Below are 57,671 nucleotides of genomic sequence, written 5' to 3'. Positions count from 1 at the left end.
CCATAATCACTACAGGCTTTCAACTTTTTCTATATTTTACATACAAAAAAATACTTGCCACCCTGTTAATTTTATGTTAATATTATATTTGTAACGTGCCGAAGTGGTGGAATGGCAGACGCACCGGACTCAAAATCTACTTCGCATTTTTACCAGTTGGTGTGTGCCAACCTTGATAAATACAGGGTTTTTGAAAACTAAATATCCATTAAGATTTTAATATCCCTCCTAAATATCCCTCCAAATTCTAAGGCGGTTTTTAAGGAGGAGAATTAAAATAAATATGCCGGTGTGATGGAATTGGCAGACGTGCAGCACTCAAAATGCTGTGTCCTTTGGGCGTGTCGGTTCGAGTCCGACCACCGGCACCAGAAACCAATAGCTCTTAAATACGCTAAATGTGGATTTGAGAGTTTTTCTTTTTCTATAACATTATAATTATCTTGGAGTTGATCTCCTTTCATATGATATCCCTCCAAATGTCCCTCCTGCTTAAGAAGGAAATACATCCATAATAGCATTGGCGGAAGCAACCTTTGAACTAAAATCAAGGTGTGTATAGATATTCGATGTAGTAGAAATATCACTATGTCCCAACCATTCCTGTATCTCTTTAAGACTAACTCCGTTGGCATACAATAAACTGGCGCAACTGTGCCCATATAGTATAATAACGACGAAACGGTAAAACCGCATGTATAAAGGGTTTTCGGGGTTCGTCGTTATTCTTTTTCATTCTTTTTCCACATGAAAAGCTAACGAAAAAACCACGCGGAAAAACCGTTTGTTATGTTAGCACCGAAAATATTTGGGAAAGGAAGGTATACTATATGGCAACCATTATAAGCATATCCAATCAAAAAGGCGGAGTCGGAAAGTCAGTCACAACCGTCAGTCTCGGAATCGGGCTTGCCCGGAAGGGCAAAAAGGTCCTGGTACTTGATGTAGACCCGCAGGCGTCGCTCACCATCAGTCTCGGCTATCCAAAGCCGGACGGAATTCCCATCACGCTGGCAACAGTTATGAGCGGAATTATAGAGGATAATCCCCTGCCTTTGAAAGCGGGGATTATCCATCACGCGGAAGGCGTTGACCTTATGCCCGCCAGCATAGAGCTTTCTGGTGTGGAAATCTCCCTGGTAAACGCCATGAGCCGTGAAACCATTTTACGCCAATATCTTGAAACTGTAAAGCACCTATATGACTTTATTCTTCTGGACACATCTCCATCTCTGGGGATGTTGACCGTCAACGCACTGGCAGCGGCGGATTCCGTGCTGATTCCTGTGCAGGCCGAATACCTGCCCGCAAAGGGGCTGGAGCTGCTGCTGAAAACCATCGCAAGAGTACACAGGCAGATCAACCCCCGCCTTGAAATCGGCGGCATTCTGCCTACAATGGTGGATGAACGGACGAATGATGCAAAAGAAATCATGGAATCCCTGAATGAGGCTTACGGAAGCAGGCTTCATATGTTCAGCCATATTCCCCGGTCGGTTCGTGCTTCCGAAATCAGCAAAACTGGAAAAAGCATATACACCTATGACCCGCGCGGAAAGGTAGCGGTGGCATATGAGACCCTGACAAGGGAGGTGCTTTCCGTTGGCTAAAACAAAAGGTGCTCTGGCACTTGCCAGCTATGATGATATTTTCCGTATAAGCGATACCGTAACAGAAGTAAATGCTGAGAAAGTGATAGAAATGCCGCTTGACAAACTATGTCCCCCTGAATTTCACCCGTTTCAGGTGCGAAATGATGAGGCTATGAAGAAAACTGCTGAAAGTGTCAAGAAATACGGCGTCCTTGTCCCCGGTCTTGTCCGTCCCCGTACTGATGGCAATTATGAGCTTGTAGCGGGCAATCGGCGTAAACTTGCCAGTGAATTGGCCGGAAGAACCACCATGCCCGTTATTGTGCGCGAAATGGACGATGATGAAGCGGTTATTATCATGGTGGATACCAATCTGGAACAAAGGGAAAGCCTGCTACCCAGCGAAAAGGCATGGGCCTACCGTATGAAGCTGGAGGCATTAAAGCATCGTGGTATCGTGGTGGACGGTATCGACATCGGTACATTGTCCGTAACGGTTGTCTCCAAGCAGGCCGGGGAAAGTAAAAGTCAAATTTACCGGATGATCCGGCTGACGGAGCTTGTACCCGGACTGATTGACCTGGTGGATGCGAAGAAAATTGCATTTAATCCAGCCGTAGAGCTGTCCTATCTCAGCCGGAAGGAGCAGTCAAGCCTGATGGATGCAATGGCGAAGTATGAAGCCACGCCGTCCCTGCCGCAGGCGCAAAGGCTCAAAAAGCACAGCCAGTCGGGGGAACTGACCCCCGAAATGATCGATTCCATTTTGGCGGAGGAAAAAAAGGAACCTGTTAAGCTCACACTGGCCGGAAGCCGCCTTAAACAATATTTTCCCCAGGACTATACGCCAAAACAGATGGAAAAGGTCATTATGGGACTGTTGGAAAACTGGCATAAAAAACAGGCGGTAAGTTAAATTGAATCAGAGACAAAGTAAAAACCGGGGCGTTCGTCAATGATGGCGAGCGCCCCGTTTTTTGCTTTGTCTCCATAGAAAAACAACACGAAGGGAGGAATTTTCCAATGAACAGAAAGAACGGCAGCCCGCTCTATACCCCGAAGCGGGAGCCGTTAGGATATAACGATGACCGTATATACTGCACGGAACAGGAAACGCTCTGTGAAGGCTGCCCCTATCCAAACCACGGTTTTCTCTGCCGGTTCAGCGACGGCACCTGCCTGAAAACCGAAATGAACCGTATTGCCAGAATGGAGACGCCGCCATGCCGTGGGTGACGGAGGAACAGATTGCGCGGGCTAAGCAGGTGGATCTTCTGGATTACCTGCTTGCCAATGAGCCCCATAACCTAAAAAAAACCGGCCATGAATACCGCCTGCGCGACCATGACAGCCTGACCGTCTCCAACGGCAAATGGCACTGGCACAGCCGTGGCTTTGGGGGCACAACGGCGCTGAATTACCTCGTCAAGGTGCGGGGCATGGAATTTACGGAAGCGGTGCAGACCCTAGCTTATGACGTCCGTGCCGGGCCGCCGCCTCCTATTCCAGCCAGCACGGCGAAGCCACTGCCGCCGAAAAAAGCCAAGCCATTTGCCCTGCCTGCAAAAAACGTCAACAATGACCGCGCCATTGCTTACCTGTTAGGCCGGGGTATTGACCGGGATATTCTTAAACGGTGCGTGGAAGCCGGTACACTGTATGAGGGGCGCAAATATCACAACTGTGTGTTTGTCGGACAGAAAGATAAACACGGCAAGGTGCGCTTCGCCTGTGTGCGCGGGACAACCAGCGGCTTACGGCAGGATATGGAGGGCAGCGACAAGCGGTTTGGCTTTCTGCTTCCGGCCTGCGCTCCACCCGGAGAAATTGTAATGGTGGCCGAGGCTCCCATTGACACCCTCTCTATGGCGACACTGCAAAAGAGAAAGGATGCCGGCTGGGAAGGCCGCCACTACCTTTCATTAGGCGGTGTGTCGCCTCTGGCGCTGCTGCAATTCTTACAGCAGCATCCGCAGGTAAACCATATCGTGTTGGGGCTGGATAATGACAAAGCCGGTCTGGAAGCCATTGAAAAAATCAAGGCGGCGGTCTATGAAGATGAAATGCTCCGTGACCGGACGCTTTGCATCACCGTTTCCCCTCCGCCTGCAGGCAAGGATTACAACGATACGCTGCTGGTAGCAATACGGGAGCAAAAGGAACAGGAGCAAAGAAGCCGTCCGAACAGGGCGGCGCTTTCTATTTAATAAGGAAAGGAGCGCAGAAAAATGGAAAACAAGCTGCAAGTGTTTGAAAACGAAGAATTTGGAAAAGTCCGAGTTCTGGAAATCGACGGTCAGCCGTGGTTCGTGGGCAAGGATGTAGCGGACATTTTGAATTACCAAAATACCCGCGACGCATTAAAGAAGCATGTTGATGAGGAAGATAAAGCTGACGTCGCGATTCACGACGGCAGACAAAACCGCAACATGACCATCATCAACGAATCCGGTCTGTACAGCCTTATCCTCTCCAGCAAGCTTCCCCAGGCAAAAAAGTTCAAACGCTGGGTGACAAGCGAAGTGCTTCCCTCCATCCGCAGGCACGGGGCCTACATCACCGAGGAAATCCTTGGAAAAATGTTCCAGAGCTCCGAGTTTACCTCCGAGCTTTTAGACAGGCTGCTTGCGGAACGGGAGCAAAACACTGTTTTAAGAGAGCATATCGAAGCCCTTGCGCCCAAGGCGCGGTATTACGACCTCATCCTGCAAAGCAAAAATGCCGTGCAGGTCAGCGTCATTGCCAAGGATTACGGCATGACGGCGGTATCCTTCAACCAGCTTCTGCATGAGCTGGGCATCCAGTTCAAGCTGGGCGGCACCTGGCTTTTGTATCAGGGCCTTGTCGGAAAGGGATACACCTGTTCAAGAACCTATCATGTCAACGAAGAAAGAAGCGTCATGCACACCTACTGGACACAGGCAGGACGCCTGTTTTTGTACAAAACACTGAAAGAAAACGGCATTATTCCCCTGATGGAGGATTTTAATGCTGCCGGCCTGTAATGCAGAAATTTTAAAGGAAAGGAGTTTGAGAGATGCAGGAACAAGTCAATGAGAAAACCGTGGCGCTGACAGTAAAAGGCACAAAGCTGACTGGCAGGCTGTTGGCCAGGGCCATGAATGCCGCGCTGCGCAGAATGAAGCAGGCCAGGGACGCACCCCCACAGGGCAAACAAACGCTAAAACAGCTTGCCAAGCAGAATGCGGGGCTATCCAATATCGAGATTACCGATCAGAATATCAAAAGCTTTGAGCCCTACGCCCGCAAATACGGCATTGACTATGCGCTGAAAAGGGACACTGTCTCAACGCCCCCCAAATGGCTGGTATTCTTCAAAGCCCGCGATGCTGACGCCATGACCGCCGCTTTTTCGGAGTTCAGTGCCAAAACGCTGAAACGAAATGCTGCCAAACCCTCCGTGCTGGCACAGCTGAACAGGTTCAAAGAGCTTGTCAAGAACACGGTGATTGACCGTGTGAAAAACAAAGACCGGGGAGGGCCGGAGCGATGAATACCGACAATTTGCGAAAATATGTCCTTCCCAATCTTCCCTATGTGCCGGTATTCTGGTTCGCGGATAAGCTGGGTGAAGCCTGGCGGCTGGCTCCCGACACAAATGTTTTAGATCAACTGGTCGGCAGCATCAGCATACTGGACTCCGTAATGGCAAGACCGCTGCCCTCTCTCCATCCCCATGACCTGCTGGCAGGCGTCATTGGCACCGCTGCTGTCTCTGCCACGGTATATTTTAAAAAGAAAAATGCCAAAAAGTGGCGCAGGGACAGGGAATACGGCTCCGCCCGCTGGGGAACGCCCACCGACATCAAGCCCTACATGGATGAAAAGCCGGAGCAGAACATCATTTTAACAGCCACCGAGGGGCTGACCATGAACAACCGACCGAAAAAGCCCAAGTACGCCCGGAATAAAAACGTGCTGATTGTGGGCGGTTCCGGCTCTGGCAAGACGAGATTCTGGTTGAAGCCGAATCTCATGCAGCTCCACAGTTCCTACGTCATTACCGACCCCAAGGGCACCCTCATTCTGGAGTGTGGGAAGCTCCTGCAAAAAAGCGGCTACCGCATCAAAATCCTCAATACCATCGACTTTAAAAAGTCCATGCACTACAACCCCTTTGCCTACATCCGTTCCGAAAAGGACATTTTGAAGCTGGTCACAGCCCTCATTGCCAACACCAAGGGCGAAGGTAAAGCTGGGGATGATTTCTGGGTGAAAGCCGAAACCTTGCTGTATTGTGCCTTAATCGGCTACATCCACTATGAGGCACCCGACGAGGAACGCAACCTCAATACGCTTGTGGAGATGATCAACGCCATGGAGGTCAGGGAGGATGACGAATCGTTTAAAAATGCCGTGGATTTCATATTTGACGCGCTGGAGGAACGGGAGCCCCAGCATTTCGCCGTAAGGCAATATAAAAAGTATAAATTGGCGGCGGGAAAGACGGCAAAATCCATTCTCATTTCCTGCGGTGCACGCCTTGCTCCCTTCGACATCAAGGAAATGCGGGAGCTGATTGCCTATGATGAAATGGAACTGGACACCCTGGGCGACCGCAAGACCGCACTGTTCGTCATTATTTCCGACACCGACGACAGCTTTTCCTTTATCGCCGCCCTCCTGTACAGCCAGATGTTCAATCTCCTGTGCGACAAGGCGGATAACGAATACGGCGGGCGCTTGCCGGTGCATGTACGCTGCCTCCTGGATGAGTTTGCCAACATCGGCCAAATTCCAAAGTTTGAAAAGCTCATTGCCACCATCCGAAGCCGGGAGATTTCCGCCTGCGTCATTTTACAGGCGCAGAGCCAGCTAAAAGCCATCTATAAGGACAATGCCGAAACCATTATCGGCAACATGGATACCCGGATTTTCCTCGGCGGCTCGGAAAAAACCACTCTGAAAGACCTCACCGAAAGTCTTGGGAAAGAGACTATCGACATGCTCAACAGCAGCATTACCAAAGGGAACTCGCCCTCCTACGGCCAGAACTACCAGAAGCTGGGCCGGGAGCTTATGGCCATGGATGAGCTGGCGGTGATGGACGGTTCCAAATGTATCCTGCAATTGCGCGGTGTCCGGCCCTTTTTCTCGGACAAATACGACATCACTCAGCACAGGAACTATAAATACCTGTCTGACGCCAATCCCAAAAACACCTTTTCCATCGAACGCTTTCTGTCCACCAGGCTAAAAGTTAAACCCGACGAGGAATACGAGGTTTACGAGTTTGAGCCGGATAAGGATGCAGAAGCCGTACTGTAGCCCTCTCTGTTCTGTGATTTTCATGCGCAGGGAGGGCTTTTTCGTTTCACAGCCTGTCAAGGTATTCCTCCCAGGCTACCCCTTTGTCCAGCCGGAGCTTTTGGCTCCGTTTCATATTGTTATCTTTTTCAATAAATTCAAACCAAAATAAAGGAGGCATACAATCTATGGAATTTTTCACAGAAGCCATCAATGTCTTGAAAGTCCTCGTTATCGCGCTTGGCGCAGGCCTTGCCGTGTGGGGCGTCATCAATCTTTTGGAGGGGTACGGCAACGATAATCCGGGTGCGAAATCCCAGGGCATGAAGCAGCTCATGGCGGGCGGCGGCGTGGTGCTCATCGGACTGAAGCTCATTCCCCTGCTGTCTGGCCTGTTTAGTTAAGGAGCCTGCCTATGAGCTTCCTTTTTGACAAAATTACCGAATGGATGAAGGAGGCTTTAATCGGCGGTATCACCGGCAACTATCAGGGTATGTTCAACGAAGTGAACACCCGGGTCGGTGAAATCGCAAGCCAGGTGGGGCAAACGCCGGAGGGCTGGAACTCCGGCATTTTCTCCATGATTAAGTCTCTTTCGGACACCGTAATCCTCCCCGTCGCCGGGATGATATTGACCTTTGTGCTGTGCTATGAGCTGATCCAGCTCATCATTGAGAAAAACAACATGCACGACTTTGACACCTGGATTTTCTTCAAATGGATTTTCAAGACCTTTGCAGCCACCTACATCCTCACCCATACCTTTGATATTGTCATGGGTGTATTCGATCTGGCCCAGCGGGCAGTGAACGGCAGTGCCGGAATCATATCCGGCAGCCTGAACATCAACCTTGCCATGGACAGCCTGCAGACCCAATTGGAGGCCATGGAATGGTATACGCTGATGGGGCTGTATATGGAATCCGCTATTCTCAGCCTGTGCATGAAAGCCCTGTCCATCTGCATCTTCCTGATCATCTACGGACGTATGCTGGAAATCTATCTTACCACCTCAGTGGCGGCCATTCCCTTTGCTACTATGGTCAACCGGGAATGGGGCAGCATGGGACAGAACTATTTAAAATCCCTGTTTGCCGTGGCATTCCAGGGCTTTCTCATCATGGTCTGTATTGCCATTTACGCAGTTTTATTAAACAGCACGGTCTTTTCCAGCAACATCCACACAGCGATTTGGGGTGTTGTGGGTTACACGGTGCTCTTATGCTTTTCCCTGTTTAAGACCGGGAGCCTGTCGAAGACCATTTTCGGCGCGCACTAAGGAGGGGGCCAATGAGTGCAATAAAGCCTATATCCCCAATATATTTATGGAGATGATGCTCATGAGCGAAGAAAAGAATACATCCCAGGACACTGATCAAGTTTATTATCCCCGGTCTTCCAGTAAGCAGCTGCCAAAAAACTATATAACGCGTGACGGATTTCTAATCAAAGGAAATACGCATGTATCCCTTGCAGCTTCAGGAATCATTGAAGCCGCCGTCCAGGGATTTCTCCATGTGGAAGAAACAGAGGAATACAGGACCGGATAAAATCTTGCAGGAAATACCCAAACACCGGAAAACCGCCGGTGTTTTTTACTGTCTGTACCGGAGGTGGTCATTACGGAAGAATTAAAGCTTGACCTGATCAGAGTTGACTGTCACCCGAATTCTCTTTTTAAGTATGAACTGATTTACAAGGCCGGAAACGCCACAGGCATGGTGGGAGTGTACAGCTTTGATGAGGATTGGTATTACCTGTATAAAGAGGACACGGAACGATACAGAGTAAAGCGGCGCAAGGAGCTTGAAGGCATTGCGCCAGCCTTTACCTACAAGCAGCGGAGAAACAGGCAGGCAGATAAACATGACAACCAGTCCAAGCATCTTAACACTGCCGATGAAGTACCGCATGAAGTTGCTGAAAAGCTGTCCATACGTTCCCAACTGCGCAGAGCGGCGAAGAAAACGAAAAGTGATATATCCTCTCCGACAAAGAAATCCGGCTTTGAGCGTTAGCTTTTTACCACCTCATATCAATGTGAAGAAAAGTAGGTGAATCCATGCCATTTGTACCTGTACCCAAAGACCTTTCCAAGGTCAAAACCAAGGTTGCGCTAAACCTTACCAAGCGCCAGCTCATCTGTTTCGGCGCGGCTGGGGCTATCGGCGTTCCTGCCTATCTTCTGACGCGCGGGACGCTGGGCAGTGAGGGCGCGATGCTTCTGATGATCGGGCTGATGCTGCCGTTGTTCTTTCTCGCCATGTACGAAAAGGATGGACAGCCCGCCGAAAAAATACTGCGCAACCTTCTCCGCACCCGGCTCTGGCCGGGCAGGCGTCCATATGTAACAGAAAACCTGTATGAAATCATCGAAAAGGAGGGAAAAGCCTTTGCCAACCAAGAAAAAACAGCCGACAAGGCAAAAAAAGCGCCTGCCGGGAAACGTCCGTCAAACCAAAAACAGAAAAGCCTTGCAGGGAAAAAAGACAGCGCCAAAGCCGTCCGGTAACACGGGCGGCTTTGCTGCTTCTGTAAGGATGAAGCTGTTTGGCCGCGCCGACGCACCGCAAACCGCCCAGCAGTCCATACCTTACAGGGAAATGTACCGGGACGGCGTCTGCCGCGTCACCGACCGGCTGTATACCAAGACCATTGTCTTTCAGGACATCACTTACCAGCTGGCCCAAAACGAGGATAAGACGCAGATATTCGAGAACTACTGCAATTTCCTCAGCTATTTTGATTCCTCGGTCAGCGTCCAACTTTCCTTTATCAACCAGTACGGTAACCTGAAAGAATTTCAGCAGTCCATCGACATTCCCGAGCAGGAGGACGAGTACAACTCCATCCGCCGCGAGTATGCCGATATGCTAAAAAACCAGCTTGCCAAGGGCAATAACGGGCTGGTCAAAACTAAATTCATCACCTTCGGAATCGAAGCGGATTCCCTCAAAGCCGCCAAGCCCCGCATGGAACGGGTGGAAGCGGATATTCTCGCCAATTTCAAAACCATGGGCGTCAAAGCCCGTACCTTGAGCGGCCTTGAGCGGCTGGAGGTGCTTCACGGCCAGTTCCACCCCGACGGTCAGGAAAAGCTGCGGTTTTCGTGGGAGGATATCCCCAAAACCGGACTTTCCACCAGGGACTATATCGCCCCCACCAGCTTTGATTTCCGGGACGGCAAGACCTTCCGCATGGGGGAACACTACGGCGCGGTCAGCTTTTTATCCATCCTGGCCCCGGAGCTTACCGACCGAATGCTGGTGGATTTTCTGGATTTGGATACGGCTGTCACCGTAAATCTGCACATCCGCAGCATTGACCAGGCGGAAGCCATCAAGACCGTCAAGCGCAAGCTGTCCGACCTCGATAAAATGAAAATTGAGGAACAGAAAAAAGCCGTAAGAAGCGGCTATGATATGGACATCATTCCTACTGACCTTGCCACCTACGGCAATGAAGCCAAAACACTTTTAGAGGATTTGCAGAACCGCAATGAACGTATGTTCCTTGTTACTGTCCTTGTACTCAACACGGCAAAAAAGAGACAGCAGTTGGAAAACGACATCTTTCAGGCGGCAGGCGTCGCACAGAAATACAACTGTGCCCTGAAACGCCTTGACTACCAGCAGGAGCAGGGACTGATGAGCAGTCTCCCAGTAGGACTGAACCAGATCGAGATCAAACGTGGACTCACCACCTCGTCGGTGGCGATTTTTGTACCCTTTACCACCCAGGAGCTGTTCCAGCAGGGAGAAGCCCTGTACTACGGTCTGAACGCCCTCTCCAATAACCTCATTATGGCCAGCCGCAAACGCCTGAAAAACCCCAACGGCTTGTTTTTAGGCACTCCCGGCTCCGGCAAGTCCTTTGCCGCCAAACGGGAAATTGTCAATGTGTTCCTCTTAACCAATGACGACATCATCATATCTGACCCGGAAGCCGAATATTTCCCTCTTGTCAACCGGCTGGGGGGCCAGGTGGTCAAGTTGTCGCCGGTATCGGCACAGTACATCAACCCCATGGATATCAACCCGGATTACAGTGATGATGAAGACCCTTTGACCCTGAAAAGTGACTTTATCCTCAGCCTGTGCGAACTGATTGTGGGCGGCAAGGAGGGCCTGCAGCCGGTGGAAAAAACCATCATTGACCGGTGTGTCCGCCTGGTCTACCGGGAATACCTTGCAGCCCCATCCCCGGAGAAAATGCCCATCTTGCAGGATTTGTACAACCTGCTCCGCAAGCAGACCGAACCGGAAGCCCAGCACATCGCCACTGCGCTGGAAATCTATGTTACAGGCTCTTTAAATGTGTTCAACCACCGTACCAACGTGGACATCACAAACCGGTTGGTGTGCTATGACATCAAGGAGCTGGGCAAGCAGCTGAAAAAGCTGGGAATGCTGATTTTGCAGGATCAGGTGTGGGGCCGTGTGACCGCCAACCGTGCCACTCACCGCACCACCTGGTTCTACCAGGACGAATTCCACCTGCTTTTGAAGGAAGAACAGACCGCCGCCTATTCGCTGGAAATCTGGAAGCGGTTCAGAAAATGGGGGGGCATCCCCTCGGCGCTCACGCAGAACGTCAAGGATTTACTGGCTTCCCGTGAAATCGAAAACATTCTGGAAAACTCCGACTTCATCTATATGCTGAACCAGGCAGGCGGCGACCGGCAGATACTCGCAAAGCAGCTGGGCATCTCCAACCACCAGCTGTCCTATGTGACCCATTCAGGAGCCGGTGAAGGCCTGCTGTTCTACGGCAATACCATCATACCCTTCATTGACCGCTTCCCCAAGGATACGGAGCTGTACCGCATCATGACCACAAAGCCGGATGAAGTGAAGGGCGCATGAGTCTGATCCTTCAAATATAAGCAACAGGAGGTGTTTTAATCTATGAACGATACTACAACCCAAAGCGCGCCGCTTTTGGAAAATGAGCATGTAAAGGAGCTTTTAGCCATCCTGAAAGAAAACAGCGTAAGCGCTAAGGATTTTCTGGACGTCATCGGTTATGTGGGCGCAATGGAACGTCAGCTTGACGCGGCAGTGGGCGAGCTTTCAGCCATGCGCCGGGAGCTTGCCGACATGCGGGAAGAAAAAAATCATCCGGTCAGGACTTCCCTGCAAAAGGCAATCCAGGCGCTGGAAAACAAAATTACCGAAACAAGGGAACGGCTGGAAGCAGTAAAAGCCGGCATCATTGAGGGCTGTAAAAATGCCGTGGCTGCTTTTAAGGAAAAAGGCATAGCGGCGCTGGACGGCCTTGCGTCCCTCTTTCACATCCGGCAAGGGCTGGAGAAGGTGCAGGAAAGCATGGACCGTAATATCCGTTATGATGAACAGTCCATGAAAAAGATTGCGGCTGTCAGCGCCGAGTACCATGAGATCGGCAGGCATGTGAAAAATATGGGCCGTGCGGTTCAGGGAAAAGAGGCGATCCAGGAAGCAAAGCCCATGGGCAAGCTGGCAAAGCTCATACAGGCTCCCTACCGGCTGGATCAAGCCTGCTCAACTGCTATCAAACGACAGGCAGCTTCGGCCCTTGACAGTCTCGGAAAGCTGGAACAACGCTCTGTCATGCATCGTGAAAACCAAAAAGAGACGGGAAAGAATGAGAAGAAGCCGTCCATCCTGAAAAATCTGCAAGCGCTCAAGGAGCAGGCGGCACAAACGGCGCAGAACACTCCTGCCCCCCAGCGGAAAAAGGCGGAGGTCAGCCTGTAAATCTGCATCAGGGCGTACCTGCCGCCCGGTGCCTTGCAACGGAGGTGAGAAAGCAAAGTGTCACGCAAAGACAGATTTCAGGCAAAGGATAAGATTACCCACAAAATGACCCGCGACGGGCTGGTGGAGGTCAACGCCGCCACTGGCGAAAAAAACCGCATTAGCCGGCGAGGGCAGGATTTTAATTTGCAAAAGGGCAAAGCACCGCAGCAGGAAGCACTTGCCCATGAGTCCGGCAGACCGGACATTGCGCGCCTCCGTCATTCCTCACAGCACAAAAATGTAGAGCAAATCAGACGTATGGAACCGACACCCGGTGCAGAGCATCCGGCAGGTACAGTCGGTCAGTCCAACACTTCCCTATATGCAGTTCAAGGAATACCGGGTGAGCGGATGCCCGACCGGACAGGGAAAAGTGGGTTGCATCCAAAAACTCAGGCTAAAGCGAACGGGAAGCAGCAGTCGCAGAATATTTACCAGACAGATACATTTTCTGAAAATCCGGCTGATGCTTCCCTTCATGGCCGGCTGCATTTTGAAAAGGAACAGACCGCTGCGACCGATAAGCCCGCACTGCAACAAGGAACGGCATATTACCAAAGGTTTAGCCAGGATGCGGCCCGTCCACCAGACGGACAGCCTGTGTCCCAAACAGGCGGCATCGGCGTGAAGGAGACTCCGCCGCCCATGCCGTCCCCACAGGACGTTCCGACTTCGCATCAGACAACCCCATCCGCTAAATCCTCCAGTAGAGCTCCAAAACCGGGCAAGCTCCAATTTTCCCCAGAGGAACAGTCCGCTTCCGGGAAAAAGCTCGCTAAGGCACTGCGAAAAGCTGAAAAAATCGACAAAAAAATGGAACAGGCGCGGTACAGGCTCCCAGAAAGGAAAAAAATCAGGGCAGAACGTGTTTTTGATGAAAAGCAGAAGAAGCACGGTCACAAAATCCGCTTTGAAGCTGAGGTCAAAGCCCGACAGTCCAATTTCAAAGGCGTGCTTCCGCTCCGCCCTGTAAGGGCCGGCGCGAATTTATCCATGAGTTATGCCCACAGCAAGCTGTTTCAGTCCGAACAGGAAAATACGGGCACAGAGGCCGCCCACAAGGGGGAACTGCTTGCCGAAGGCGGACTGCGCACAGCCTACCGCCTGCATAAGACCGCGCCCTATCGCCGTGTGGCGAAGCTGGAGCGGCTTTCGGCAAAACACAATGCCAAACTAGCCTATCAGAAGCTGCTGCATGAAAATCCCCGGCTTAGAACCAATCTGCTGTCCCGGTTTATACAGAAACAAAAAATCAAGCGCCGGTACGCAAAAGCGGCGCGAGAATCCAAACAAGCGGCACAGTTGATGAAACAAGCCGGTGCAGCGGGCGGTAAAATTATTAAACTTGCGTCGGGCTTTGTACGCAGTCATCCGATGGTGATCGGCGGGATCGCGCTGCTGCTCCTGATGGTATTTTCTTTTTCAACGCTCCTTACCTCCTGTACCAACATGGCAATGGGAGGGTTTTCGTCCGTCCTGATGTCCAGCTACACCGCCGAGGATGAGGATATCGACGATGCGGAGCTGACTTATACGGAATGGGAAACCAACCTGCTAATGCGGATTCAGAACGCGCAGGCGGAACACCCCGGCTATGACGAGTACCGGTACAATGTAGACGATATCAGCCACAATCTATTTGAACTGATGGCCTACCTCTCCGCGAAATACCAGGACTTCACTTTTGCCACCATAAAAACTGAGCTTCAGCGGATTTTCAACGAACAGTACCGGCTTGAATTTGTGGCGCAAACAGAAATCCGCTACCGCACCGAAACCCGAACCGACCCGGAAACCGGAGAGAGCTATACAGTGGAAGTGCCCTATGAATGGCATATCCTTAATATCAACCTTACCTCCAAATCCTTCACCGATGTGCTTCAGCCGAATATGAACGCCGACGAGCGGGAAATGTACGGCCTGAATATGCAGACAAAGGGCAACCGGCAGTATATTGCAAGTCCCTTTGACTTTGACTGGATACCCCATGTTACCTGTTATTACGGCTGGCGAATCCATCCTGTCACAGGCGCAAAGGATTATCACAAGGGCATCGACATCGGCGTTCCCGTAGGCACGGACATTTTGGCAGGGCATGACGGGAAGGTAATCCAGGCGGCCTTTGACGCAGGCGGCTACGGCTACTATATCGCCATCGAAGGCAAGGACGGGCTGGTTTCAAAGTATGCCCACTGTGACCGGCTGCTTGCAAGCGTCGGACAACAGGTAAAAAAAGGCGACGTAATTGCCAAGTCCGGCAACACCGGGCGCTCCACAGGGCCGCACCTGCACCTGGAGGTACTGAAAAACGGACGGTATCTCAATCCGCTGTTCTTTGCCGAAACTCCGGACAGCGCAAATGACCGTCAATAACCGATAAAAGGAGGAATTTTAGACTATGAACCCCAGAATACAAAAAGTGATGGGAGAAATCGAGAAAACGAAAACAAAAATCGCGGAATTCCAGGCCCGTTTACGGGAACTGGAGCGGCAGAAAACCGAGTTGGAAAACGCCGAAATCGTTGCCATATTCAGAAAGGAAAAAATGACGGAGGATGAGTTCGCGCGGTTTGTCAGCGCCATGAGTGCAAAATCCGTTCCCAACAAGGAGGACAACCATGAAGAATAAAATGCTTACCGTTTTAGCGCTCATGCTTTTTATGAGCGCATTTTTACTGCACATGACAGCATATGCCTCCGGCTCTGCCGATACTAAGGCCCCGACACTCACCGCCAGACTTTCCGGTGAAACCCTCCATATCGAAGCAAAAGATGAGGATTCCGGTGTAGAGGCAGTCTACATTGACGGCCACAAGGTCAGCTACCCCGCAAAGGGAGTGCTGGATACCCCTCTTTGGACCTATTCCGGAACCGGACAGTATGTTTCGGTCTATGCGGTGGACCTTGCGGGAAACCGGTCGGGAACCGTGCAGGTAGAGAACCCGTATTACAAGGCTTCGTCAGCTGCCACGAATACATCGGCGGCATCTACCCCGAAAACCACGGAATCCGCTGTTCCGGCACAGACTCATCCCTTTACGCCGGAGGGCACCGGTACGACGGTCGATAATGCCACGGATGGCGATGGCAAGGAGTTTTTCACCATCACTACACAAGACAAGAATGTCTTTTATCTCATCATAGACCGCCAGAGGCAAAGTGAAAATGTCTACTTTTTAAATGCTGTCACAGAGGATGATTTGCGCTCCCTTGCCAAAAAAGGGAACAGCAATAGTGGTGTGAGTGCCGTGCCTACGCCTCAGACCACCCCCAAACCGGAAACAACGTCCAAAACCGAACCCAAATCTCAGCCGGAAAAGGGCGGCGACAGTACGCTGATCTTTGTACTGCTGGCAGTTATAGCCGCAGGCGGCGCAGGATATTACTTCAAAATATATAAGCCGAAACACCAGGCTGTGGATACGGACGAAGATGAACCCGAATATGAGGAGGAAGATACGCCCTTGTCCGGCGAGACAGAGCCAGGGGACGATTTTCTGCTTTCTGATGATGATTTAGGAGAATTTTCAGGGGACGATCCGACCGCACCAGAAGAAGAATAACCCTACGGCGATACGCGAAGCTGCGGGCTGGAACTATTATCCTGAGTATGCTACAATATTTTAACAAGCAGGTGATGAAAATGAACAATGGAGATATTGTCGGCAAGATACATGATTCCATGTATAGTCAGCTTCAAAAGGACGGCGTGGCTTCGCCCGTTCAGGTGCTGATGGATTTAGGCGTATTATCCGCTGGAGATTATGAAAGCTGGCGTTTCGGACGTGTGGATTATCTGGAACGGGTATGCCGCGTGAACCTTCATAAGCTGACTTTCATTATGAAGGAAATCCGCGCCTATGCCCGAAAAAACAACCTGAAAGCGTCGTGGACTTTTTACAAGCAGTGGGGACGCAAGGGGAAAAAGCTGTTGGCCAAACTGCGTTTTTCCAAATCCGGTGACGAAAACATCGAGAAAATGTACGCCACCCATTATATTTCCCCAAAACGCATATCGGAGTGTCAGAGGAATGGCGCCAACGCCTGTGACATCACAACACTCCCCGATACCCAGACCGAATAGCGTATACCATAGGCGAAAGCGCCGGTAATTTGCAAAACAGGCAGATTACCGGCGCTTTTCTCATGCACAGAAAGAAACGGAGGGATTACATTTTGAAACTGATTATCGCGGAAAAAAGCAGCGTAGGTCAGGCCATCGCTTCCGTCCTTGGCGCAACGGAGCGCGGGGACGGTTATCTGGAGGGCGGCGGCTATCTTGTGTCCTGGTGCGCGGGCCATCTAGTGGAGCTTGCACAGGCAGAGACTTACGATGAAAAGTATGGCAAATGGCGCTATGAGGACTTGCCCATCCTGCCGGAACACTGGAAATATGCCGTGTCCCGTGAAAAGGCAAAGCAACTGAAAGTCCTGCGGGAACTGATGAAGCGTCCAGATGTGGACTGCATTGTCAATGCCTGCGACGCCGGACGGGAGGGTGAACTGATCTTCCGGCTGGTATACGAATACTGCGGCTGCAAAAAGCCCATACAAAGGCTCTGGATATCCTCCATGGAGGAAAGCGCCATTACCGGGGGCTTTCGCAACCTTCGTCCCGGCACGGATTACGACCGGCTCTACCGGGCTGCCCTGTGCCGCTTACAGGCCGACTGGCTGGTGGGCATCAATGCCACAAGGCTGTTTTCGGTGCTGTACCGCCAGACACTCAATGTGGGACGCGTCATGACGCCAACCCTGGCTCTGCTCGTACAGAGGGAACAGGAAATTGCCGCCTTTGTCAGGGAGCCCTTTTATACACCGGAATTAAATTGCGGTACATTTATTGTTTTGGGCGAAAAGTACAAGGACAGGAAGGCCGCTGAAAGCATCCATAGCGCCTGCAACGTCAAAACCGCCGTTGTAAAATCCGTGGAGCGGCAGGAAAAAACCGTTGTGCCGCCCAGGCTCTACGACCTCACCACACTCCAGCGGGAGGCAAACCGCCTGTTCGGATTCACCGCCCAGCAGACGCTGGACTATATGCAATCGCTCTATGAAAAGAAGCTGGCCACCTATCCCCGTACCGACAGCAGATATCTAACCGAGGATATGGCGGCGGGACTTCCCGCCCTTGTGGAAACTGCGGCGGCTGTACTGCCTTTTATGAAGGGTATCGTTCCTAACGTTGACGCCCGGCGTGTGGTGGACAACAGCAAAGTCACCGACCATCATGCCATTCTTCCCACCGGGCAGATCAAGGACAGCGATCTTGCCGCTCTCCCTGCTGGTGAACGGAACATCCTGTTCCTTCTGGCCGTCCGGCTGGTCTGCGCCGTAGGTGAACCTCATCTCTATGCCGAAACTGTTGTAACGGTGGACTGTGAGGGCCATTCCTTTACGGCAAAGGGCAAAACCGTCCTGCAAGACGGATGGAAGGCCATTGAATCGGCTTACCGGGCTACGCTGAAAAACAAACCTGATAAGGACGGCGAGGACAAGGCGCTGCCTGAGCTTTCCAAGGGGCAGGTGTTTGAGAATGTTCGTACTGCTGTAAAAGAGGGCTTTACCTCACCGCCCAAGTCCTACTCTGAGGATACGCTGCTCAAAGCAATGGAAACAGCCGGATCAGAAGATATGCCGGAGGATGCCGAGCGCAAGGGCCTGGGCACTCCCGCCACTCGCGCCAGTATTATTGAAAAGCTGGTCAAGACCGGCCTGGCGGAACGGAAAAATAAACAACTGCTGCCCGCAAAAAAAGGCGTCAGCCTGATTGCCGTGCTGCCCGAGATCATCAAGTCCCCAGCCCTCACCGCCAAATGGGAGCACCGGCTGAAGCAGGTGGAGCGCGGAGGGCTTTCCGACGCGGAATTTATGGCAGGGATTGCAGAGCTGACGGTTAGCCTTGTGAAAAGCAACAGCGCGCTGAATCCAGACTTCATGAGATTGTTTCCTGCACCGGTGGGAAGCCGCAGTGAAGCGGTGGGCATCTGCCCACGCTGCGGCGGCAAGGTGTTGGAGGGCAAAAAAGGCTTCCTCTGCGAGAACCGGGACTGCGGCTTTGCCCTGTGGCGGGATAACCGTTTCTTTGCCTCTAAGAAAAAAGACCTCACAAGAGCTATTGCCGCCGCACTTCTTGAAAAGGGACTCGTTTCCCTGTCCGGGCTTTACAGCGAAAAGACCGGCAAAACCTATAACGCCGTGGTTATCATGGAGGACACTGGCAAATACGTCAACTTCAAACTGGAGTTTGAGAAGGGAGCTAAAAAATGAGTAAGCGTAGAAGAAATCAGGGGCGCGTATACCCTTTGCTGAAAGACAACAACCTCAAGAACGCAGAAATGAGCTTGGAGGGCAACTACAATCAAATCGACGGTATCCTGGAAAACGCCCCCTCCCGCGATGCAGATTTAACGGACGGCCAGACCTATGACGATTTGCGGGAGCTGGCCCCGGAAACCTTGCCGGAGGAAAAGCGTTCGGTGCTGGAGCGGCTGGAGCAGGCACGGGAACGTCAAAGGGCTGCCGCCGAACCGGAGGATGGTTGCCGGTCGATGGAACGATGACAGTTGCCCTGCCGGAACGTGTCGTTTATATACTCTTGGTAAACGGCATGTTCCGCGATCATTTGGAAGGAGGAAGCATACAGCTTGAAACTATTAAAAAACCGAATCTTTTTAAGCGCCCTCTGCCTTGTACTGGCGGCGGGCATTTCTTTTTTTCTCCTGCCGCGCTTATATGGGGATAAAAGCGCGACGGTAACGGTGCTGCGGGCGGCCCAGGACATTCCTGCCGGAACGGAGCTTACCAAGCAGCACCTTGTATCCGTGGAAGTGGGCAGCTTCGGCCTGCTGGAGGGCATACTGAACGACCCGGCGCAGATTGTGGGCAAGGTGGCGCAGACCGCCATTGCCAAGGGGGACTATTTCTTCCCGCAGAAGCTGGGCAGCTATCTTGCCAACGAACAGCTTGACCGCATCGCAAAAAACAACCAGCGCCTTGTTACCGTCAGTGTTTCGAGCATCGCGGCGGGGCTTTCCTCTCATCTTCGGGCCGGCGACATTGTGACGGTAGCTGTGTTTATGGAAAAAGCGTCCGATGGGAAGGCTTCCGCACCCCAGGTCATTGTTTACCCTGAGCTGAAAGGGCTGGAAACCTACAGTGTCGAGAACGCCAGGACACAGGACACCGCAAAGATGCGGGAGCAGCAAAAGGACAGCCAATCGGCAAACAGCGATCCGGTGGCCAGGGCCGTGACCCTCATTGTCACCGAAGCCCAGGCGGAAAAGCTCATTCAGGCGGAATACACCGGCAAGCTGCATTTAATCTTTGAGAAACGGGGTGTGAGCCATGGGCAGTAAAACCATTGCCGTTTGGGGAGGCAAGCACAGCGGGAAAACCACCTTTGCCGTGAACCTGGCCTGCGCCCTGTCAAAACGGGACGTGCTGGTGGGGCTCATTTCCTCCAATCTCACCTATGGAGAGCTTCAGACCTTTTTCGGTCAGACGGTTCCACCGAAGAAAGGCCTGTTTGAAGCGCTGGGCGCGGAGAATCCTAACATCGGGGAAATGTTCACCGCCTGTGGAGAAAGCAAAAATCTGTTTTTCCTGTCCGTACCCACCCGGTATTCCGGCCTGCTTTGCGACACCGTGACTCTGGAGGATGCAGAGAGAATGCTTGATGCCGCTTCCCTTGTGTTTGATGCCCTGATCGTGGACACAAGCGCGGAAGTCAACAATCCGGTTTCCGGTGTGGGCTTGTGGCTTGCCGACACCGTTTTTACCCTGCACAGGCCGTCCATTGCTGCACAGATGTGGTATATAGCCGTCTCTGATTTTATACGGGAGCTGCACCTTGGAGAAAAGCAGACCCATATCCTGCTATCCCCCAACGGTGAATTTGACGAAAAGACCTACCGCCATATGACGGGGCTGGCCTTTGCTTACGAGCTGCCCCATATCCGGCGGGCCGCGGAGCTGGAGAACGCTGGGACGCCCCTGTATTTCTTCCGTGACCGTTCCTGCAAGCGTTACGGAAAGGTGCTGGAACAAATTGCAGGCAGGATTGGAGGCGGGAAGCCATGAACGGCAGATTTTCAGTTAATGACCTGATTTACCGGGCCAACAAGCGGCGCTCCGACACAGGGGAAAGCGTCCCGGCCAGGGATTACGGCGAAATCCTCGACAGGCTCCAGCGGCTGATTGCTAAAAACCACTCTGCGGAGCTGGCGGAGGTGCTGTATTCGGAGGAGGCTGAAGGAAAGCTGAAAGACCTTATCATGCGCTATCTCAACAGCGAACAGCTGGTAGCTCGGGATGTGCGCAATATCTCCGAGTTGACAGACGCCATCTATTTTGATATGGCTGGTATGGGCCTGTTGTCCCCGTACTTGCAGGACAGCGAGACGGAGGAAATCAATGTCAACGGCTCCGGAGGCGTATGGGTGCTGTATAAGGATAGAAAGGTGCGCCTGAACGAAACCTTTGAAAACCCGGAAGCCTGCGCCAATATCGTGCGGAAAATGAGCCGGTTCGGGAATGTCATTCTGGACGGCTCCAAGCCCATCGGGGACAGCTTCATTGCCAAAGGCATCCGCATGTCCGGGGCAATCATGCCCTGCGTTGACCCCGACGCCGGGGCCATTGCCTCCGTCCGAAAGCAAAAGCCATCCTATATTACGCGGGAAAACCTTATCGGCTGGGATACGGCCACCGCCGAGGAACTGGACTTTCTGACCCTGTGCGTCAACAACGGCGTTTCCGTTGCCATTGCCGGAGCCACCGGCAGCGGCAAGACTGCGGACATGGGCTATATTCTGAGCTGTGTACCCTATGAAAGGCGCATTGTCACCATTGAGGATACCCGTGAGCTGTCTTTAGCCCAATATGATGAAAACGGCGTGATGCTAAACGATGTGATTCACCTGCTCACCAAGGAGGAACCCAATCCCGTCACCATGCTGGACTTGTTAAAGCTGTCCCTGCGGCTGCATCCCCAAGTCCTCGTCCCTGCCGAAATGCGCGGCAAGGAAGCCCTCACGGTACAGGAGGCCGGACGTACCGGACATATCATTGTCAGCACCCTCCACGCCAACGGTGCACGGGCGGCATATGACCGTATCCTGACCATGTGCTTGGAGGCCGGGACTTCACTTTCCGAAGAACGTCTCCTGAAAAACATTGTGGAAGCCTTTCCGATCATGCTGTTTAAGATGCAGCTTCCCGACAAGTCCAGAAAATACATGGAGATATTTGAAGCCACCGGCGTCAAAAACGGCGAAGTCACAGGCAACACCCTATACAAATATGTAGTTGACCACTACGAGAGAGACAAGGAAGGCAGGATTACAAAGGTTATCGGCAGCCACCGGCGCGTGGGCAATCTCTCCCCGGCCCTTGCCGAACGTCTTTTGGTGGGCGGCGTACCGCAAAGTGAAATCCGCCGTTTTTCAGAAGGAGGCGTAGCATGAACCCGATTCCTATCACCCTTATGGCTGTGTTTGCCCTCATCAGCCTTGCCTTGTTTCTCCTGCTGAAGCTGAATCCCTTTATCATGGAGCAGAACCCTTTGAAAAAGCGCCGCATGGTTTTGACAGGGACAAAACTGAAATTCACCGAACGGATAGGCCTTCACTTTTCGACGCTGTTCCGGCAGACCCGTTGTACGGCAAAGAAATTCCTTGCCATGGTGTTTGCCTCCATGGCTGGGGGCTTCCTGACAGGAGTGCTGCTGTTTGGCAGCGCGGGGCTTGCGGGGGTGATGGCTGTCTGTGTGCTGCCGGCCCCGTACTTTTACCTGACGGTGAAAAGCTCGGCGGCGGCCAGGGAGGAAATCGAAGGGTTAGAGAACACCATGAGCATCATTACCAACGCCTACGCAGGCTGTGACGACATCATCAAGGCGGTGGAAGCCTATGTGGAGGAAAAGAACCGGTATGTGCCGGTGCATTTGAGGGTTCCCACACCCTTTGATGAATTCATTACGGAGATCAGGCTGGTCAATCCCAACGTGGAGCATGGCCTGTACCGGCTGGCGGCAAAAATCAAGAACCGCTACTTTAGCGAATGGGTAAAGACCCTGATTCTCTGCTATCATGACCGCCGCTTGAAATTCGCCCTGTTTCCTATCATCCGGGCCATGAATGATGCAAAATCCATGCAGGTCGAGAGCGACGGCATGATGGTTCGAGTATGGCGGGACTACCTGATGACGGTGGGCCTGATGATCTCTATTATCCCTATGATGAAATTCGCCAACGCCGAGTGGTTTTACCTGCTGACCCAAACCATGGTGGGCCGGCTGCTGATTGTCCTCATGCTGCTGACCGCCCTCGCCACCGCCTTCTATGTCATGAAGGCCACATTACCGAACAACCGATAAGGAGGGATGCCGTTGTTTTACCAAATCATTGTATTTATTCTACTGACTGCGGCAGGAATTCTGATTTGCAGGCAGCTTTTAAAAATCCCGAAACTGAGCATGAAAAAGAACATCAAAAATGTACAGGCCGAAAAGGAAGCGATGGGCAATCGGCTGTTAAACCGCTTCATCATGCCCCTTGCAAGACCGGTTTCCCGGTTTGTTCCTCTCAATCCCGTCAAAGAAGCGAGGATGGCCTCCATACTGCGGCGGGGCGGTCTGGAGCTGACTCCGAAAGAATATTATGCCAGAGCCATTGTATGCGCGTCTTTCACCCTGCCCCTTGCGCTGCTGTTTATATTCCTCAGAGCGGTTAAGCTGGCACCCCTCATCCTGCTCCTTGCGCTGCTTGTCTACCGCCATTTTATGACCGACCTCAAAGACCGGATGAAAGAGAAAAAGAAGCGCATTGAAATGGAACTGCCGGGCTTTGTGCGCTCCATCCTGTACCGGCTGGAGGACAACCGGCACGACGGCAGCCGCCTGGTGGTGCAGGTGGATTTAATCCAGATTTTCGAGGATTATCTCAAGGTGGCAAGCGACGCTTTCCAGGAGGACGTGGCGATCCTTGTCATGGAAATGAAGGCAAAGGACATTGAAACCGCCCTGCGCAGCTTCAACGAACGCCTTGGCATCACCGACGTTTCTTTTCTGGTCAACGCCCTGATCGGCCTGTACCGGGGGGAACATCAGGGGGAGGCGCTTTCCTACCTGGCACGGGATATGGACATCAAGGCCAAAGAAGCAATGAAAAAGAAACTGGATACCCTGCCCCGCAGAGTGAAAATTGCCAGTATCCCCCTTGTAGCTATCACCATTGTAAGCCTGCTTTATGTCATTGGCTCCCACCTGATCCGTTCCATGGGGGGCCTTTTCTAATCCGTGAAAACGGGGCAATGCCCCTTTTCAAATACAATCTTAGGAGGTATGACCCATGCAAAGCATCAAAACTGTAATGAAAAATCCAGCAGAAAGGAGGACGATTTCCATGAGAAAATACATGTCAAACGCTCTTTGGAGAGCGAAAACCGCACTGATGAATCCCAGCGGCGATCAGATGACCGGCTGGCTCATCGTGGTACTGGTTGTCGTGGTAGTAGGTGCGGTGTTCATGACCCTGTACCAGGGTTCAATCACCACAATCTGGAACAGCATTGTTTCCAAAATCACCGGCTTGTTAGGCTAAGCCTGGCTTAACGGCACAATGTCATGGGAAGCAGCAGCTTCCCTTTTTCTTTTATTCAAAATCAAATTTACGGAGGTATGTACTATGTTTAAGACAATGAAAAACAAAATCCAGATGGCGGCCATGAAGGCCCAGAATGCATTGATGAACCAGAACGGCGATCAGATGACCGGCTGGCTCATCGTTGTACTGATTGTTGTAGTTGTGGGTGCGGTGTTTATGACGCTCTACCAAAGCTCCATCACACAGATTTGGAACAGTATTGTTTCCAAAATCACCGGCTTGCTGAACTAGCAGACGGCTTAATCCTTGTTCGGGAGGGAGCACACAGTTCCCTCCTTTTCCTTACTCAAAATCAAAAAACAAATTAAATGGAGGTATGTACTATGTTCAAGACTATGAAAAACAAAATCCAGACGGTGGCTGTGAAGGCCAGGAACACACTGATGAATCCGAGCGGTGACCAGATGACCGGTTGGCTCATTGTAGTGCCGTTGTAGTGGTGGGTGCGGTGTTCATGACGCTTTATCAGAGCTCTATCACCACAATCTGGAATAATATCGTTGCCAAGATCACCAATCTGCTGAAATAGCGGACGGCTTAATACTTGCCGGTTCGGGAGGGGGCACACAGTTCTCTCCACTTCTTTAATCAAAAATATATATTTACGGAGGTATGTACTATGTTTAAGACAATGAAAAACAAAATCCAGATGATGGCTGTGAAGGCTGGGAACACACTAATGAACCCCAGCGGCGACCAGATGACCGGCTGGCTCATTGTGGTGCTGGTTGTTGTAGTGGTAGGCGCTGTATTCATGACCCTGTATCAAAGCTCTATCACCACAATCTGGAACAATATCGTAACCAAAATCACCGGTCTGCTCAGCTGATGAGCGTTTCAAAGGCAAATTTACAGAAACAGGAGGTGCAAGGCCAATGAACAGCAGGCACCGGGGCATACGGGGGAGATTTTCTCCCCCGTTGTCCTTTCAAAAGCTGCTTTCCGATAAGAAAGGCAGCAGCTACTTCGATTTAATCATAAAAACTCTTGTAGTGCTATCGCTCATGGTTACGGTCATGAGCTTTTTAAGCGTTTTTACCACATATCTAAACCTGAACCATGTCTGCCGCCGCGTTGTCCGTGTGGTAGAACTGGAGGGGCAGGTTTCCGACCGGGCCTATGACGTGTTTTACAGGCTCAAGCAGCAGACCGACCTATCGCCGGAAATGACCGTTGAAAATGTATCATATTGTGAGGATCAGAAAATCCAGCTGCGGGATACCTTTACCGTCACCATGACCTACAGCTATCCCTTTACCATTTTCACGCCAAGCTTTGCACCACCCGTAGAAATACGGATTCCCATGAAAGTCAGTATTACCGGAATGTCGGAAAAATATTGGAAGCTCGCAGAGTGAGCACACCGGAAAGGAGGTTAATGCCATGGGAAAAATCAAAGGGATACTGAAAAACTGCAGGGGTGACGCCTTTGTGTTCATTCTTATTCTCGTCTTTTTTATTCTTACGTTATCGGCCATTTTAATCGAATATTTCCGCATGGAAAGCCTGTACCAGCAGGTGGAATATGTGCTCCAGCGGGGTGTAAACAGCTCCGTGGAGTACGCCATGCGCGACGAATACCGCAGGGACGGCTATGCCCTGCTGGATACGGAGGCCGCAGAAGAAAAGCTGTATGAGTACCTGCATGAAAGCATGGGGCTGGATTCGGAGATGAACAAATATGCCGGTGAGGAATGGAACTACCGGCTTGAAATTCAAAGCATCCATGCGACGGAAAGCCCGCCCCGGCTGACGCTGGACGGGGAGCTTAGAACCCGCAGCATTTTCAGCTTCCTGACCGGAGAAGTGCGGTTTCCCTTTAGCATATCCAGCGTCAACACGCGAATTACGGAAGGAGGTTCCGAATGAAACGAAAATATTTGTTAGTCCTGCCGCTGATGTTTGTCTGCTGCCTGCTCTTTTCCACCAAGGCGTTTGCCGCGTCAGACAGCGATATACAAATCCATGTGGCTTCCCCCATAGACAGCCTGACCAATGAAAGCGGTGTGGTGGCCGTGGAGCAGTTCCCGGCTGAAATCCCCATCAGCGTCACGGCGTCCACCGGAGCGCTGACGGAAATAAAACTGGAATACGGCGGCGGGGGCCGGATGATACCGCCCGATTATACCCTGGCGGTGGAAAGCAAGGAAAAATGCGGCCCCTATACCATTACGGCAAAAACCGACCAGGGGGCTATCATGACGGTTACGGTCAACGTGGTGTTTCAGGTTCGGGCAACCTACGACACCCGATACCGCACCATCGGCATGAACGTGACCAGGATTTATGAAGGCGATACGCTTTTAAAGTCCTTCCCGGAGCCCCAGCGCATCGACCTTGTAAACGCCAATACCGTAGCCGATTATGAGCAGGAACGCATTGCCGCCTGGATCGGCAGACAGGACGGCGGCACCTATACCTTAAAAGGAAGCCTCGTGGTGAAAATTCACAATATCTCAACAGGCGAAGTTTACGGTATCTATGATACAAACACGGATTTTGAAGCACTGACCACCCATTACGGATGGACGAAAAAAGCACTGGTTGCCTTTGAAACCATGCGGAATACAGCGCTGTCCTATCAAGCCCCGGTAAAAATAGATATAGACGCGACCTGGTGCGACGAGAGCAAGAAAGAGGTTTACGGTACGCTCACCGCTCAGGACAAAGGAGTACCGATACTGCTCTATCCCTATCAAACCACATCCGTTACTTTTGCGAAAGATGATATTCCCTTGTCCCGAAACTTCATCTATTGCGGCCTTGAATGGAATTACACGCCGGAAAGCACCGAATATACCGATGGAGAAAGCAAAACCCAGACCAGTATTATACAAAAAATCAATTACAAAATTCCGATGACAAACTTCTATTTCAAGTTCAAGGCCTGTGACGGAAACGACCTGTCGGTTGCCATCCGCGCCCCTGCTACGGTATACCGGGGGGATAGCTATTCCTTTACCGTGATTTACATGAACAGCGGGAAAAGTCCGGCCTATGACGTATCCCTCAAAGGCACGGTAGACAGCGTTTTGATCAAGGAAATCCCTGCTATACAGGATTTTTCACCCAATGAGAGCAAGACCTACACCATAAAGCGCACAGCCGACACTAAAGCCGATGTGATACACTTGTGGGCAAATATCGGCGTACCGGATGGTTTTATCGACGCCAACCTTTCCAACAATACAGCCATGGCAGACATCAGAGTGATTGACAAGCCTGCTCCGAAGCCGACGAATCCACCGGGACCGAAGGACAATCCGGATAATCCTGTCCCTCCTGATGACAAACCTGAGCCGAAAAAGATGTGTAACCTGTCTGCAAGCATTCTTGCACCACCGACTGTATATGAGCATGAGACTTACAGCTTTACAGTCAGCTTCACGAACAGTTCCGATAAGGAGCTTACAAACGTGATGTTACAGGGGACGAATAACGATTCTGCTTTGGAACAAATTCCGAAGACCTGCAGCTTCAAACCCCAGGAAACAAAATCATTTACAATCACAGACAAGGCAGGGAACAAGGGCGAAGTGTACAGGCTTTGGGCAAATATCGGTGTCCCGGAGGGCTTTATAGATGAGAATCCAAGCAATAACACCGCAACTTCAAAGATCACCGTTATTGAGAGAACACCTAACAAGCCGACAAATCCTGATAATCCACCGGATAAACCGGATAAACCGCCCAAAGAGCCTGATAAGCCCCCGGTGAACCCCGACAAACCGCCGGTAAATCCGGACAAACCTCCTGTAAACCCGGATAAGCCACCGGTTAATCCTGATGTACCAAAAGGAAAGCTGTGCGATTTATGGGTTAACATATCTTCTCCACCAACGATCTACGAACAGGAGGAATACAGCTTTACAGTTTACTTTACCAATGATACCGACAAAGCGGTGACAGGAGCAAACCTAAGTACTACGGTTGATAATACGGCAGTTAAGGAAGTAACCTCAACAGCAAGCTTTGAAGCACATGAAACAAAGACTTTTGTTGTCAAAGGAAAAGCCGGAGAGAAGGGAACAACCATCAAACTCAGGTCAGCTATTTCACCACCGCAGGAATATACGGATACAACCTTAAGCAACAACACGTCCGATGCTGAAATTCCGGTGATGGAACGTCCCTATGACCTGGATGTGCAACGGATAACACCCGACCAATACAAGAAAAACCAGACAGTCATCAGCACCATCAAGGTGTCCAACAAAGGAAGCAAGGACTTTACGCCCGGACAAAAGGTTTCCGTCCTGTTTGAAATCCCGGAGCTTTCACTTAAAAAGCGTGTCGATGCCATGGTTATGGAGCAAAACACCTGGAACGTCGTCTCGGTCAGATGGGATACGCCCAATGTCCAGGCCGATAAGTACATCACCCTGATTGCCACCATCAATCCTGACCGGAATTTAAATAATGAAACATCTTTTGCCAATAATACCTACACCCAAAAGGCCGTCATCAAAAATGTCACCTATGACGAGCCGGAGGAAAGCCGGACGCTGCCCGACCCGCCGCAGAGGAAGGAACAGCCCAGGGTGACATGGTGGGAACAGCGGTATGAAAACGGCAAATTTGTATGGCATGAGTATTATGCCGAGCTAAAGGTAAGCGCAGAACTGGATTATGCCACAAAAGGCAAAGGATATCTCAAGTCCGGCTATGGCTATTCCATCAAGGTCATCGCCTCCGTCAGCACCAACTACGACAGGCCGGAGCTGATTACTGCCCCGCAGACGGCAGAGGTATATCTGCCGGAATACCGCTATAATACCGCCATTCCTTTAGTAAAAGAAGACGGCCTGTTTGTTTTCAAGGAGAATCCCGCATCTCCCTTTAAGTACCGGAAGCAGTATGTCCCCATCTGGTTCCCCGACGACAAGGACTACACCGTACAACTTCTTGTCACCGATGTACATACGCCGGGCGGCACCCTGTCCCGGTGGATTACGGGCGGACAGCTTGCCATTCCTGTAATGGACAGCATGTATTCCGACGACGTGACGGGAGGTGACTGGTAATGGTGCTGCTGTTTTGCGCCATCCCCCTCCTGTGGGCGGCGGTTACGGACTTGAAAAAGCGGATCATTCCCGACTGGACATGGATTGCCATTCTCCTGACCGGGCTTGCATCCGATTTTTTGCTGCCTGCCCCGGTCCTGTATGAACGAATCGCGGGATGCCTTCTGCCAGGGCTCTGCCTTTTATTCCTTGCCATGAAATACAGCGGCGTGGGCGGCGGCGACATCAAGCTGACGGCAGCCATGGGTTTTGCTTTCGGGCTGAATACCCTTGCGGCCATCCTCCTGCTTGCCTTGCTTCCTGCCTGCATTTACGCAAAAGCGACAAAGCAACGGAGTGTGCCCCTGGCCGTCTTTTTATGTGTCGGCGCTTTCAGCTTTGCCGTTGTCGTATTTGTTTTCAGCCGGATTTGAGGATGAAATGGAGGTGCTTTTTATATGGCTGATGAAAAACGGATGATTGAAAATTATGAAGTGAAACATGCCATCCACCTTTCAGGCGGCGAGGTGGTGCTGGCTGAGGATGCTTCTGCCGCCGAGCCGTTCATGGTGTGTGACTGCTCCTGGGATAACCCGTTCAGTGTGGATGTATATTCCAATATTGCGGTCAGCGCCGATTATCTGGAAGTCATGAAAGAATTTTTAAACCGGACAGCAAAGCGTGTTGAGCTTATTGAAAAGGAACGTGCCCTGCGCGGTGTTTCCAATATTCCCTTGACCGCCGATGATTGCATATCGGGCAGCCGGGGATGGAATTACGAAAACCGGCTTATCGTCATTGCCCCGGGAAAACTCACACCCGCAGCGCGCACTGCCGACCATCAACTGCTGCTTGCCACGGGCGGCAACGGCTGCGATCCGGATGCACGGGGCACTGCTGTTTTCTGCACGAACCTGTTCACCGGCAAAGCGATGCGTTGGGAACGGTATTACATAGCCGGCGTGATCCGGCCCGACCGTATGCCGGAGTGGGCGGCGGAAAAGCTGTCGGCGCTTCAAAAGGCGGAGGGAAAGCAATCCGTGCTTGGGAAACTGGATGCCGCAAAGAAAACCGCCGCGCGGGTCAATCCCACACCGAAAGAACCTAAACACAGAAAGCCGGAGCGTTAATCCGGTTCTTTTCCATGTGAGAAAGGAGGCACACAATGGCTGATAAGGCCAACAGCACAAAAAATCAGGTGAAGGAAATCACCGACCGACTAGAACAGGGCGTTAAAGACCTGTTTATCGGTGAAAAATATTTGTCCTACCTGCAAACCATGTCCCGGTTCCACCGCTACAGCACCCGGAACACCCTGCTCATTTATATGCAGAAGCCCGACGCCACGCTGGTGGCAGGATACCAGGCATGGCAATCCAAATTCGGCAGGTATGTCAAACGCGGCGAAACGGGCATCAAAATCCTTGCTCCCACGCCCTTTACCGTTACAAAAGAACAGCAGAAGCTTGACCCGGATACCCGCCGTCCCATACTCGGCGCAGACGGATTGCCCGTCACGGAGGAAGTGGAGGTGCGCATTGCGCGCTTTAAGGTCATTCCCGTATTCGACGTATCACAGACAGACGGAAAACCTCTGCCAAGCCTGGTGGAGGATTTGACCGGCGACGTGAAGCACTATGCGCTTTTTCTGGACGCTCTTAGGGCCGTATCTCCGCTGCCCATCCGGTTTGAACCACTGGAACCCGGCACGGACGGCATCTGCCGCATGGGAGACAGTATCGCCATCCGTACCGGAATGAGTGAAATCCAGACCGTTTCGGCAATAATCCACGAGATCGCCCATGCCAGGCTCCACGATTTGGAGCGTTTGCAGCAGGAGGACGAGACAGCAAAGCCAAAAGACCGGCGCACCGAGGAAGTAGAGGCCGAAAGCGTTTCCTATGCCGTGTGCCAGTATTACGGCATTGAAACCGCCGCCAACAGCTTCGGGTATCTAGCCGAATGGAGTAAAACCCGTGAATTAAAGGAATTGAACGCTTCGCTGGACATTATCCGCAAAACGGCGGCGGAGCTTATTGACAGCATTGATGAAAATTTCCGTATGCTTGCCAAGGAGCGAGGGATTGATCTTACACCCAAAGAGCAGGACGAGACCGCGCCGGAGCCGTTGCCTGTGCCGGATGCTCCTGTTTCAGGCCAGGAGCCTTCACCCGCGGTAGAGCCCGAATTAAAGCCCAACCAGCATATTGAGGAAATCAGCGGCGTGGAGTATATCGTCACCGGCCCCGCACCGTCATACACACCAAAGCCTGAAAAGCAGTATGAATTGGGCTACGGTCATATGGGGAACGGCCTGACCGTCTGGAACCGTTTGGAGGAAAAGGACGGCGATTACGTCACCGTGGCGCATATTGCCACTGACCGCAGTGTGACGTTCTATGACAAGGATATGCCGGATGATGTGAAGGCTCAAATCGAGGAAACCGCTCGTACCACCGAAATGAGTGTGTCTGCTACGCAGGATGCACCGGTTTTCTCCGTACCGCCCGTTGCCGGCACACCAGAACAGGCAGCACCGCATCAGGAGCAGGATGCGCCCGTCGAACCGGAAACAGACGATTTCTTGCCCGACCCCGCTATCGAGCTGTCCGAGCGCGACCTGTACGGCTACACCGACCCCTCCATGCTTCCGCTGCTGAAAGACCGGGCGTTGGCGCTGTATGACGCCGACCATACCGTTTACATGCTGTACCCGGACAACACCGAGGCCATGGTTTTTGAACGGGACGAAATCGTCGGACATGACGGGATTTTCGGCATTGAGGCCGGGGAATGGCAGGCATCGCGGGAGTACGCTATGTTAAAAGACGCCTCCAGAAACAGTGAAGCATCGCGGGAAGCAGGGCTGCTGTACGGTGACAGGGACTGCTTTGGTATCTTTCAGTTAAAGGGCGGCGAGGAACTGCATTTCCACCGTTTTACACCGCTGGAACAGCTGAAAAAAGACGGCCTGACCGTAGACCGGGCCAATTACGAGCTGGTCTATGTCGCGCCCCTGTCGCCTGACGATACGCTGGAAGGCATCTTTGAGAAATTCAACCTGCACCATCCCGCTGACTTTCGGGGACACAGCCTATCGGTCAGCGATGTGGTTTGCCTGCAACGAAACGGCGGGAGCACTTCCCATTATGTGGATAGCTTCGGCTTTAAGGAACTGCCCGCTTTTTTGGGAAATGAGAAGCAGCCGGAACTTGACCCTGTAATGGAGCTTGCTACCCGTCTTGATAAATTTGCCGAGAATTTTGACACTTACGGCTACCGCGATGATGTGGAAGACAAAGAGGAAAATATCCGCTCCATAGCGCGGGATATTGAAAACGGCGAGCTTTCCGGCATGAAAGAAATGCTGCAATATGCCATCGAGGAAGAAACCGATGTGCCCGAAGCTACAGCCCTGTTACAGCAGCTTGCAACCTATGAAAAGCCAAAGGAACCGGAACCCGCTGCTCCCACCGTCTCCGAACTGGAGGAACAGGCTAAGCCCGGGAAGCAGATTTCTCTCCTTGACCTTGCAAGAGCGGTCAAAAACGAACAAAAACAGCCCGGACGCACGGAAAAGCCCTCCATCCTTGCGAAATTGCAGGAAGGTAAAAAAGCAGTTTCCCAGGGAACCGACACACAGAAAACCGCGCCAAAGCGCGACGGAGAACGGGAGGTATGAGAATGGAAAATCAACCAGTTTATAAACAGGATGCAGATTATGCAAGACAACAGGATGAGCTTGCCCTTTACCGGGACAGCAACCGTATAAATGGAGCCTGTGCCCAGGCAATCGAACAAGCCATAAAAGACAGCAACTATGCTCTCTACCGGTATGATTTAGATAGCGCTGCACAGAAGGTTATTGCGGAATACGGCGCGGAGCGTGTAGCCTGGGTATTGGCTGCCACCTTGCAGAATCTGGAGCATGACGGGCGTTTTTCCCGTTACAACAAGGATTGGGGTAAAGGCTTTTCCATACCCAAAGAAAGAAGCATTTATTATACGATAAATACCCACCCCACCGTACTGGACGGATTTATTGACGTGGCGCGGAAAGAGTTTGCTGCACTGGAAAAATCCGCTCCGAAAGCTGAAAAAAAGACCTCCGTTCTAAATCGGCTGGAAGAAGGCAAAAAGGCTGCCGTACAGGAGACAAGCAACCGAAAGGCACTTCGAAACGCGACAGCGGACGGGAGGTGTAATAATGGGCTTTACCGTAGAAGAAATCAATCTCATGTGTGTCTATGACACAAGCGACAGAGGCAGACTGCTTACCGGGATAGGGGAGAGCCTGCCTCATCTGTTGGAACCGGAACTGAAAGAACTGGCGCAGGGCATAATCGGCAGGTTGGAAGCCATGACTGACCGGGAATTCGCCGCCCTTGTCCTTGCTCCGGACTATGAATGATAGAAGAAACGGAGGTGTAGCACGATTTGGCTACGAAATTTCAGATGTATTCCCAGCTGGCGGAGCAGCAGGCCCGGCAGATTACGCAGGGGCGCAGGAATTGGACGCGCTTTCTGGACACGGCGGCAAGGCTGTACCGGTATTCCTTTGCCGACCAGCTGATGATTTACGCCCAGCGCCCCGACGCCACGGCCTGCGCGCCTATCGAAACCTGGAACAGCCCCATGAACCGCTGGGTGCGGCGCGGCGCAAAGGGGATTGCCCTTATGGATGACAGCGGCGACCGCCCGGCACTGCGGTATGTCTTTGACATATCGGATACCGAGCCCGCACGGGAGGATGCACGCGTCCCCTTTTTATGGGAGCTTCGAGAGGAACATCATGCGCCCGTCATGGAATACCTTGCAAAAACCTATGACAATGTGGAGAACGATTTGGGTACTTCCCTTTACAACATTGCATCTCAGCTTGCAAGGGAGTATTATGACGATAACGCCCGTGAAATCGGGTACATTGCGGAAGGCAGTTTTTTGGAAGACTATGACGAGCTTAATCTTGAAGTGGCTTTCCGGGAAGCGCTGACCGTCAGCATTGCCTACAGCCTGATATCCCGCTGTGGCCTGAACACGGAGGAATATTTTGAGGACGGGGATTTTCAAAAGGTTTTTGAATTTAATACTCCTGCCGCCGTTTACGCGCTGGGCACGGCGGTCAGCGACCTGTCCGAACAGGTTTTAAAGGATATCGGGGCTGTTATTAAAAAATATGAAAGGCAGAAAGCCGCCGAAAGGAGCGCCCAATATGAGCAAAGAGATAGAAACGGACAACAGCCGTCCGCTGACCTACAGCCAGGCAGGAGATTATCTGCTTCCCGATCTGATTCTGGAAGAACAGGCTTCACCGGTGACGGAGGAGACAATCGGCAAATACGGACGGATGCGGAAAAACTTCCTGAAACAGCACCGGGCCATGTCGTACAATTCCCTGCTTCTCGGAGAGAAGCTGTATCACCACCTGCGGGAGATCGACCGGACAGCGAACGAGAGAATGGAACAACTGATGAAGGAGCTAACCGGGAAGAACCCGCCCCCGGACAAAACGACAGATCAGATGGGCTGGGTGAGCCACATGAACAGTCTGAAAGCCCAGGCCGAGGAAACCATTTTGAACGAACTGATTTACAATTAAACGAAACATCGGAAGAAATACCGCCCGAGCAGGAACCACCTGTACCGGGCGGTATTTCTTTGCCCAAAAAGGAGCCGGAAGCCGCTGCGGAAACATATTCCCAGGTTGGGAATACGTCCAGTGAACCGAGGCCATCTGCTTCCATTGCCATCCCCCCACTGACCGATACACTGATGGGCTCCTTCCTCTCAACCGTTGAGCTGGACGCAATTCTGCGGGACGGCGGCAACGAGAGAAACAGTATCTTGCATATAGCCGCCTACTTTATGAAGGATAAAACGCCCGCCGAGAACGCGGAATTCCTGGCGCGGGAGTATCGTAAGGGCAGCAAGGGCTTTCAGTTTGGCGATAAGCAGATAGCCGTCTGGTTTGATGAAACCGGCCTGACCCTGGGGCGCGGCAAGTCTGCTCTTCAGGCCCGCGACAGCGTGCATATCACCTGGGAACAGGCCGCTGTCCGTATTCGAGAGCTGCTTGACGCGGGTCAATATGTTGCCCATGACGTATTTGACGAGGCCGTGGACAACGAGCATCATGAGCTTGCCGAACGGCTGCTGTTCTTTTACCGCGACGATCTGCGGGATTTCCGCGAAATGCCGGAAGCCTGGCGTTCCAAAACAGGCGGCTTTCCCGCCGACGCCGCACAAGTGAAGGAACTGCTTCTCGACAAGGGAGAGCTTGGGGAATACAGTCTGATACTGGAACGGCTGGAGGAAGATATTGCGGCCCTCTCTACTGACCAGGACGCGCCCAAACGCCTGTGGCACAGTCCGTCGCGCCTGTTGCAGGATGTACGGGATTTAGGCATTCCACCCCTTTCTTTTCCGGCAGGCGAACCGCCGTCCATAGGCTTCATGCCCTTTATCACCGAGGACGAGGTGGACGCTTATCTTTTACGGGGAGGCTCCTACCAATCGGGAAAATACCGGATATTATCCTACTTCCTGCACAATCACACCCCGAAGGAACGGGCGGATTTCCTGAAAACCGAGTATGGGCAGGGCGGCCAATCCCATGCCCTATCCGGTGCGGACAACAGCTGGGCCGACAGTGAACCGGGAAAAGGCATTATTTTAAAGCGCGGCGGCTTTTCCAATCCCTATGATATCGTCAAGCTTTCCTGGAGCGCCGCGGAGAAGCGGATCGGCAAGCTGATTCAGGACGGGCGGTATATGACCCGCGCCGAGCTTGACCGTATTCCCGAATATGAGAAGGATATGCTGGCCCGGAATGTGACCAATTTCTATTATAACCTGCCCGAGGATATCAAACGGCCATACCCTTCCTCTAATGACATTTGGGACGACGAAGGCAGGCGCGCCGTCCGCGCCATGCTGGACGATCCGGCAAAGGTGGCGGAGCTCCTTACCGCCATGAAGCCCATTCTGGACGGCACCCATCCGGATGACCGGTACTATGCCACAAGACGGACAGGTTTTGAAAACCTCACCGCTTACCAAAACGGAACCTACACCCTGTTTCCCGGCTTGGACGGCCTGACAGCGCCGGAAGCCGCCGCACAACGGCGGACTTCCGAGCCGGTATCCCAGCCCTATGCCCAGCTGTCTCTGTTCGACCTGCCGCAGCCCATTCTGCCAGGCGTGGAGGAACAGCGGGCGGTTATCGAAGAAAACCAGCGGAGCACGGAGCCGTCTGCTCCCTCCAGCACCGAGAGCATTTCACAGGAGGAAATCGACACCCTTTTGCTGGGAGCCGTGGAGACGCCAGAGCAGTATGACCGCATCATCAGGCAGTTCACGGAAAATCCCCGCTCAAAGGAAGCCGCACAGCTTGTCAAAGACATCTATGGCGACGGAGTGTACCTTATGCCTCGCACGGATGGGGCCGAAGGCTATTTAGGTCTGCTGGGAAGCGATACCGGCATCACGCTTTCCAAGGGCGACCCAAAAACCGTCCCCCTGGCCCAGCGGAGGCCCGTCGTATCCCTTGATTTGCCCTGGGTGAAAGTCCACCGGCGTGTCTCCGAGCTTGTGCAGGCGGGGCGCTTTCTGGAAGCCAGAGAGCAGCCCCATGTTTTTTATAGCCCCAAACAGCATATTCCCTACCGTGCGGGAGACGCCATTGACGCGCTTTCCGCCGACAACATCCATGTCCGGCTGGTAATCGACCGGGTAGATAAAGACTATGTGTATTACACTCTGCCCAGCGAACCCGAACAGGAGCCTGTGGAAATGTTCCGCTCCCGGTTTGATGGATATCTGGACGATGGGCGGTACACCGTTTTGCAACCGGATACAACGCTGTCAGAACAGGAAGCAGACCTCACCAAACCAACACCGGGAGAACAAGCTATCTCTATGGAGCCATCACCACCGCATAAGGAGCCGGATGCTGCGGGTGTTCTGTCCCAACCGCAATCGGAGCAGGCACAGGAATCATCGGAGGCCACCGCTCCTGGACGCGTGTATGCCGTGGGGGACACGGTGTATCTGGAAAGCGACAAGCCCTACATCATTGACCGCATCGGAGATTATGATGTCAGCCTGCAAGACCCGTCCTTGCTGTATCCCATCTTCCGTGCGGAAAGCCGGGAAAGATTTGAACAGCTCCTTGCCCGCAATCCGAAGAATAAACCATTTACCGACTATCTGACCGCCGACCTAGACAATGCACACGAAGATTTACGGGATGTGCTGGAGAACGGCCTGCTGGCTGGACCTGACGGGGATGCGCTGGCAAGGCTGTTTCAGGACGGTGCGTCCAATTCCGATATTGTGGACTACCTTTCGCGCACCCTTTCCGGGGAAGCAGAGACAATGACGCTGAATACCGGAGAAACCGCAGACTACTTTGCCCAGGCCGCCGGACTTGTCATTGATGTGCAGAGCAGATTTATTTCCCGGTACAGCTTTGCCTGGGGAGAGATTGCGCCCGTCCTGCGGGGGATTTATGAGCGGGAACCGGAGCTTTTTGGGCGTTCCGGGCAGGAAAAGGAAACTACCCCGCAACAGGTGGAAGCTCAACAACAGCCGGAACCCCAACAGCAAACCAAAGCCCTGCCGGAAACCGGGCCTTCTGCTGCTCCCTCCGATACCCGCAAGCCTGAAAAAGATTTTTTACTGACCCGTGAGGAAATTGCCTATATCCGGGAGCGCTTGCAAAACCCCACCCCCGAGGACATCGCCCGCATTGATGCGATACTGGCGGCTGCGCAGAAAGCTGCCGAACGTGCGGAAAAAGAAGCGGACACACACAGAACGGAGCCGCACGCACCGGCTGAAAACGAACTACCGGAGCATGACCGCCCTTCCCGTGACACTACGGATGAATATATTTCGGCGGAGCCGTCAACTGAATCAAAAGGTGCAACAGTGCTGCCGGACGAGCCGCCCGAGCCCGAAATCATCCAGGCCGATATTGATGCAGCCCTGATCCGGTGGAACGGCAGCCTGGACAGCAAAATACTTGTCTACCAGTATATGCAGGCCAGCCCCCGCGCGCGGGGAACCGCCGCCTTTTTAAGGGAGGAATACGGCGGCGATTTGCCTGCTTTCCTTGTCACCAAGGAGGGCGCGGAGCCGGTAAACCTTTCATGGCCCGTGGTACAGCGCAGTATTGCGCGGCTGATGGAGGAAGAACGCTTTCTGACGCCGGAGGAAGCTGCCTACGCCCAGCGGGAGTATACAGACTTTGCGAACGAGGAGCTGCCGGACATCGACGAGCCGGAACCGGAGCAGAGCCTGCAGCCCATACTGCCGCCGAAAAACTTCCGCATTACCGACGACCATCTTGGCGAAGGCGGCCAGAAAACAAAGTTTGGCTATAACCTTGCAGCCATCCGCACCCTGAAACAGATCGAAGCCGAAGGTCGCCATGCAACTCCCGAGGAACAGGAAACCCTATCCCGCTATGTGGGCTGGGGCGGTATCCCCCAGGCATTCGACGCCGACCGGGACGGCTGGCAGAAGGAGTACGCCGAACTCAAAGAGTTGCTTACGCCCGAAGAATACGACATGGCAAGAGCCTCCACCTTAAACGCCCACTACACTTCTCCAACGGTCATCAAAGCCATCTATGACACGGTGGAACGCCTTGGCTTCAAAACCGGCAACCTGCTGGAGCCGGCCTGCGGTGTGGGCAACTTCTTCGGACTTCTGCCGGAGAGCATGAAAAACGCCCGGCTGTACGGCGTGGAGCTGGACAGCATTACGGGCCGGATCGCAAAGCAGCTTTACCCGAATGCCGATATCCGGGTGACGGGCTATGAACAGACCAACATGCCCGACGCCTTTTTTGACGTATCCGTAAGCAATGTACCCTTTGGCAACTATCCTGTCATGGATAAAAGGTACAAGCAGAACTTCCATGTCCATGACTATTTTTTTGCAAAAACCTTAGACCAGGTGCGCCCGGGAGGTATCGTGGCCTTTGTCACCAGCCGGTACACCATGGACAAGAAAAACCCGGAAGTACGCAAGTATATCGCACAGCGCGCCGAGCTTTTGGGTGCCGTCAGGCTTCCTAACAATGCGTTCGAGGCCAACGCCGGCACCGAAGTCACCACCGACATCCTGTTTTTGCAGCGTCGTGACCGGCTCATGGATATAGAACCTGACTGGGTGCATTTGGGCGTGACGGAGGACGGCATCCCCGTCAACCGCTATTTTGCCGAGCATCCAGAAATGGTGCTGGGTACGATGGAATACGACGATATGATGTACGGCGACCGCAGGGAAACCACCTGCCGCCCCGTTCCCGGAGCCGACCTTGCTCAGCAGCTCCGGGAGGCCCTGTCGAATATCCGGGGGCAGATCACCGAGGCGGAGCTGGACGACATTGAGGGTACTCTGGACGAATCCATCCCGGCAGATCCCAATGTGCGCAATTTCAGCTACACCGTTGTGGATGACCGGGTGTACTACCGCGAAAACTCCGGCATGTACCCCGTGGACCTTCCCGCTGCGACACTTGACCGCATCCGGGGCATGGTGGAACTGAGAAATTGCGTCCATGAGCTGATCGACCTGCAATTGGAGGAGTTTGGCGATAGTGAGATCAAAGCGAAGCAGGCAGAACTGAACCGCCTGTACGACGCCTTTACCGCCGAGTATGGACTGATTAACGCCACAGCCAACAGCCGGGCCTTTTCCGCGGATTCGGCCTACTTTCTCCTTTGTTCCCTTGAAATACTGGACGAGGACGGAAACCTTGCGTGCAAGGCCGATATGTTCACCAAGCGCACCATCAAGCAGAAAACCGTCATCACGTCGGTGGATACGGCAAGCGAGGCGCTGGCGGTATCCATCGGGGAGCGCGCCTGTGTGGATATGGACTTTATGCAGCAGCTGACCGGGTTCTCCAAAGAAAGGCTGATATCCGACCTGGAGGGCATCATATTCCGTGATTTAGGAGAGCAGCCGCCCGAGAGCGTACCGAAAGCCTTTTATGATCTGGATAAGCTGCCCTTTGTCACCGCCGATGAGTATCTTTCCGGCGATGTGCGGAGCAAGCTGCGTCTTGCCAGAGCTTTAGCCGAAATGCGCCCCGACCTTGCACCACAGCTTGCCCCCAATATTGAAGCGCTGGAAAAAGCCCAGCCCAAAGACCTGGATGCTTCCGAAATTTCCGTCCGTCTCGGTTCCACCTGGGTGGATAAGGAATACGTCCAGCAGTTCATGTTTGAGCTGTTGCAGCCCTCCTACAACCTACGCAATAATCTGAAAGTCAACTATTTTGAATACACCGGCGAATGGCAGGTGGCGGGCAAAAACCGCATCCCCTACAACAACATCCTGGCCACTGTCACCTACGGCACCGAGCGCATGAACGCTTACCAGATCATTGACGACACGCTGAACCTGCGCGATGTGCGGGTATATGACATCAAGTATGAGGACGGCAAGGAAAAGCGCGTCCTGAACAAAAAGGAAACCACCCTCGCCCAGCAGAAGCAGGAAGCCATCAAGCAGGCGTTCAAGGAGTGGATATGGAAAGACCCGAAGCGCAGACAGACCCTTGTAAGACTGTACAACGACCGGTTCAACTCCACAAGGCTCCGGGAATATGACGGCAGCCATATCAATTTTTCCGGCATTTCTCCCGACATTACCCTGCGGACACACCAGATGAATGCCATCGCCCATATCCTCTACGGCGGGAACACCCTGCTGGCCCATGAGGTTGGCGCGGGCAAGACCTATGAGATGGTGGCCGCCGCTATGGAATCCAAGCGGCTGGGGCTCTGCCAGAAGAGCCTGTTTGCCGTACCCAATCACCTCACAGAGCAGTGGGCGTCGGAATTTCTGCGGCTGTACCCTTCGGCCAACATCCTTGTGGCAACGAAAAAAGATTTTGAAATGCGAAACCGCAAGAAATTCTGCGCAAAAATCTCCACCGGCGATTATGACGCGGTAATCATAGGCCACAGCCAGCTTGAGAAAATCCCCATGTCCGTAGAGCGGCAGGAACGTCTTCTTAGGGAACAGATTTGGGAGGTCATGGAGGGCATTGATGAGTTAAAGCGCTCCCGTGGTGAGAACTTCTCCATCAAGCAGCTGGAAAAGACCCGCAAATCCCTGGAAGCACGGCTGAAAAACCTGCTGGAGGGGAAGCGCCGGGACGATGTGGTCACCTTTGAGCAGCTGGGTGTTGACCGGCTGTTCATAGATGAAAGCCATTTTTTCAAAAACCTCTTTTTATACACCAAAATGCGCAACGTGGCGGGACTATCCACCTCCGACGCGCAGAAATCCTCCGACCTGTTTATGAAGTGCCGGTACATGGACGAGTTGACGGGCGGCAAGGGCATCATTTTCGCCACAGGTACGCCCATCAGCAACTCTATGGTCGAAATGTATACCATCCAACGGTATCTGCAATATGACCTGCTGGTAAAAAAGAACCTGACCCATTTTGATGCCTGGGCGTCCACCTTCGGGGAAACAGTGACGGCCATTGAACTGGCCCCGGAGGGCACCGGCTACCGGGCGCGGACGCGGTTTTCCAAGTTCCACAACCTGCCTGAGCTTATGGCCATGTTCAAGGAAGTGGCGGATGTCAAAACTGCCGATACGCTGGACCTGCCAAGGCCAAAGGCCAACTATGAAACCGTGGTGGTCAAGCCCACTGAATTGCAGAAGGAAATGGTCAAGGAGCTTTCCGACCGGGCCGCTGCTGTCCATGCCAACCTGGTTGACCCTACCGTGGACAACATGCTGAAAATAACGTCGGACGGGCGTAAAATCGGCCTTGACCAGCGGTTGATGAACCCCATGCTGCCCGACGATGAAAGCAGCAAGGTCAATGCCTGCGCGGAAAACATATACCGGATATGGCAGGAAACCAAAGCCGACCGTCTGGCCCAGCTTGCCTTCTGCGACTTCTCTACCCCCAACAAGGACGGGCGTTTCAATGTCTATGACGATATCCGCGACAAGCTGATCGCCAAAGGCATACCGGAGGATGAAATCGCCTTTATCCACGACGCCAACACCGAGGACCGCAAAAAGGAGCTGTTCGCCAAGGTACGGCAGGGTAAGGTGCGCATCCTGTTCGGTTCCACCTTCAAAATGGGGGCCGGAACCAATGTGCAGGACCTCTTAATCGCCCTCCACGACCTCGATTGCCCCTGGAGGCCCTCTGATCTGGAGCAGCGCGCCGGTCGTATCGTCCGGCAGGGCAACTCAAACCCCGAAGTCTATATTTACCGCTATGCTACCGAAGGGACATTCGACGCCTACCTCTGGCAGACAGTGGAAAACAAGCAGAAGTTTATCTCGCAGATCATGACTAGCAAATCTCCTGTCCGTGCCTGTGAGGACGTGGACGAAACCGCACTGTCTTATGCGGAAATCAAGGCGCTTTGTGCCGGAAACCCACTCATCAAAGAGAAAATCGACCTGGACATTGAAGTGGCGCGTCTGCGCCTGCTCCGGGCTGACCATCAAAGCCAGCATTACCGGCTGGAGGACAATTTACTGAAATACTACCCCGAAAACATCGAAGCCGCCAAGAGCCGGATTGCAGGCGCGGAAAAGGACATGTCACGGTATATGGAAAACCTGCCGAAAGCCCCTGACGCACAGACAGAAGCCTCAGATGCTCCCGAAACAGGTGCATCCGAGGTCGGTTCCCATGCAGCACCGTCCTTTCCTACCATGACAGTGCTGGGTGTAGAGTATACGGAAAAGGAGCCTGCGGCAAAGGCTTTGCTGGAAGCCTGTAAGACGGTTGTAGGAAAAGAACCGGCGAAGATCGGCTCCTACCTGGGCTTTGACATGAGCCTTTCCTTTGACAGCTTCTACAAAAAGTTCAATCTGACCCTCAAGGGAGATTTGAGCTATTCCGTGGAGTTGGGTATGGACACCTTCGGCAACATGACCCGTATCAACAATGCCCTGCGGGTAGATATTCCGGAAAGGCTGGAGACCTCTAAAAACCAGCTTGAAAACCTCTACCAGCAGGTGGAGGATGCAAAAAGAGAGCTGAAAAAACCCTTCGCACAGGAACGGGAACTGGCCGAAAAAGAAGCGCGCCTGGCCTTCCTCAATGCTCAGCTGAACATCGACAGCGGGCCGGAGCGCGTTATGGAAATGACGGAATCTGACCTGCCCCATCTGGCCTATGCCAAAAGCGCAAAGCCGTCCATTCTGGAAAATCTGCGTTCCGGTACATCTGGCGGCAAGTTAAAGGTTTTGTCTGATAAACTAAAAAACCATGACGTTACCCTATAGGAGGGATGCTGATCTGACTATATAAAATGGTTCTCCATCGTCAAAATAGCCGCCTGTGCGCTTTCTTGCGCCGGGCGGCAATCTCTTTTTATATCCAAAAACAAAAATACATTCACGAAAAGAATAGAAAGGCGGTGTTCTACCCATGCCGGAGAGAAGCAAAAACATCAACTTGCATTTTATGGTCAATGAGCAGGAACGCGACATGATTAAGAGAAAAATGGAACTGGCAGGTATCCGCAATATGAGAGCCTATCTTTTAAAAATGGCCGTGGATGGTTACGTGGTGCAGCTTGATCTGTCAGAGGTGCAGGAAATGGTGACCCTGCTGCGAACCGCGACCAACAACATGAACCAGATTGCCCGCCGTACTAATGAAACAGGAAACTTGTACGCTGCTGATATTGAAGATTTGCGCGGACATTATAACCGGCTTTGGGAACAGACAAACGGGATTCTCAGAAAGTTATCCGAGCTATAGCATATAAAATGAGGGAAAATGGCATATTTCCAACATGGGAATATGTCGCTTTCTCCGTGTTTCATTCTTCTGTATTCTCACATAATTCATTTGTTTATTTATTATCTATCAACCTTCCCATTATTTCTTTCATTGGAGCTCCGTCAAATTGCAATAGTAAAAATACAGATTTTGGTGTATAATATAATGAAAAGGGATTGCAATTTCGGCCATTGATAGCATAAAGGTTGTTCCAGACATCCAGTGTGAGATACCGCAAACAAGCATTAAAACATATATCGCAGCGCGTAGCATGGAGAAAGTGAGGTGAGGCGCATGATTTATTCCATAGACGAATTGAGAAAGAGGATAGCGCCGGTGGCGGAGAAATACAACCTGCGCGCCGTGTACCTCTTTGGTTCCTATGCCCGGAACGAAGCGACGGAAAGCAGTGATGTAGACGTGCTGGTTGATCGGATGGGTTCCAAAGTGAAAAGCCTGTTTGACATGGGCGGTTTGTACAACGACTTGTGCGACAGCATCGGAAAGGAAGTTGATTTAATTACAACACAGACTTTAGAGCAGGAAAGTACCCAGCAGCGGACGCCATGGTTCGTTGAAAATGTACGAACGGAGATGATAAAGATTTATGAATAGCGGAGACCGACAGAGGATATTGCATATCCAAAACTATTGCCGGGACATCGCGGGCTTTATCCAGAGATTTGGAAAGGACTATCAGTTGTTTATACAGGATAGGGCGTATTTCAATGCAGTATCCATGTGCATTTTGCAGATTGGGGAATTGGCAAACGGCCTTTCGGTTGAGTTTCGCGAGGAAACCAAAGAGCAGATGCAATGGGGTCTGATACGCGGAATGCGGAACTGGCTGGCGCACGCTTACACCGAGATGGATGAAAACGTCATTTGGGAAACAGCGACAAACAGCATACCGGGGCTTTTACACTTTTGTGAGAGGGTGATTGCACAGGAACACGGAAAAGATATGCCGCCTGTGGAAAAACCATCTATCCTTCAGCAGCTTGCCGAGGGCAAAAAGGCGGTCGAAACTCCTGGCTCTGAATCCCAAAATAAGAAAAGCATCGACCCGGAACGTTAGCGAACTAAATAACTGCAGACCGGAAAAGGCGGCTCATGAGAAATCGTGAGCCGCCTTTTCCGGTCAGTTTTCCATTACTCAGAGGGCACAATGTACTCCCAAGTAAAATATTCAATCGTTCAAGCTTCTTATCCAACCCTTTATTTCTTTCCTTGAAGCTCCCGTACAAAGTTCAGCAGATTTTCAAGCGCTTTGTTGTTCAGCGGTTTCAGCTCCGTGATCAGTTCATTGAGCAGTGCGGGATTTGTAGTGCCTTCGTCAAAAAAATCCTTTGGTGTCACCTTCAGGTACTCGCAGATGCACAAAAAATTCTGTATGGACGGCATGGCTTTTCTGTTTTCAATATTGTTAATATAGTTGTCGGCCTGTCCCATCGACAGGCTCATGTCCCGCGCCGATACACCCATCTGTGTCCGCAGCTGCGCCAGCCTTTCCGGTATATAACTTTCATCCATTGGTATCAACCTCCTTGCAATAGATTTTACTCTATAAAAGGAGCGATTTTGCCAATTGTGAGAGAGTATTATAATTGACATAATAGATATAAGCTACTATATTTGTAAATGTACGAAATCATATTTAGTACGGAAAGGATGAAGGACATGAAAACAGTATGTGTTACAGGGCCTCGGGAGATACCCAAAAATAAAATCGAGTACGTCAGGCAGGAGCTTCAACGTGAAATCGAGAAGGCCATTGCGGACGGATTTACCAGATTCCTCAGCAGTATGTCAAATAACGTGGATTTGGACTTTGCCGCTATTGTTGCGGAAAAAAAGAAACAATATCCCGATCTGTATGTGGAGGCGGTTATCCCTTACTCCGATCGGATAAAATCCAAAGATAGGCGGTTCCAAGAGTTGATGCCTCAGTGCAGCGGTGTCAAAGTAATCAGCCACGAACGAGACCGGGATTGCTACTTCGCCAGAAATCGTTATTTAGTCGAGAAATCGGAAAGAGTCATTGCGGTTTCAGACGGAAAACAAAAAAGCGATGCTGCACAGACCCTCCGGATGGCGGCGGCAAAGGGACTGGAACTGCGCATCATTGATATCTCGGACGAGCAGATTGAATAAAAAATTAAAAAATCAGAAAGCAATTTTTCTGCAGAACTGCCATCTTCCTTTTTATTGTGGAAACAGATCGACCTTGATGGTATAATAATCCAAAAGGAGGGGTGTTATGGGAATTTTAGCGGCGGCGGGCTTTGAACTGCTGATCGGCGCAGCGGTTGGCATTGTAATCTTTATCATTGGCCTTTTTCTCAAACAGATTATTGTTTTTGACAGTATTGCACTCGGCGTTATTGCAGGCTTCGCAGCACATGGTGTGCTGCACGTTCACATGGTGCTGGCGATTGTAATCGGAATTGCGGTTTTTGGAATTCTGCTCGGGCTGCAAATGACAAAGCCGGGCTTTTGGATTATTGGCATCCTGCTATCCATCCTTTGGGGTTTTATTTTTGGGGCTGTGGCATGGAGCATCACAGAACGCAACCTCTTTTGGACATACTGCATCTGGATAGTCGGTGCGTTGGTTATCCTGCTGCTGCACCTATGGTCAAGGAAGAACATGGACATATAACCGTAAAAAAATCATATGAAAAAAGAGGCGCTTGTTTCCGATTTGATCGGTATCGAGCGCTTCTTTTTTTAGAAAGGAGGGCTCCTATGGCAACCACCTATTTCAGACCCCGGCATATCGACAAAGGCAGGAGTATATTGGCGACATTGAAGAAAAGTCTCGACTATGGAAAGAACCCAAAAAAGACGCGGGACGGCTTGCTGATTTCCACGTATATGTGCGATCCTGCAACGGCTGACGCCGAGTTTCTGCTTGCCAAACGCCAGTATTATTATATTACCGGACGGGAACAGAAACGGGACAGAAATATTCTTCTTTACCAGATCAGACAGGCTTTCAAGCCGGGGGAAATTTCACCCGAAGAAGCGAACCGGATCGGCTATGAGCTTGCCATGCGTTTTACCAAAGGCCGCCATGCCTTTATCGTAACAACCCATGAGGATAAACACCATATCCATTCGCATATTTACTTCAATTCCACCACCCTGGACTGCACGGGAAAGTTTGATGATTTTCTTCATTCCGGTCGGGCCATTCGCAGGTTAAGCGATACAATCTGCATTGAGAACGGACTGTCTATTGTTGAAAATCCGAAGCCGAGTAAGGGAAATTACGGAACGTGGCTGGGTGATGAAAAGCCTCCTTCCTTTCAGGAAAAATTGCGCCGGGCCATCGACGCCGCACTGGAGAAAAAGCCCTCCGATTTTGAAGCGTTTCTTTCTCTCATGGAAGCATCGGGATATGCGGTCAAGCGTGGTAAGCACATTAAGTTTACCGGCCCCGGGCAGAAACGTGGAACCCGGTGTGATACCTTAAAAGGTGACTACACCGAGCAAGCAATCCGGGAACGGATCGAAGGTATCCGCATGGTGGTTTCCGGCGGCGGCAGCGCCTTTGAGCCAGCTACGGCAAAGGTTAATCTGCTGATTGATATTCAAGCAAAAATCCAGGCAGGAAAAGGCTACGGCTACGAACGTTGGGCAAAGATTTTCAACCTGAAACAGGCAGCGCAGACGTTAATCTTTTTACAGGAAAACGGCCTAACCGAATATGCCGCTCTGGAGAAAAAAGCGGCAGAAACGACCGCAGCTTTTAACGCTCTTTCCGAAAAAATTAAACAGGTAGAAACCCGCATGAAGGAAATTTCTGAGCTGCAAAAACATATCTCAAATTACAGCCGGACACGGGAAGTTTATGTTCAATACCGCAAGGCTGGCTATAGCAAAAAATTCCTTGCTGAACATGAGGGAGAAATCATTTTACATCAGTCGGCAAAGAAAGCATTTGATGCTTTGGGGCTTAAAAAACTTCCCTCCATCAATACGCTCAAACAGGAATACGCCGCGCTCCTTGCCGAGAAGAAAAAGCTCTATCAGGGCTACCGTCAGGCCAGGGAAAATATGAAAAATCTGCTGACGGTGAAAGAAAATACAGACCGGCTTTTACGCTATTCTCCATCCGCGCCGGAGCAAGAAAATTTGCGGTGATAGGCTTCCCCTCATCTTCCCTTTTCCAGCATGTAAAAAGCGTCCAGGTCGGGACGCGCAGCAGCGCCGCAGGCGCTTAACAGACGACGCGAAAGCGGAGGTCTGACGGGGATTGGGGCAGCGCACCAACAAGCAGAGCGGAGCCAGTCCGACCGGAGGGAGGAATGAGTGCAGCGTGCCTTTGTGGACACAAAGGCCCTGCTTGCCGTTTTGTGTAGCCCTGTAAACCGTTTTGTGTAGACGTGTAGCCCTGTAAATTGACTTTTACACCATATTCATATAAAGTATAATCAAAAGAATTAAGGGGGTGTTGACAATAACTCTACAACAACTAAAATACGTTTTATCCGTGGCTGAAAAAGGTTCTATCTGTGAAGCCGCCAAAGCTCTTTTTATTTCACAACCTAGCCTCTCTAATGCCATAAAAGATTTGGAAAATGAACTAAAGCTTTCTCTTTTTGTAAGAACTAATCGAGGTATTACGCTAACAAACGACGGTGCAGAGTTTTTAGGATATGCCAGGCAGGTTATCCAACAGACAGACATGTTAGAAGAAAAATATCTGACAGGCACTCCTGCAAAACAGCGATTCTGCATTTCAACGCAACATTATACATTTGCTGCAAATGCTTTTGTTGAACTAGTTAGATTGACCTGACAAAACCGGTTTTTATGAAGCTACACGCTTCTAAAACATAGAATTGACGAACTTTGATACTTGAATATGTGAGATACCAGGCCACTTTTACCCCTTTAGGCCATCAATTTGGCTGCTTGCCTCAGATTATGGGCGAGAATACCCAACCCGGTCCATGTTTGCGTTTTCCGGTATCCACTTAGCATGCTGCGGTTTAGACCGAACCGGCGTTTTAAACAACTGATACGGCCTTCAATTCCTGAACGCCACCGCTTCAACCGTCGGAATGTCGGTGTGTTTTCAAACTCGGTTCGCTCCTTTGACTTTCTGCCGATCTTGGGAATGCAAACATGCTTGACTCCTGCACCGTAGGCTAATTTCTCGTTATCGGAATCGTAATATCCGCGATCAAGTGCCATTTCTACAGGAGCTTTGCCAAATAAGTCCTTGTGCTTTTGCAAGGCATCATCGACCAGGATTCTGTCGCAAGGATTGCCTTTATACAGTTGGTAGCCTGTTACGATACCACCTTCTGTTTCTTGTATTTGAAGCTTGTATCCGAATTCAACCCGCTTTCCAAGCTTCCCTTTTACAATGGGGCGGGCATCAGGATCATTAAGACTTACGAGCCGGTCGGCAAGCTTTGTATTCCCAGCATTGACAGCTTCACTTTGTTCGATGATCTTGCAAACCTTTTTGGCGGTATCAAGTAAATTCCCCCGGAGCTTACGATCTTTCTCCGTCTCGGGAATGAGCTTCTTTGCCAAACGGTCTGCCTGAGCCAGGACTTTTCGAGCTTCTATTGCCATTTGACCGGTAATTTTTCGGACTTCCTTTCGTGTATCGTCTGTACGACGGCGTAGAACCTTGTTGATCGATAATATATGATCCTTCATCTTACGGATCGACTTCGTACTTTGTCGGGAAGCCTTCCCATAAGCTTGCTTTATGCGGGTGACTGCTTTTGTTAACTTTTTTACGCCTTCGTACAGCAGGCCCGCATCCGTAGGGTGGACGATATTGGCCTCCACCACTGTTGTATCAATACGAGTCTTGCGGCCTTTGAACAGTTTCTTTTGTACCAGGGACTTCAGCAGTCGTTGATTCATCTCATTGATGACTTCCTCACTATACTTTGTAGTAATCTTCATTAAGGCGGTAGCATCGGGTACTTTCTGTTCGATCGGTATACGGCAAAAGAACCGATACATGAGGTTGTGCGTAACTTCCGGGACAAGATCTTCGTAACTTAATCCGGCGTAATACTTAAGAAACATCATTCTGATATATACTCTGACCGGAACGGTCGGACGCCCACGCTGTGTATTGAACTGTTTGACAATCGGTTCTTCAAATGATTCGTCCTGTAGTAGCTTATCAATCTTTTCGAGTTCAGGAGTTAACTGGTATGCAGCTTTGGGTATAAGCACTTGTGCAACGGTTGGTTGATTCCATTCTGGATAATCAAGTATCAGCATATCTATCACCTTTTGTAAATTTTGTATTATGCTGTATAATTCGACATCCAGAGTCGAAATCCCTGCCTCAAACTCACTATATTCAAGGTTTTCAAGGATCATTTATCAGGTGAAACTAGTTAAAGAGTTTGGTGGAGCGGAATATGAGTTTACTATCCGAGAAACAAAAACCTTTGAAATAATTGAAGATGTTAAATTGTTACACAGCGAGCTTGGCATTATTTATCTGAGTGAATATAACGAAACCGTTATACGCAAGATACTTGACGAGTCTTCCATTGAATTTTATCCGCTATTCACCGTAAAACCACATGTATTTCTTTACAAAGCTCATCCACTTGCAGGCTTAGGTTTAATCAATTTAGAAGATTTAGACGAATATCCCTGTCTATCTTTTGAGCAAGGTGCATATAGTTCATTCTACTTTTCGGAAGAAATATTAAGCACCCGTAACGTAAAAAAGAGTATTCGGGTAAGCGACCGAGCAGCAATCGTGAATTTTTTGATCGGATTAAACGCCTATACTATATCAACGGGAATATTTCCCAAATATCTACATGGTGAAGACATCGTTTCTATTCCTTTAAACATTAATGAACAGATTAGGGTCGGCGTACTAAAACATAAGGATTTGACGTTAACCCATTTAGGCGAAATCTACTGGGATGCCCTTAAAAATATTGCCAAGCAAATATAATATGAGATTTTTGCAAATATGGCCTTATATAGCTTTTAGCTATGTCAGGCCATATTTTATTGGTATTATTTATGGCGAGAAAATTGTGTTATGATTAAATAAAACAAAAGGAAGATGAATTTATGAGAGACGAAACCAAATGTTTACATGCAGGATATACGCCGCAAAACGCGGAACCACGCGTTTTGCCAATTATTCAAAGTACAACTTATGTATATGATTCCACAGAAGAAGTCGCCGCAGTTTTTGATGACCCAATGAAAAGTCTGATTTACTCCCGGTTTGGAAATCCGACTGTAATGGCGGTAGAACGTAAAATTGCTGATTTAGAGGGCGGTATTGGAGCTTTATGTACAACATCAGGGCAAGCGGCACTCTTATTATCTATTCTGAATATCTGTTCTGCCGGGGATAGTATTATCAGTGTTCCTGAAATTTATGGCGGAAGCATAAACCTGTTTTCTTTCACACTCAAACGGTTAGGCATTGAGTGTATTTACGTCAAACAGGACGCAAGTGATGAAGAATTTCATGCGGCTTTTTGCCCAAATACTAAGGCAGTTTTTGGAGAAACACTGGCAAATCCTGCATTAACTGTACTGGACATTGAGAGACTTGCTCAGATTGCTCATGCACATCATGTGCCGCTTATTGTGGATAATACTTTTGCAACTCCTATTTTGTGCAAGCCGTTTGAGTTTGGTGCGGATATTGTCGTGCATTCCACAAGTAAATATATGGACGGTCACGCGGTACAAGTCGGGGGCGCTATTGTAGACAGTGGAAATTTTGACTGGAACTCTGGAAACTTCCCTGACTTAACCGGGCCTGACGAATCCTATCACGGAATTTCCTATACAGAAACCTATGGAAAAAGCGCCTATATCATAAAAGCAAGAATGCAGCTTATGAGAGATTTCGGCGTATACCCTGCCGCCCATTCTGCCTTTCTGCTCAACATGGGTCTGGAAACCCTTGCAATTCGTATGAAACAATACTGTGAAAATGCAATGAAGGTTGCTCACTATCTGGAAAGCTCCGATTATGTGGAAAAGGTAATATATCCGGGTTTGGAAAGCAATGCTTCCTATACTTTGGCTCAAAAATATCTAAAAGGTGCAAGTGGTGTCATCTCTTTTGTGATTAAAGGCGGTAAAGAAAAAGCAATTCGATTTATGAATTCTTTACTTTTGGCATCAAATGAAGTACATGTTGCCGATATTCGCACCTGTGTTTTGCATCCGGCAAGTGAAACACACAGGCAATTAACTGATGAACAGCTACAGGATGCGGGTATCCATCCGGGAATGGTACGGCTTTCTGTTGGGCTGGAAAATGTAGACGATATTATTGAGGATTTAAATACTGGCTTTATATCTATACAGTGAGAATTGACTATTATAGAAGAGTATATAACTTTGCGACAGCGCTTTTATAAAAGAAACAGAGGCGTCTGAATAATACTATGCCAACCAAAGGTGTGAAAAAAATAGTTGGTTTATGCGTGTTTTTGAAAGACTATTGAACCATACCACTTAAAATAAGGCGCAAAAAGAAAGGATATTTATGGTATGGATATACAAACAATCTCTAGTTTTATTATTTATGCAATTATAAATGCTTTCACACCAGGTCCCGGCAACTTGCTCGCCCTTAATACTATAGTGCGTGTAGGTTGGAAAAAAGGAAAAAACTTATTGTTGGGTATTTTTACGGGATATTACGCTGTACAAGTTTTGTGTGCCATATTAGTGTATGGGATGCAAAGATTTTTAAATCCTGTTATAGCCATAATGAAATATGTTGGCGCCGCCTACATCTTATGGCTTGCAATACATATTTTGTTAAGCAAACCAGACTTAAACGGAATGAGCAGCAAGCCGTCCTTTTGGACTGGGTTCGTTCTGCAATTTGTCAATGTGAAAATTTATTTATTTGGAATTACAGCATTAACAGGATATGTATTGCCTTTCTATTCGCTTTTTGGTGCGTTACTGTTATTTGAAATAGTTATTGCGACAATTGGTACTATTGCGACTTTGACTTGGGCCACTTTAGGCGGCGTATTTCAAAGAACATATATAAAACATTACCGTATTATCAATATTATTCTGGCTCTGGCTTTATTGGAATGTGTTGTTAGTTTGCTATTACTGTAACCAACTTTACTATAACAAAAGCAAAGTGTTCATATCAACAATATAAACGATCTTTCTAACACGTTTTAGTACAAAATAGTGCACTAATATTTTAAAGGGTATTCTATTGGCCGATAGATTGAAATTTTAAAATTACTGCCAATCTAAAATTGGTAGGAATTAAATGCGCGCTTTTAAGGGCCTTCCAATGCCAGTTATGCGATTGGAGGGCTTTTATGCGCGCAAAAACCTTGCTCTGGCTAACGGAGGGGCCGCCAAGTAAACATGGCGGCTGGATGTAGCCGCAGTTCCCTTCTTTAAAAAATTAAAAAAAGCAATAAAAATTTCACGTGCGCTTTGCACACATTTTTCATTCGACACCTTTCGGGCTTATCCCCGTAAAGGTGTTTTTTGCGCCCTTTTTTGACCGTTTCTTTGTCGGACAAGCTCCGATACCACTTCGGGCCACCTTGGCCCGAAGTCCAGTTTCGATGCCGCTCCCCGCCGCCTCCATTTAGATTCGCCATCACCAAAAATCGAAATGGAGGAAAGCCATATGGCAAAGATCAATCTGCGGGATTATTACCCGTTTTACAATGCTGACCTTTTTATTGATATACCCGATGAAGTGGCGGCTACCTTAACAGAAGCCAAACGACTAGAGCGAAACTATATCCGCCGTATGTTCTGGAACAAAGCTCAATATTCGCTTGATGCGGGCGACGGTATTGAGCATGACGCGCTTTTTGTTTCTCTCTCCCCCTGCGAGGTTTATGAGCGCAAGGTAACGGCGCAGGAACTCCATGCCGCTCTCGATGCGCTCCCCAACAAACAGGGCCGGAGGGTTTATGCCCATTACATACTTGGCATGAGCAAAACCGAAATTGCGCGTACCGAGGGTGTGAGTGAAAAGAATGTGCGTCAATCCATAAACCGCGCTCTTCGCAGCATGGAAATATTCTTGAAAAACCGTTTGTGATACGGGTCGATTTTGCATCAAAAATCTCATGGTTATTGAGAGAGGAATTTACTTCGGGCTACGTTGGCCCAAAGTCGGGACTTCTCCCGTGCTGTTTGAAAACTGAATAAAAAGATACCCGGATACGAAGGGTGTGTGTGCCAAGTGACAGGCCCGCCATGACCTCCATTGCCAGAGAATGGGGAGAGCGACAAGGCCCATGCCACAGGCGGGTCGAAACTGGCCCCGCCAAATAAAGCACACAAGCCTTGACACTTGCGTTCAGTCACAGTCCGAGCGTTGAAGCGGCCATTAGGCCGTGAGCCGTCGCAGGCAATGAGGACGCCTCGCCATCAGAATGGGGAGAGGTGAAAATCCTATGGGGTGGATAAGCCGCCGCCCGTCTGGGTTATCTGTTTTGAAGAATATCATCAGGAGGAGGCCGCGCCGGGCCTTACTGTCTTACGACAGGCCGACGCTTTCCGGCGCGGCGCTCCGCCTATTTTACAATAGGAGAATCGAAATGGAAAAAGACATGATTTTAGATATGATGCTGACCGAGCGATGGAGCAACAACGCTTGCCGAGGCTATGTCATATGGACTATGGAAAACTGCGGCTTCAAACCTGATGATATTCAGCGCGTAGTGATGGAGTTGTATGAGGTTTTTGATTTCAAGTCCATCGAAGAAGCCGACGAGCATTACCGTAACAGTCCCTATTGACTTCGGGCCGACTTGGACTGAAGTGTGAGGCAAGATCAAAGGCCAGCATTTGCAATTTGCAAAGTGCTGGCTTTTCGTGTTTCCTCACAGGACAATCAGGAAACTAAACATATATTTTATGGCTTTGAAAAGGAGGCGCAGAGTGATGTTGAATCAAGAAGAAATCAACATAATGCAAAGCGTAGATATTGCCACAGTAGATAAAGCGCAGTTAGCAGATGTTAGCGGCATAACATTTGACAACAGCCTGTCAAAAGGAGAACGCGCCGCTCGGATTTTGGCACAGGTGAAAAATCCTTATTGCTTCCGTCTTGGGGATACAGCGGTAAAAATTGAGTTTTCAGATGATGGGCCACCCCTGCAAGATATGATTGCCAATTTTCTGATACGGCAAAAAAGTGGTCTATAACAGGCCGCCCCCACTTCGGGCCAACATGGCCCAAAGTAGCATAAACACGCTGTTTTAGCGGCTCGACTACATTGTTCGCATTATGCCCAAATGGTATAATATAGGTGTAATGTGATAGGAAGGAGGATACATGGCACGCACAAAAAACAGGGGAACAAATATCGCCGTTTCCCTATTCTCAAAACAAACTCCCAAATGGCGGTTAGGAAAATATCTAAGGCTTTCCAAAGACGATTTCAAGCGTGGCAATGCTAAGGACAAAGATAAGGAAGTTAGCGACAGCATAGAAAATCAACGGAAAATACTCAACGAGTTTGAGCAGATGAACGTGGATGAATTTGAATGGTCGGAAGAATACAAAGACGATGGCTTTACCGGAACAGACGCCGACCGCGATGATTTTCAAAGACTATTGTCCGACATTCGCACTGGGAAAATCAACTGCGTGATTATCAAAGACCTTTCGCGCCTTTCCCGCGACTATGTTGAAGCGGGCATCCTGATTGACAGGCTGTTTGTGCAGATGAATGTACGGTTTATCAGCCTGCATGAACGGATAGACAGCTACAATGACCCGGAGAGCGTTTCCAGTATGGTTGTTCCGATAACAAACGTGATGAACGACCAATACTGCTATCAGACCTCAAAGAAAATCCGGCAGGTGTTTGACTACAAAAAGCGTAACGGTGAGTTTATCGGCTCCTACGCTCCCTATGGCTACATCAAAGATCCCAACGACAAACACGCCTTGCTTGTAGACCGTGAAGCCGCCGAAGTGGTAAAACAGATTTTTGCCATGTTTCTAAACGGTATGGCGGTTAGGGCAATCGTAAACCATCTGAACGACCACGGCGCTATGTGTCCGTCCCTTTACAAGCAGAGCCAGGGCCTAAAGTACAGTTGCCCCAACGGACAGGCAAAGCCGATGTGGAGTACCATAACAGTCACCAACATGCTGAAAAATCCTGTTTATGTCGGGGATATGGCGCAAGGCCGAAACCGTGTCAAAAGCTACAAGATACACAAAATCGAGGCCGTACCCGAAGAAGATTGGATTGTCGTTCAGAATACCCATGAGCCGCTTGTTGACCGGGAAGCCTTTGAAAAGGTTAAGCAACTGTTAAAGCGCGATACCCGTACCGCGCCAAAGCAAAAGCAACTATACTTGTTCAGCGGCTTTCTCCGCTGTGCGGATTGCGGCAGGGCAATGTCACGGATAGCAAGTAAAGAACTGTATGTTTACTATCAATGCGGCACATACAAGAGCCTTTCAAAAAAAGCCTGCACCATGCACTCGATTAAAAGTACAAGGCTTGAAGCGGCTACGTTGTACGCCATTCAGCAACAGGTACACCTTGCGGTCAGCTACTCCGCTATCGTTTCCCAAATCAATATGGCCCCGCTTAAAAAAAGCCAGTCTGTGCGGCTTGAACAGCTGATTTCCGCAAAAGAAAAGGAGCTTGCCAAAATCATGCGATACAAGCAAGGGCTTTATCAGGACTGGAAAGACGGTGTCATTACGCACAATGATTACCGCCACATGAGCGAAGATTACGAGCGGCAAAATGAGGCCATCAGTGAGGTCATTGCCAATCTGAAAAAAGAGCGGGACGAACTGGAAAACGGCATAGACGTTGAAAATCCGTTTTTGACTACTTTCCGAAAATATGAGAACATCGACAAGTTGACAAGGGAAATACTGATTGAACTGGTTGACCATATCAAGGTATACGAGGGCGGCGACATTAGCATACGGTTTAAGTTTGCCGACGAGCTACGCCGCATTATCGAATACATTGAAGTCAACTCGCATTTGCAGGTGGTATAACCCCACCGCTTCAACAGTTTGTTGGTTTTCCTAATATATAACGCTCATATTGTAATCAGTTGGAGAAAATATACATTTTGGAAAACAGCCGTGCGAAATGCTTAAAATGTGATAATGAATTTAATATTTCTTTCAGGATGCACATTGATTAAATTGAACAAGGTTCTTTAGCATTGAAAACTAATGAATATCACTAATTGACAAAGTAGAAAAAGTGTAACCTGAATTATTCATCATAATTTATCCAGCATTGCTTCGTGCCGCATAGTTACAGTAGTTTTGCATTATTATTGGTTTCACTTAAAAAGTGAAACCAATACAATAGAAAAAGAGTTTCAACTTTGTTAAAATGAAGTCACCACAACTAACATTTCACAAAGGAGAAACCCTTATGTCTAGTCTAAGTGCACTTCACTCAGAAAGCAACAGTAAAATTAAAATTAATTTCGCAGGAGGGGATTTATCCTCTGATTCTGGCCTACTTCTGATTAAGGAATTCGCCCATAAGCTTGGTTTTCCTAAACTAATTAAAAAGCTGTTTAAAACCAAT

General features: G+C 50.5%; 55 protein-coding genes and 1 tRNA gene. 53 read left to right on the top strand and 3 right to left on the bottom strand.

All coding sequences use genetic code 11. The features are described from left to right. The first annotated feature begins 285 nt into the window (after positions 1-285). A tRNA-Leu gene (locus tag BUB56_RS07580) sits at positions 286-371 on the top strand. 121 nt (positions 372-492) lie between these two features. On the opposite strand, the gene BUB56_RS20275 is transcribed toward BUB56_RS07580, so the two are convergent. Then, the gene (locus BUB56_RS20275) at positions 493-696 is read right to left on the bottom strand and encodes a tyrosine-type recombinase/integrase (protein WP_334292830.1); all 204 of its coding nucleotides are present in this window, start codon (positions 694-696) and stop codon (positions 493-495) included. 134 nt (positions 697-830) lie between these two features. Here BUB56_RS20275 and BUB56_RS07570 point away from each other — a divergent pair, with 134 nt between their 5' ends. From BUB56_RS07570 to BUB56_RS07355, 40 genes are all read left to right on the top strand, one after another. Beyond that, on the top strand, positions 831-1,610 hold the full coding sequence (locus BUB56_RS07570; RefSeq protein WP_051534243.1) for a ParA family protein: 780 nt from the start codon (positions 831-833) through the stop codon (positions 1,608-1,610). After that, on the top strand, positions 1,603-2,508 hold the full coding sequence (locus BUB56_RS07565; protein WP_028309391.1) for a ParB/RepB/Spo0J family partition protein: 906 nt from the start codon (positions 1,603-1,605) through the stop codon (positions 2,506-2,508). The genes BUB56_RS07570 and BUB56_RS07565 overlap by 8 nt, the downstream gene beginning before the upstream one ends. Positions 2,509-2,815: 307 nt before the next feature. Next, the gene (locus BUB56_RS07555) at positions 2,816-3,799 is read left to right on the top strand and encodes a DUF3991 and toprim domain-containing protein (protein ID WP_028309390.1); all 984 of its coding nucleotides are present in this window, start codon (positions 2,816-2,818) and stop codon (positions 3,797-3,799) included. A 21-nt stretch (positions 3,800-3,820) separates the two neighbouring features. Next, positions 3,821-4,597, top strand: a complete 777-nt coding sequence (locus BUB56_RS07550) for a BRO family protein (RefSeq protein ID WP_028309389.1) — start codon at positions 3,821-3,823, stop codon at positions 4,595-4,597. 32 nt (positions 4,598-4,629) lie between these two features. Beyond that, complete coding sequence (locus BUB56_RS07545; protein WP_028309388.1) at positions 4,630-5,106, top strand: PcfB family protein; 477 nt, start codon at positions 4,630-4,632, stop codon at positions 5,104-5,106. After that, positions 5,103-6,881, top strand: coding sequence for a VirD4-like conjugal transfer protein, CD1115 family (locus tag BUB56_RS07540; protein WP_028309387.1), 1,779 nt, complete (start codon positions 5,103-5,105; stop codon positions 6,879-6,881). The genes BUB56_RS07545 and BUB56_RS07540 overlap by 4 nt, the downstream gene beginning before the upstream one ends. A 167-nt stretch (positions 6,882-7,048) precedes the next feature. Next, a complete protein-coding gene (locus BUB56_RS07535) occupies positions 7,049-7,264 on the top strand; it encodes a Maff2 family mobile element protein (RefSeq protein ID WP_028309386.1) in 216 nt (71 codons plus the stop codon). Between the two features lie 11 nt (positions 7,265-7,275). After that, the gene (locus BUB56_RS07530) at positions 7,276-8,139 is read left to right on the top strand and encodes a VirB6/TrbL-like conjugal transfer protein, CD1112 family (protein WP_028309385.1); all 864 of its coding nucleotides are present in this window, start codon (positions 7,276-7,278) and stop codon (positions 8,137-8,139) included. Positions 8,140-8,200: 61 nt separating this feature from the next. Continuing rightward, the gene (locus tag BUB56_RS07525) at positions 8,201-8,410 is read left to right on the top strand and encodes a hypothetical protein (protein WP_028309384.1); all 210 of its coding nucleotides are present in this window, start codon (positions 8,201-8,203) and stop codon (positions 8,408-8,410) included. Between the two features lie 63 nt (positions 8,411-8,473). Next, positions 8,474-8,878, top strand: a complete 405-nt coding sequence (locus tag BUB56_RS19840) for a hypothetical protein (protein WP_242841753.1) — start codon at positions 8,474-8,476, stop codon at positions 8,876-8,878. Between the two features lie 44 nt (positions 8,879-8,922). Next, positions 8,923-9,372 (top strand): PrgI family protein, encoded by a 450-nt coding sequence (locus tag BUB56_RS07515; RefSeq protein ID WP_035270261.1) that lies wholly within the window; start codon positions 8,923-8,925, stop codon positions 9,370-9,372. Beyond that, on the top strand, positions 9,254-11,725 hold the full coding sequence (locus BUB56_RS07510) for a VirB4-like conjugal transfer ATPase, CD1110 family (protein WP_028309383.1): 2,472 nt from the start codon (positions 9,254-9,256) through the stop codon (positions 11,723-11,725). Before BUB56_RS07515 ends, BUB56_RS07510 begins: the two co-directional genes overlap by 119 nt. Before the next feature lie 42 nt (positions 11,726-11,767). After that, a complete protein-coding gene (locus BUB56_RS07505; protein WP_028309382.1) occupies positions 11,768-12,598 on the top strand; it encodes a DUF6674 family protein in 831 nt (276 codons plus the stop codon). A gap of 57 nt (positions 12,599-12,655) precedes the next feature. Continuing rightward, a complete protein-coding gene (locus BUB56_RS07500) occupies positions 12,656-15,013 on the top strand; it encodes a M23 family metallopeptidase (RefSeq protein ID WP_051534242.1) in 2,358 nt (785 codons plus the stop codon). A 25-nt stretch (positions 15,014-15,038) separates the two neighbouring features. Next, on the top strand, positions 15,039-15,269 hold the full coding sequence (locus BUB56_RS07495; RefSeq protein WP_028309381.1) for a DUF4315 family protein: 231 nt from the start codon (positions 15,039-15,041) through the stop codon (positions 15,267-15,269). Further along, entirely contained in the window at positions 15,259-16,203 is a 945-nt protein-coding gene (locus BUB56_RS07490; RefSeq protein WP_110940720.1) for a DUF4366 domain-containing protein, read from the top strand. Before BUB56_RS07495 ends, BUB56_RS07490 begins: the two co-directional genes overlap by 11 nt. 80 nt (positions 16,204-16,283) lie before the next feature. Then, positions 16,284-16,724, top strand: coding sequence for a hypothetical protein (locus tag BUB56_RS07485; protein WP_051534240.1), 441 nt, complete (start codon positions 16,284-16,286; stop codon positions 16,722-16,724). Between the two features lie 92 nt (positions 16,725-16,816). Further along, complete coding sequence (locus BUB56_RS07480; RefSeq protein WP_028309380.1) at positions 16,817-18,910, top strand: DNA topoisomerase 3; 2,094 nt, start codon at positions 16,817-16,819, stop codon at positions 18,908-18,910. Continuing rightward, on the top strand, positions 18,907-19,203 hold the full coding sequence (locus BUB56_RS07475; protein WP_028309379.1) for a DUF4316 domain-containing protein: 297 nt from the start codon (positions 18,907-18,909) through the stop codon (positions 19,201-19,203). Before BUB56_RS07480 ends, BUB56_RS07475 begins: the two co-directional genes overlap by 4 nt. A gap of 84 nt (positions 19,204-19,287) precedes the next feature. After that, a complete protein-coding gene (gene cpaB / locus BUB56_RS07470; RefSeq protein WP_028309378.1) occupies positions 19,288-19,998 on the top strand; it encodes a Flp pilus assembly protein CpaB in 711 nt (236 codons plus the stop codon). Further along, complete coding sequence (locus BUB56_RS07465; RefSeq protein WP_028309377.1) at positions 19,988-20,722, top strand: AAA family ATPase; 735 nt, start codon at positions 19,988-19,990, stop codon at positions 20,720-20,722. The genes cpaB and BUB56_RS07465 overlap by 11 nt, the downstream gene beginning before the upstream one ends. Next, on the top strand, positions 20,719-22,107 hold the full coding sequence (locus BUB56_RS07460) for an ATPase, T2SS/T4P/T4SS family (protein ID WP_028309376.1): 1,389 nt from the start codon (positions 20,719-20,721) through the stop codon (positions 22,105-22,107). The genes BUB56_RS07465 and BUB56_RS07460 overlap by 4 nt, the downstream gene beginning before the upstream one ends. Beyond that, on the top strand, positions 22,104-23,018 hold the full coding sequence (locus BUB56_RS07455) for a type II secretion system F family protein (RefSeq protein WP_028309375.1): 915 nt from the start codon (positions 22,104-22,106) through the stop codon (positions 23,016-23,018). The genes BUB56_RS07460 and BUB56_RS07455 overlap by 4 nt, the downstream gene beginning before the upstream one ends. 12 nt (positions 23,019-23,030) lie before the next feature. After that, positions 23,031-23,936, top strand: coding sequence for a hypothetical protein (locus BUB56_RS19835; RefSeq protein WP_242841751.1), 906 nt, complete (start codon positions 23,031-23,033; stop codon positions 23,934-23,936). Positions 23,937-23,991: 55 nt separating this feature from the next. Beyond that, a complete protein-coding gene (locus BUB56_RS07445; RefSeq protein ID WP_242841750.1) occupies positions 23,992-24,243 on the top strand; it encodes a hypothetical protein in 252 nt (83 codons plus the stop codon). An 84-nt stretch (positions 24,244-24,327) separates the two neighbouring features. Further along, the gene (locus BUB56_RS07440; protein WP_028309372.1) at positions 24,328-24,537 is read left to right on the top strand and encodes a hypothetical protein; all 210 of its coding nucleotides are present in this window, start codon (positions 24,328-24,330) and stop codon (positions 24,535-24,537) included. 388 nt (positions 24,538-24,925) lie between these two features. Then, entirely contained in the window at positions 24,926-25,135 is a 210-nt protein-coding gene (locus tag BUB56_RS07430) for a hypothetical protein (RefSeq protein ID WP_028309371.1), read from the top strand. 46 nt (positions 25,136-25,181) lie between these two features. Further along, positions 25,182-25,664 carry a DUF4320 family protein gene (locus tag BUB56_RS07425; protein ID WP_028309370.1) on the top strand — a complete coding sequence of 161 codons (483 nt, stop codon included), beginning with the start codon at positions 25,182-25,184 and terminating at the stop codon, positions 25,662-25,664. Positions 25,665-25,689: 25 nt separating this feature from the next. Next, complete coding sequence (locus BUB56_RS07420) at positions 25,690-26,175, top strand: hypothetical protein (RefSeq protein ID WP_028309369.1); 486 nt, start codon at positions 25,690-25,692, stop codon at positions 26,173-26,175. Next, positions 26,172-29,330, top strand: a complete 3,159-nt coding sequence (locus BUB56_RS07415) for a hypothetical protein (RefSeq protein ID WP_028309368.1) — start codon at positions 26,172-26,174, stop codon at positions 29,328-29,330. Before BUB56_RS07420 ends, BUB56_RS07415 begins: the two co-directional genes overlap by 4 nt. Continuing rightward, a complete protein-coding gene (locus BUB56_RS07410; RefSeq protein WP_242841749.1) occupies positions 29,330-29,743 on the top strand; it encodes a prepilin peptidase in 414 nt (137 codons plus the stop codon). The genes BUB56_RS07415 and BUB56_RS07410 overlap by 1 nt, the downstream gene beginning before the upstream one ends. A gap of 24 nt (positions 29,744-29,767) precedes the next feature. After that, a complete protein-coding gene (locus tag BUB56_RS07405; protein ID WP_051534239.1) occupies positions 29,768-30,439 on the top strand; it encodes a hypothetical protein in 672 nt (223 codons plus the stop codon). Positions 30,440-30,474: 35 nt separating this feature from the next. Continuing rightward, the gene (locus tag BUB56_RS07400; RefSeq protein ID WP_051534238.1) at positions 30,475-32,991 is read left to right on the top strand and encodes a YodL domain-containing protein; all 2,517 of its coding nucleotides are present in this window, start codon (positions 30,475-30,477) and stop codon (positions 32,989-32,991) included. Positions 32,992-32,993: 2 nt separating this feature from the next. Next, complete coding sequence (locus BUB56_RS07395) at positions 32,994-33,560, top strand: DUF3849 domain-containing protein (RefSeq protein WP_051534237.1); 567 nt, start codon at positions 32,994-32,996, stop codon at positions 33,558-33,560. Then, positions 33,517-33,720, top strand: a complete 204-nt coding sequence (locus tag BUB56_RS07390) for a transposon-transfer assisting family protein (protein ID WP_110940719.1) — start codon at positions 33,517-33,519, stop codon at positions 33,718-33,720. The genes BUB56_RS07395 and BUB56_RS07390 overlap by 44 nt, the downstream gene beginning before the upstream one ends. A 765-nt stretch (positions 33,721-34,485) precedes the next feature. Further along, the gene (locus tag BUB56_RS07375) at positions 34,486-34,908 is read left to right on the top strand and encodes a TnpV protein (RefSeq protein WP_330392584.1); all 423 of its coding nucleotides are present in this window, start codon (positions 34,486-34,488) and stop codon (positions 34,906-34,908) included. A 173-nt stretch (positions 34,909-35,081) separates the two neighbouring features. Next, complete coding sequence (locus BUB56_RS07370) at positions 35,082-43,601, top strand: SNF2-related protein (protein ID WP_242946247.1); 8,520 nt, start codon at positions 35,082-35,084, stop codon at positions 43,599-43,601. A 145-nt stretch (positions 43,602-43,746) separates the two neighbouring features. Next, complete coding sequence (locus BUB56_RS07365; RefSeq protein WP_028309364.1) at positions 43,747-44,082, top strand: plasmid mobilization protein; 336 nt, start codon at positions 43,747-43,749, stop codon at positions 44,080-44,082. Between the two features lie 315 nt (positions 44,083-44,397). Further along, the gene (locus tag BUB56_RS07360; protein WP_028309363.1) at positions 44,398-44,718 is read left to right on the top strand and encodes a nucleotidyltransferase family protein; all 321 of its coding nucleotides are present in this window, start codon (positions 44,398-44,400) and stop codon (positions 44,716-44,718) included. Beyond that, on the top strand, positions 44,711-45,181 hold the full coding sequence (locus tag BUB56_RS07355; protein WP_084296098.1) for a HepT-like ribonuclease domain-containing protein: 471 nt from the start codon (positions 44,711-44,713) through the stop codon (positions 45,179-45,181). Before BUB56_RS07360 ends, BUB56_RS07355 begins: the two co-directional genes overlap by 8 nt. Before the next feature lie 140 nt (positions 45,182-45,321). Here the strand turns inward: BUB56_RS07355 and BUB56_RS07350 are convergent, their stop codons facing one another. Beyond that, positions 45,322-45,636 carry a helix-turn-helix domain-containing protein gene (locus BUB56_RS07350; protein ID WP_028309362.1) on the bottom strand — a complete coding sequence of 105 codons (315 nt, stop codon included), beginning with the start codon at positions 45,634-45,636 and terminating at the stop codon, positions 45,322-45,324. Positions 45,637-45,783: 147 nt separating this feature from the next. Between BUB56_RS07350 and BUB56_RS07345 the strand changes: the two genes are divergently transcribed. The 4 genes from BUB56_RS07345 to BUB56_RS07330 all read left to right on the top strand — a co-directional run bounded on the left by BUB56_RS07345 (position 45,784) and on the right by BUB56_RS07330 (position 48,910). Next, entirely contained in the window at positions 45,784-46,257 is a 474-nt protein-coding gene (locus tag BUB56_RS07345; RefSeq protein WP_051534235.1) for an SLOG family protein, read from the top strand. 106 nt (positions 46,258-46,363) lie between these two features. Beyond that, positions 46,364-46,765, top strand: a complete 402-nt coding sequence (locus tag BUB56_RS07340; RefSeq protein WP_028309360.1) for a hypothetical protein — start codon at positions 46,364-46,366, stop codon at positions 46,763-46,765. A gap of 86 nt (positions 46,766-46,851) precedes the next feature. Next, positions 46,852-48,252, top strand: coding sequence for a relaxase/mobilization nuclease domain-containing protein (locus BUB56_RS07335; RefSeq protein ID WP_028309359.1), 1,401 nt, complete (start codon positions 46,852-46,854; stop codon positions 48,250-48,252). A 310-nt stretch (positions 48,253-48,562) separates the two neighbouring features. Next, positions 48,563-48,910 (top strand): LysR family transcriptional regulator, encoded by a 348-nt coding sequence (locus tag BUB56_RS07330; RefSeq protein WP_330392583.1) that lies wholly within the window; start codon positions 48,563-48,565, stop codon positions 48,908-48,910. A gap of 95 nt (positions 48,911-49,005) precedes the next feature. Here BUB56_RS07330 and BUB56_RS07325 read toward each other — a convergent pair whose 3' ends face one another. Beyond that, positions 49,006-50,367 (bottom strand): ISNCY family transposase, encoded by a 1,362-nt coding sequence (locus tag BUB56_RS07325; RefSeq protein ID WP_190014294.1) that lies wholly within the window; start codon positions 50,365-50,367, stop codon positions 49,006-49,008. A 109-nt stretch (positions 50,368-50,476) separates the two neighbouring features. Between BUB56_RS07325 and BUB56_RS07320 the strand changes: the two genes are divergently transcribed. The 8 genes from BUB56_RS07320 to BUB56_RS07285 form a co-directional block, all read left to right on the top strand. Beyond that, a complete protein-coding gene (locus BUB56_RS07320) occupies positions 50,477-51,064 on the top strand; it encodes a LysR family transcriptional regulator substrate-binding protein (RefSeq protein ID WP_242946242.1) in 588 nt (195 codons plus the stop codon). Between the two features lie 122 nt (positions 51,065-51,186). Next, entirely contained in the window at positions 51,187-52,452 is a 1,266-nt protein-coding gene (locus BUB56_RS07315; RefSeq protein ID WP_028309357.1) for an O-acetylhomoserine aminocarboxypropyltransferase/cysteine synthase family protein, read from the top strand. A 183-nt stretch (positions 52,453-52,635) separates the two neighbouring features. Further along, positions 52,636-53,223: a LysE family transporter gene (locus tag BUB56_RS07310; protein ID WP_028309356.1), complete on the top strand. Its 588-nt coding sequence runs from the start codon at positions 52,636-52,638 to the stop codon at positions 53,221-53,223. Positions 53,224-53,758: 535 nt separating this feature from the next. Further along, entirely contained in the window at positions 53,759-54,181 is a 423-nt protein-coding gene (locus BUB56_RS07305; protein ID WP_028309355.1) for an RNA polymerase sigma factor, read from the top strand. Positions 54,182-54,683: 502 nt separating this feature from the next. Further along, positions 54,684-54,884, top strand: a complete 201-nt coding sequence (locus tag BUB56_RS07300) for a hypothetical protein (protein ID WP_028309354.1) — start codon at positions 54,684-54,686, stop codon at positions 54,882-54,884. Between the two features lie 145 nt (positions 54,885-55,029). Then, positions 55,030-55,293, top strand: coding sequence for a DUF6870 family protein (locus BUB56_RS07295; protein ID WP_028309353.1), 264 nt, complete (start codon positions 55,030-55,032; stop codon positions 55,291-55,293). 130 nt (positions 55,294-55,423) lie between these two features. Beyond that, positions 55,424-57,121 carry a recombinase family protein gene (locus tag BUB56_RS07290; protein ID WP_028309352.1) on the top strand — a complete coding sequence of 566 codons (1,698 nt, stop codon included), beginning with the start codon at positions 55,424-55,426 and terminating at the stop codon, positions 57,119-57,121. Positions 57,122-57,512: 391 nt separating this feature from the next. Beyond that, the coding region (locus tag BUB56_RS07285) for a transposase (RefSeq protein WP_190014292.1) at positions 57,513-57,671 on the top strand (159 nt) is incomplete at its 3' end.

Source organism: Geosporobacter subterraneus DSM 17957 (assembly GCF_900142145.1).
GTDB lineage: Bacteria > Bacillota > Clostridia > Peptostreptococcales > Thermotaleaceae > Geosporobacter > Geosporobacter subterraneus.
The sequence above is the reverse complement of the archived record's forward strand: the minus strand, read 5'-3'. Positions and strand labels throughout refer to the sequence as shown.

Bases quoted from the DNA above. Each gene is read 5' to 3' on its own strand.
- BUB56_RS20275 (WP_334292830.1), bottom strand. From the start codon at position 696: ATGCGGTTTTACCGTTTCGTCGTTATTATACTATATGGGCACAGTTGC.
- BUB56_RS07570 (WP_051534243.1), top strand. From the start codon at position 831: ATGGCAACCATTATAAGCATATCCAATCAAAAAGGCGGAGTCGGAAAG.
- BUB56_RS07555 (WP_028309390.1), top strand. From the start codon at position 2,816: ATGCCGTGGGTGACGGAGGAACAGATTGCGCGGGCTAAGCAGGTGGAT.
- BUB56_RS07550 (WP_028309389.1), top strand. From the start codon at position 3,821: ATGGAAAACAAGCTGCAAGTGTTTGAAAACGAAGAATTTGGAAAAGTC.
- BUB56_RS07545 (WP_028309388.1), top strand. From the start codon at position 4,630: ATGCAGGAACAAGTCAATGAGAAAACCGTGGCGCTGACAGTAAAAGGC.
- BUB56_RS07540 (WP_028309387.1), top strand. From the start codon at position 5,103: ATGAATACCGACAATTTGCGAAAATATGTCCTTCCCAATCTTCCCTAT.
- BUB56_RS07535 (WP_028309386.1), top strand. From the start codon at position 7,049: ATGGAATTTTTCACAGAAGCCATCAATGTCTTGAAAGTCCTCGTTATC.
- BUB56_RS07530 (WP_028309385.1), top strand. From the start codon at position 7,276: ATGAGCTTCCTTTTTGACAAAATTACCGAATGGATGAAGGAGGCTTTA.
- BUB56_RS07525 (WP_028309384.1), top strand. From the start codon at position 8,201: ATGAGCGAAGAAAAGAATACATCCCAGGACACTGATCAAGTTTATTAT.
- BUB56_RS07515 (WP_035270261.1), top strand. From the start codon at position 8,923: ATGCCATTTGTACCTGTACCCAAAGACCTTTCCAAGGTCAAAACCAAG.
- BUB56_RS07505 (WP_028309382.1), top strand. From the start codon at position 11,768: ATGAACGATACTACAACCCAAAGCGCGCCGCTTTTGGAAAATGAGCAT.
- BUB56_RS07495 (WP_028309381.1), top strand. From the start codon at position 15,039: ATGAACCCCAGAATACAAAAAGTGATGGGAGAAATCGAGAAAACGAAA.
- BUB56_RS07490 (WP_110940720.1), top strand. From the start codon at position 15,259: ATGAAGAATAAAATGCTTACCGTTTTAGCGCTCATGCTTTTTATGAGC.
- BUB56_RS07485 (WP_051534240.1), top strand. From the start codon at position 16,284: ATGAACAATGGAGATATTGTCGGCAAGATACATGATTCCATGTATAGT.
- BUB56_RS07475 (WP_028309379.1), top strand. From the start codon at position 18,907: ATGAGTAAGCGTAGAAGAAATCAGGGGCGCGTATACCCTTTGCTGAAA.
- BUB56_RS07465 (WP_028309377.1), top strand. From the start codon at position 19,988: ATGGGCAGTAAAACCATTGCCGTTTGGGGAGGCAAGCACAGCGGGAAA.
- BUB56_RS07460 (WP_028309376.1), top strand. From the start codon at position 20,719: ATGAACGGCAGATTTTCAGTTAATGACCTGATTTACCGGGCCAACAAG.
- BUB56_RS07455 (WP_028309375.1), top strand. From the start codon at position 22,104: ATGAACCCGATTCCTATCACCCTTATGGCTGTGTTTGCCCTCATCAGC.
- BUB56_RS07445 (WP_242841750.1), top strand. From the start codon at position 23,992: ATGCAAAGCATCAAAACTGTAATGAAAAATCCAGCAGAAAGGAGGACG.
- BUB56_RS07440 (WP_028309372.1), top strand. From the start codon at position 24,328: ATGTTTAAGACAATGAAAAACAAAATCCAGATGGCGGCCATGAAGGCC.
- BUB56_RS07430 (WP_028309371.1), top strand. From the start codon at position 24,926: ATGTTTAAGACAATGAAAAACAAAATCCAGATGATGGCTGTGAAGGCT.
- BUB56_RS07425 (WP_028309370.1), top strand. From the start codon at position 25,182: ATGAACAGCAGGCACCGGGGCATACGGGGGAGATTTTCTCCCCCGTTG.
- BUB56_RS07420 (WP_028309369.1), top strand. From the start codon at position 25,690: ATGGGAAAAATCAAAGGGATACTGAAAAACTGCAGGGGTGACGCCTTT.
- BUB56_RS07415 (WP_028309368.1), top strand. From the start codon at position 26,172: ATGAAACGAAAATATTTGTTAGTCCTGCCGCTGATGTTTGTCTGCTGC.
- BUB56_RS07410 (WP_242841749.1), top strand. From the start codon at position 29,330: ATGGTGCTGCTGTTTTGCGCCATCCCCCTCCTGTGGGCGGCGGTTACG.
- BUB56_RS07405 (WP_051534239.1), top strand. From the start codon at position 29,768: ATGGCTGATGAAAAACGGATGATTGAAAATTATGAAGTGAAACATGCC.
- BUB56_RS07400 (WP_051534238.1), top strand. From the start codon at position 30,475: ATGGCTGATAAGGCCAACAGCACAAAAAATCAGGTGAAGGAAATCACC.
- BUB56_RS07395 (WP_051534237.1), top strand. From the start codon at position 32,994: ATGGAAAATCAACCAGTTTATAAACAGGATGCAGATTATGCAAGACAA.
- BUB56_RS07390 (WP_110940719.1), top strand. From the start codon at position 33,517: ATGGGCTTTACCGTAGAAGAAATCAATCTCATGTGTGTCTATGACACA.
- BUB56_RS07375 (WP_330392584.1), top strand. From the start codon at position 34,486: ATGAAAGGCAGAAAGCCGCCGAAAGGAGCGCCCAATATGAGCAAAGAG.
- BUB56_RS07370 (WP_242946247.1), top strand. From the start codon at position 35,082: ATGGGCTCCTTCCTCTCAACCGTTGAGCTGGACGCAATTCTGCGGGAC.
- BUB56_RS07365 (WP_028309364.1), top strand. From the start codon at position 43,747: ATGCCGGAGAGAAGCAAAAACATCAACTTGCATTTTATGGTCAATGAG.
- BUB56_RS07360 (WP_028309363.1), top strand. From the start codon at position 44,398: ATGATTTATTCCATAGACGAATTGAGAAAGAGGATAGCGCCGGTGGCG.
- BUB56_RS07355 (WP_084296098.1), top strand. From the start codon at position 44,711: ATGAATAGCGGAGACCGACAGAGGATATTGCATATCCAAAACTATTGC.
- BUB56_RS07350 (WP_028309362.1), bottom strand. From the start codon at position 45,636: ATGGATGAAAGTTATATACCGGAAAGGCTGGCGCAGCTGCGGACACAG.
- BUB56_RS07345 (WP_051534235.1), top strand. From the start codon at position 45,784: ATGAAAACAGTATGTGTTACAGGGCCTCGGGAGATACCCAAAAATAAA.
- BUB56_RS07340 (WP_028309360.1), top strand. From the start codon at position 46,364: ATGGGAATTTTAGCGGCGGCGGGCTTTGAACTGCTGATCGGCGCAGCG.
- BUB56_RS07335 (WP_028309359.1), top strand. From the start codon at position 46,852: ATGGCAACCACCTATTTCAGACCCCGGCATATCGACAAAGGCAGGAGT.
- BUB56_RS07325 (WP_190014294.1), bottom strand. From the start codon at position 50,367: ATGCTGATACTTGATTATCCAGAATGGAATCAACCAACCGTTGCACAA.
- BUB56_RS07315 (WP_028309357.1), top strand. From the start codon at position 51,187: ATGAGAGACGAAACCAAATGTTTACATGCAGGATATACGCCGCAAAAC.
- BUB56_RS07310 (WP_028309356.1), top strand. From the start codon at position 52,636: ATGGATATACAAACAATCTCTAGTTTTATTATTTATGCAATTATAAAT.
- BUB56_RS07305 (WP_028309355.1), top strand. From the start codon at position 53,759: ATGGCAAAGATCAATCTGCGGGATTATTACCCGTTTTACAATGCTGAC.
- BUB56_RS07300 (WP_028309354.1), top strand. From the start codon at position 54,684: ATGGAAAAAGACATGATTTTAGATATGATGCTGACCGAGCGATGGAGC.
- BUB56_RS07295 (WP_028309353.1), top strand. From the start codon at position 55,030: ATGTTGAATCAAGAAGAAATCAACATAATGCAAAGCGTAGATATTGCC.
- BUB56_RS07290 (WP_028309352.1), top strand. From the start codon at position 55,424: ATGGCACGCACAAAAAACAGGGGAACAAATATCGCCGTTTCCCTATTC.